At 67.8% G+C, this 55,647-nt stretch carries 54 protein-coding genes (1 of these 54 running past the window's edge); 26 read left to right on the forward strand and 28 right to left on the reverse strand.

Annotated features, from left to right (window positions below; genetic code table 11):
- The 6 genes from DBY63_RS08310 to DBY63_RS08335 form a co-directional block, all read left to right on the forward strand.
- Positions 1–529, forward strand: partial view of a metal ABC transporter substrate-binding protein gene (locus DBY63_RS08310; RefSeq protein ID WP_027600488.1) — the 3' portion only. Its footprint begins 365 nt before the window's first position; the window shows 529 of its 894 coding nt (coding positions 366–894); its start codon lies beyond the left edge, outside the window; the stop codon is at positions 527–529.
- Positions 526–1,287, forward strand: a complete 762-nt coding sequence (locus DBY63_RS08315) for an ATP-binding cassette domain-containing protein (RefSeq protein WP_108582211.1) — start codon at positions 526–528, stop codon at positions 1,285–1,287. Before DBY63_RS08310 ends, DBY63_RS08315 begins: the two co-directional genes overlap by 4 nt.
- Positions 1,287–2,141, forward strand: a complete 855-nt coding sequence (locus DBY63_RS08320; protein ID WP_108582212.1) for a metal ABC transporter permease — start codon at positions 1,287–1,289, stop codon at positions 2,139–2,141. The genes DBY63_RS08315 and DBY63_RS08320 overlap by 1 nt, the downstream gene beginning before the upstream one ends.
- Entirely contained in the window at positions 2,141–2,986 is an 846-nt protein-coding gene (locus DBY63_RS08325) for a metal ABC transporter permease (RefSeq protein ID WP_037006580.1), read from the forward strand. Before DBY63_RS08320 ends, DBY63_RS08325 begins: the two co-directional genes overlap by 1 nt.
- A 66-nt stretch (positions 2,987–3,052) precedes the next feature.
- The gene (locus DBY63_RS08330) at positions 3,053–3,487 is read left to right on the forward strand and encodes a CBS domain-containing protein (RefSeq protein WP_007160094.1); all 435 of its coding nucleotides are present in this window, start codon (positions 3,053–3,055) and stop codon (positions 3,485–3,487) included.
- A gap of 79 nt (positions 3,488–3,566) precedes the next feature.
- On the forward strand, positions 3,567–5,510 hold the full coding sequence (locus tag DBY63_RS08335; RefSeq protein ID WP_177411437.1) for a TonB-dependent receptor: 1,944 nt from the start codon (positions 3,567–3,569) through the stop codon (positions 5,508–5,510).
- Between the two features lie 266 nt (positions 5,511–5,776).
- Here the strand turns inward: DBY63_RS08335 and DBY63_RS08340 are convergent, their stop codons facing one another.
- From DBY63_RS08340 to DBY63_RS08360, 5 genes are all read right to left on the reverse strand, one after another.
- Complete coding sequence (locus DBY63_RS08340) at positions 5,777–7,132, reverse strand: HAMP domain-containing sensor histidine kinase (RefSeq protein ID WP_108582213.1); 1,356 nt, start codon at positions 7,130–7,132, stop codon at positions 5,777–5,779.
- Positions 7,129–7,857: a response regulator transcription factor gene (locus DBY63_RS08345; protein ID WP_108582214.1), complete on the reverse strand. Its 729-nt coding sequence runs from the start codon at positions 7,855–7,857 to the stop codon at positions 7,129–7,131. Before DBY63_RS08345 ends, DBY63_RS08340 begins: the two co-directional genes overlap by 4 nt.
- 68 nt (positions 7,858–7,925) lie before the next feature.
- Positions 7,926–8,594, reverse strand: a complete 669-nt coding sequence (locus DBY63_RS08350; protein ID WP_108582215.1) for a GNAT family protein — start codon at positions 8,592–8,594, stop codon at positions 7,926–7,928.
- Positions 8,588–9,037 carry a GNAT family N-acetyltransferase gene (locus DBY63_RS08355; protein ID WP_042134925.1) on the reverse strand — a complete coding sequence of 150 codons (450 nt, stop codon included), beginning with the start codon at positions 9,035–9,037 and terminating at the stop codon, positions 8,588–8,590. The genes DBY63_RS08350 and DBY63_RS08355 overlap by 7 nt, the downstream gene beginning before the upstream one ends.
- 14 nt (positions 9,038–9,051) lie before the next feature.
- Positions 9,052–9,684, reverse strand: a complete 633-nt coding sequence (locus DBY63_RS08360; protein ID WP_108582217.1) for an FMN-binding negative transcriptional regulator — start codon at positions 9,682–9,684, stop codon at positions 9,052–9,054.
- 90 nt (positions 9,685–9,774) lie between these two features.
- Between DBY63_RS08360 and DBY63_RS08365 the strand changes: the two genes are divergently transcribed.
- Positions 9,775–11,190 carry a PLP-dependent aminotransferase family protein gene (locus DBY63_RS08365; protein ID WP_108582218.1) on the forward strand — a complete coding sequence of 472 codons (1,416 nt, stop codon included), beginning with the start codon at positions 9,775–9,777 and terminating at the stop codon, positions 11,188–11,190.
- Between the two features lie 9 nt (positions 11,191–11,199).
- Here the strand turns inward: DBY63_RS08365 and DBY63_RS08370 are convergent, their stop codons facing one another.
- The 5 genes from DBY63_RS08370 to DBY63_RS08390 form a co-directional block, all read right to left on the reverse strand.
- On the reverse strand, positions 11,200–12,207 hold the full coding sequence (locus DBY63_RS08370) for a hypothetical protein (protein WP_108582219.1): 1,008 nt from the start codon (positions 12,205–12,207) through the stop codon (positions 11,200–11,202).
- A complete protein-coding gene (locus tag DBY63_RS08375; protein ID WP_112298116.1) occupies positions 12,207–14,084 on the reverse strand; it encodes a hypothetical protein in 1,878 nt (625 codons plus the stop codon). Before DBY63_RS08375 ends, DBY63_RS08370 begins: the two co-directional genes overlap by 1 nt.
- A gap of 12 nt (positions 14,085–14,096) precedes the next feature.
- Positions 14,097–14,987: an SH3 domain-containing protein gene (locus DBY63_RS08380; protein ID WP_051399170.1), complete on the reverse strand. Its 891-nt coding sequence runs from the start codon at positions 14,985–14,987 to the stop codon at positions 14,097–14,099.
- A 136-nt stretch (positions 14,988–15,123) separates the two neighbouring features.
- A complete protein-coding gene (locus tag DBY63_RS08385) occupies positions 15,124–15,930 on the reverse strand; it encodes an amino acid ABC transporter permease (RefSeq protein ID WP_027600475.1) in 807 nt (268 codons plus the stop codon).
- Positions 15,927–16,748 (reverse strand): transporter substrate-binding domain-containing protein, encoded by an 822-nt coding sequence (locus tag DBY63_RS08390; RefSeq protein WP_027600474.1) that lies wholly within the window; start codon positions 16,746–16,748, stop codon positions 15,927–15,929. The genes DBY63_RS08385 and DBY63_RS08390 overlap by 4 nt, the downstream gene beginning before the upstream one ends.
- A gap of 100 nt (positions 16,749–16,848) precedes the next feature.
- On the opposite strand from DBY63_RS08390, the gene DBY63_RS08395 reads away from it, so the two are divergent.
- Positions 16,849–17,751 carry a homocysteine S-methyltransferase family protein gene (locus DBY63_RS08395; protein ID WP_027600473.1) on the forward strand — a complete coding sequence of 301 codons (903 nt, stop codon included), beginning with the start codon at positions 16,849–16,851 and terminating at the stop codon, positions 17,749–17,751.
- A 75-nt stretch (positions 17,752–17,826) separates the two neighbouring features.
- On the opposite strand, the gene DBY63_RS08400 is transcribed toward DBY63_RS08395, so the two are convergent.
- Positions 17,827–18,579: an SDR family oxidoreductase gene (locus DBY63_RS08400; protein WP_027600472.1), complete on the reverse strand. Its 753-nt coding sequence runs from the start codon at positions 18,577–18,579 to the stop codon at positions 17,827–17,829.
- Between the two features lie 99 nt (positions 18,580–18,678).
- Between DBY63_RS08400 and DBY63_RS08405 the strand changes: the two genes are divergently transcribed.
- The 4 genes from DBY63_RS08405 (at position 18,679) to DBY63_RS08425 (ending at position 23,900) form a co-directional block, all read left to right on the forward strand.
- Positions 18,679–19,620 (forward strand): LysR family transcriptional regulator, encoded by a 942-nt coding sequence (locus DBY63_RS08405; RefSeq protein WP_044341267.1) that lies wholly within the window; start codon positions 18,679–18,681, stop codon positions 19,618–19,620.
- Positions 19,621–19,861: 241 nt separating this feature from the next.
- Entirely contained in the window at positions 19,862–21,196 is a 1,335-nt protein-coding gene (locus tag DBY63_RS08415; protein ID WP_027598679.1) for a CitMHS family transporter, read from the forward strand.
- 116 nt (positions 21,197–21,312) lie between these two features.
- Positions 21,313–22,065, forward strand: coding sequence for a TerC family protein (locus DBY63_RS08420; RefSeq protein WP_027598678.1), 753 nt, complete (start codon positions 21,313–21,315; stop codon positions 22,063–22,065).
- Positions 22,066–22,229: 164 nt separating this feature from the next.
- A complete protein-coding gene (locus tag DBY63_RS08425) occupies positions 22,230–23,900 on the forward strand; it encodes a Na/Pi cotransporter family protein (RefSeq protein WP_027600470.1) in 1,671 nt (556 codons plus the stop codon).
- Between the two features lie 324 nt (positions 23,901–24,224).
- On the opposite strand, the gene ampC is transcribed toward DBY63_RS08425, so the two are convergent.
- Positions 24,225–25,379, reverse strand: coding sequence for a class C beta-lactamase (ampC, locus tag DBY63_RS08430; RefSeq protein ID WP_108582220.1), 1,155 nt, complete (start codon positions 25,377–25,379; stop codon positions 24,225–24,227).
- Between the two features lie 171 nt (positions 25,380–25,550).
- On the opposite strand from ampC, the gene DBY63_RS08435 reads away from it, so the two are divergent.
- Positions 25,551–26,453 carry a D-hexose-6-phosphate mutarotase gene (locus DBY63_RS08435; RefSeq protein ID WP_027598676.1) on the forward strand — a complete coding sequence of 301 codons (903 nt, stop codon included), beginning with the start codon at positions 25,551–25,553 and terminating at the stop codon, positions 26,451–26,453.
- A 507-nt stretch (positions 26,454–26,960) separates the two neighbouring features.
- Here DBY63_RS08435 and DBY63_RS08445 read toward each other — a convergent pair.
- Together DBY63_RS08445 and DBY63_RS08450 are read right to left on the reverse strand one after the other, a co-directional pair.
- A complete protein-coding gene (locus DBY63_RS08445; RefSeq protein ID WP_108582222.1) occupies positions 26,961–27,944 on the reverse strand; it encodes an asparaginase in 984 nt (327 codons plus the stop codon).
- Positions 27,945–28,031: 87 nt separating this feature from the next.
- A complete protein-coding gene (locus tag DBY63_RS08450) occupies positions 28,032–29,486 on the reverse strand; it encodes an alanine/glycine:cation symporter family protein (protein WP_077171202.1) in 1,455 nt (484 codons plus the stop codon).
- 271 nt (positions 29,487–29,757) lie between these two features.
- On the opposite strand from DBY63_RS08450, the gene DBY63_RS08455 reads away from it, so the two are divergent.
- Positions 29,758–30,546, forward strand: coding sequence for a helix-turn-helix transcriptional regulator (locus DBY63_RS08455; RefSeq protein WP_074583405.1), 789 nt, complete (start codon positions 29,758–29,760; stop codon positions 30,544–30,546).
- Here the strand turns inward: DBY63_RS08455 and DBY63_RS08460 are convergent.
- From DBY63_RS08460 to DBY63_RS08485, 6 genes are all read right to left on the reverse strand, one after another.
- On the reverse strand, positions 30,543–31,748 hold the full coding sequence (locus tag DBY63_RS08460; protein ID WP_108582223.1) for a GGDEF domain-containing protein: 1,206 nt from the start codon (positions 31,746–31,748) through the stop codon (positions 30,543–30,545). The genes DBY63_RS08455 and DBY63_RS08460 overlap by 4 nt on opposite strands.
- A gap of 144 nt (positions 31,749–31,892) precedes the next feature.
- Entirely contained in the window at positions 31,893–32,993 is a 1,101-nt protein-coding gene (locus DBY63_RS08465) for a polyamine ABC transporter substrate-binding protein (RefSeq protein WP_027600465.1), read from the reverse strand.
- Positions 32,994–33,016: 23 nt separating this feature from the next.
- Positions 33,017–34,048 carry a histone deacetylase family protein gene (locus DBY63_RS08470; protein WP_027600464.1) on the reverse strand — a complete coding sequence of 344 codons (1,032 nt, stop codon included), beginning with the start codon at positions 34,046–34,048 and terminating at the stop codon, positions 33,017–33,019.
- A 114-nt stretch (positions 34,049–34,162) separates the two neighbouring features.
- Positions 34,163–34,522, reverse strand: a complete 360-nt coding sequence (locus DBY63_RS08475) for a cupin domain-containing protein (protein WP_108582224.1) — start codon at positions 34,520–34,522, stop codon at positions 34,163–34,165.
- Between the two features lie 46 nt (positions 34,523–34,568).
- The gene (locus tag DBY63_RS08480; protein ID WP_027600462.1) at positions 34,569–35,570 is read right to left on the reverse strand and encodes an AraC family transcriptional regulator; all 1,002 of its coding nucleotides are present in this window, start codon (positions 35,568–35,570) and stop codon (positions 34,569–34,571) included.
- Positions 35,571–35,669: 99 nt separating this feature from the next.
- Complete coding sequence (locus DBY63_RS08485) at positions 35,670–37,103, reverse strand: aspartate ammonia-lyase (protein WP_108582225.1); 1,434 nt, start codon at positions 37,101–37,103, stop codon at positions 35,670–35,672.
- A 154-nt stretch (positions 37,104–37,257) separates the two neighbouring features.
- Here DBY63_RS08485 and DBY63_RS08490 point away from each other — a divergent pair, with 154 nt between their 5' ends.
- The 11 genes from DBY63_RS08490 (at position 37,258) to DBY63_RS08540 (ending at position 46,526) form a co-directional block, all read left to right on the forward strand.
- Positions 37,258–38,163: a LysR substrate-binding domain-containing protein gene (locus DBY63_RS08490; protein ID WP_027600461.1), complete on the forward strand. Its 906-nt coding sequence runs from the start codon at positions 37,258–37,260 to the stop codon at positions 38,161–38,163.
- A gap of 106 nt (positions 38,164–38,269) precedes the next feature.
- Positions 38,270–39,208 (forward strand): 4-hydroxyproline epimerase, encoded by a 939-nt coding sequence (locus DBY63_RS08495; RefSeq protein ID WP_108582226.1) that lies wholly within the window; start codon positions 38,270–38,272, stop codon positions 39,206–39,208.
- Positions 39,205–40,320: an FAD-dependent oxidoreductase gene (locus tag DBY63_RS08500; protein WP_108582227.1), complete on the forward strand. Its 1,116-nt coding sequence runs from the start codon at positions 39,205–39,207 to the stop codon at positions 40,318–40,320. Before DBY63_RS08495 ends, DBY63_RS08500 begins: the two co-directional genes overlap by 4 nt.
- A complete protein-coding gene (locus tag DBY63_RS08505) occupies positions 40,314–40,550 on the forward strand; it encodes a (2Fe-2S)-binding protein (protein WP_108582228.1) in 237 nt (78 codons plus the stop codon). Before DBY63_RS08500 ends, DBY63_RS08505 begins: the two co-directional genes overlap by 7 nt.
- Positions 40,547–41,782, forward strand: coding sequence for an FAD/NAD(P)-binding oxidoreductase (locus DBY63_RS08510; protein ID WP_108582229.1), 1,236 nt, complete (start codon positions 40,547–40,549; stop codon positions 41,780–41,782). The genes DBY63_RS08505 and DBY63_RS08510 overlap by 4 nt, the downstream gene beginning before the upstream one ends.
- Positions 41,779–42,570 (forward strand): AraC family transcriptional regulator, encoded by a 792-nt coding sequence (locus DBY63_RS08515; RefSeq protein WP_027598660.1) that lies wholly within the window; start codon positions 41,779–41,781, stop codon positions 42,568–42,570. The genes DBY63_RS08510 and DBY63_RS08515 overlap by 4 nt, the downstream gene beginning before the upstream one ends.
- Positions 42,567–43,487 carry a dihydrodipicolinate synthase family protein gene (locus tag DBY63_RS08520; RefSeq protein WP_108582230.1) on the forward strand — a complete coding sequence of 307 codons (921 nt, stop codon included), beginning with the start codon at positions 42,567–42,569 and terminating at the stop codon, positions 43,485–43,487. Before DBY63_RS08515 ends, DBY63_RS08520 begins: the two co-directional genes overlap by 4 nt.
- A gap of 372 nt (positions 43,488–43,859) precedes the next feature.
- Complete coding sequence (purE, locus tag DBY63_RS08525) at positions 43,860–44,354, forward strand: 5-(carboxyamino)imidazole ribonucleotide mutase (RefSeq protein ID WP_027598658.1); 495 nt, start codon at positions 43,860–43,862, stop codon at positions 44,352–44,354.
- Positions 44,351–45,433, forward strand: a complete 1,083-nt coding sequence (locus DBY63_RS08530) for a 5-(carboxyamino)imidazole ribonucleotide synthase (protein WP_108582231.1) — start codon at positions 44,351–44,353, stop codon at positions 45,431–45,433. Before purE ends, DBY63_RS08530 begins: the two co-directional genes overlap by 4 nt.
- Positions 45,434–45,561: 128 nt before the next feature.
- Complete coding sequence (locus tag DBY63_RS08535; protein WP_007160058.1) at positions 45,562–45,810, forward strand: GlsB/YeaQ/YmgE family stress response membrane protein; 249 nt, start codon at positions 45,562–45,564, stop codon at positions 45,808–45,810.
- 167 nt (positions 45,811–45,977) lie between these two features.
- Positions 45,978–46,526 (forward strand): DUF3299 domain-containing protein, encoded by a 549-nt coding sequence (locus tag DBY63_RS08540; RefSeq protein ID WP_108582232.1) that lies wholly within the window; start codon positions 45,978–45,980, stop codon positions 46,524–46,526.
- A 186-nt stretch (positions 46,527–46,712) separates the two neighbouring features.
- Here DBY63_RS08540 and DBY63_RS08545 read toward each other — a convergent pair whose 3' ends face one another.
- The 8 genes from DBY63_RS08545 to DBY63_RS08580 form a co-directional block, all read right to left on the reverse strand.
- Positions 46,713–47,825, reverse strand: a complete 1,113-nt coding sequence (locus tag DBY63_RS08545) for a response regulator (RefSeq protein WP_074583304.1) — start codon at positions 47,823–47,825, stop codon at positions 46,713–46,715.
- On the reverse strand, positions 47,818–49,575 hold the full coding sequence (locus tag DBY63_RS08550) for an ATP-binding protein (protein WP_077171250.1): 1,758 nt from the start codon (positions 49,573–49,575) through the stop codon (positions 47,818–47,820). The genes DBY63_RS08545 and DBY63_RS08550 overlap by 8 nt, the downstream gene beginning before the upstream one ends.
- Complete coding sequence (locus tag DBY63_RS08555; RefSeq protein WP_108582233.1) at positions 49,568–50,548, reverse strand: SpoIIE family protein phosphatase; 981 nt, start codon at positions 50,546–50,548, stop codon at positions 49,568–49,570. The genes DBY63_RS08550 and DBY63_RS08555 overlap by 8 nt, the downstream gene beginning before the upstream one ends.
- Positions 50,545–50,898, reverse strand: a complete 354-nt coding sequence (locus tag DBY63_RS08560) for an ATP-binding protein (protein ID WP_027597259.1) — start codon at positions 50,896–50,898, stop codon at positions 50,545–50,547. The genes DBY63_RS08555 and DBY63_RS08560 overlap by 4 nt, the downstream gene beginning before the upstream one ends.
- Before the next feature lie 4 nt (positions 50,899–50,902).
- Entirely contained in the window at positions 50,903–51,325 is a 423-nt protein-coding gene (locus DBY63_RS08565) for an STAS domain-containing protein (RefSeq protein ID WP_223855484.1), read from the reverse strand.
- A 13-nt stretch (positions 51,326–51,338) separates the two neighbouring features.
- Complete coding sequence (locus tag DBY63_RS08570; RefSeq protein WP_027597260.1) at positions 51,339–52,181, reverse strand: STAS domain-containing protein; 843 nt, start codon at positions 52,179–52,181, stop codon at positions 51,339–51,341.
- Positions 52,182–52,296: 115 nt separating this feature from the next.
- Positions 52,297–52,560 carry a PepSY domain-containing protein gene (locus tag DBY63_RS08575; RefSeq protein WP_007160186.1) on the reverse strand — a complete coding sequence of 88 codons (264 nt, stop codon included), beginning with the start codon at positions 52,558–52,560 and terminating at the stop codon, positions 52,297–52,299.
- A 75-nt stretch (positions 52,561–52,635) separates the two neighbouring features.
- Positions 52,636–53,601 carry a CHAD domain-containing protein gene (locus DBY63_RS08580; RefSeq protein ID WP_027597261.1) on the reverse strand — a complete coding sequence of 322 codons (966 nt, stop codon included), beginning with the start codon at positions 53,599–53,601 and terminating at the stop codon, positions 52,636–52,638.
- 200 nt (positions 53,602–53,801) lie between these two features.
- Between DBY63_RS08580 and pap the strand changes: the two genes are divergently transcribed.
- Positions 53,802–55,286 (forward strand): polyphosphate:AMP phosphotransferase, encoded by a 1,485-nt coding sequence (gene pap, locus DBY63_RS08585; protein ID WP_027600537.1) that lies wholly within the window; start codon positions 53,802–53,804, stop codon positions 55,284–55,286.
- Positions 55,287–55,647: the final 361 nt, after the last annotated feature.

Raw genomic sequence — 55,647 nt, forward strand, 5'->3', positions numbered from 1 at the left:
CAAGCCCAATCCCCATGCCTGGATGTCACCCCAGGCAGCGCTGATCTACGTCGACAACATCCGCGATGCCCTGGTGCAGCACGACCCGGCCCAGGCCGAGACCTATCGTCGCAACGCCGAAGCCTACAAGGCGCGCATCACCGCCACCCTCGAACCCCTGCGCCAGCAGCTGCAGGCGATTCCCGAACAGCGGCGCTGGCTGGTGTCCAGCGAGGGCGCCTTCAGCTACCTGGCACGCGACCTGGGGCTCAGGGAGCTCTATCTCTGGCCGATCAACGCCGACGCCCAGGGCACGCCGCAGCAGGTCCGCCGGGTGATCGAGACGGTGCGCGCCGAGCGGATTCCGGCGGTGTTCAGCGAAAGCACGGTTTCCGCCGCACCGGCCGAGCAGGTGGCACGGGAGAGCGGCGCTCGCTACGGCGGGGTGCTCTATGTGGATTCCCTGAGCGCCGCCGAGGGACCGGTACCGACCTATCTCGACCTGCTGCGGGTCACCACCGAAACCCTGGTGAAGGGGCTGGCGCCATGATCGCGCTCGAGGGGGTCAGCGTGACCTATCGCAATGGCCATACCGCCCTGCGCGACGCCAGCCTGGTGGTACCCGGCGGCTCCATCACCGCCCTGGTGGGCGTCAACGGCAGCGGCAAGTCGACGCTGTTCAAGGCGATCATGGGCTTCGTGCCGGTCCGTTCCGGCCAGGTAAGGGTCGATGACCTGCCGGTGGCCCGGGCGCTCAAGCGCAACCTCGTCGCCTACGTCCCCCAGAGCGAAGACGTCGACTGGGACTTTCCGGTGCGGGTGGAGGACGTGGTGCTCATGGGCCGCTATGGGCGGATGAATTTCCTGCGCCTGGCCCGCGCCGCCGATCACCAGGCGGTGGACGCCGCCCTGGCCCGGGTGGGGCTGACCGCGTTGCGCAAGCGGCAGATCGGCGAACTCTCCGGCGGCCAGAAGAAGCGCGTCTTTCTCGCCCGCGCCCTGGCCCAGGACAGCTGGGTGATCCTCCTGGACGAACCCTTCACCGGGGTGGACGCCACCTCCGAACGGGCCATCATCGAATTGCTCCAGGCGCTGCGCGCCGAAGGTCGCTCCATGCTGGTGTCGACCCACGACCTGGCCAGCATCGAACGCTTCTGCGACCGTACCGTGTTGCTCGACAGGACCGTACTGGCCCAGGGGCCGACGGCCGAGGTCTTTACCCGGGAGAACCTGGAACGCACCTTTGGCGGCGCCCTGCGGCTGTTCGACGGGCTGCAAGCGGAGCCGCGGCGGCGGGAGCGTGCCTGATGGAAGGGCTGCTGGAACCCCTGGCCTACGGCTACATGAGAAATGCCCTGGGCGCGGCGGCGCTGGTGGGCGGGCTGTGCGCCTTTCTTTCCGCCTACCTGATGCTCAAGGGCTGGTCGCTGATCGGCGATGCCCTGTCCCATGCCGTGGTGCCCGGTGTGGCCAGCGCCTATCTGCTCGGCCTGCCGCTGGCGCTGGGCGCCTTTCTCGCCGGCGGCGCGGCGGCTGGCGCCATGCTCGGGCTGCGGCACTACACCCGACTCAAGGAAGACGTCATCATCGGCCTGATCTTCAGCGCCTTCTTTGGCGGCGGACTGTTCCTGGTCTCGCTGGCGCCGGTGGCGGTGGACATCCAGACCATCGTCTTCGGCAACATCCTGGCCATCACCCCCGAGGCCAGTCGCCAGTTGCTGACTATCGCCGCCGTCTCCCTGCTGGTGCTGCTGCTCAAGTGGCGCGACCTGCTGCTGGTGTTTTTCGACGAGGGCCAGGCGCGCGCCTGCGGCCTCAATCCCACCCTGTACCGGCTGCTGTTCTTTACCCTGCTAGCGCTGAGCACCGTGGCGGCGATGCAGACGGTGGGCGCCTTCCTGGTCATCGCCCTGGTGGTGACGCCGGGGGCGACGGCCTATCTGCTCAGCGATCGCTTCTCGCGGGTGGTGCTGATCAGCGTCGCCATCGGCGTTGGCAGCGGGCTCCTGGGCACCTACCTCAGCTATTTCCTCGACGGCGCCACCGGGGGCTGCGTGGTGGTCTTGCAGACCCTGATCTTTCTGCTGGCCTTCGTCCTGGCTCCGCGTCACGGCCTGCTGGCCAACCGGCGCCGGGCGCGGCAGACGGCGGAGGCGGGCTGATGGACTGGCTGCTGCTGACCCTCGAAGTCGACTTCCTGCGCCAGGCATTGCTGATGGCCGTGCTGGTGGCGGTGCCCACGGCGCTGCTGTCCTGTTTCCTGGTGCTCAAGGGCTGGGCGTTGCTGGGCGATGCCATCGCCCACGCGGTCTTTCCCGGCCTGGTGCTGGCCTCGGCGCTGGGGGCACCGCTGGTGGCGGGCGCCTTCGTCGCGGGGCTGGGTTGCGCCCTGGCCACCGGCTATCTCAAGCGCCACAGCCGGGTAAAGCAGGACACCCTGATGGGCGTGGTCTTTTCCGGCATGTTCGGCCTGGGCCTGGTGCTGCACGCCAGGCTGCCCACCGAGCTGCACCTGGACCACATCCTGCTCGGCGACCTGCTGGGGGTGTCCCCGGCGGCCTTCTGGCAGATGGCGGTGATCACCGGCCTGGTGGTGCTGGCGCTGGCCTGCCGCTGGCGCGACCTGCTGGTGCTGGCCTTCGACGCGGCCCAGGCCCGGGCCCTGGGGCTGCGGGTAGGGCTGCTGCACTACGGCCTGCTCGGTCTGATCGCCCTGACCGTGGTCGGCGCCCTGCAGGCGGTGGGCATGGTGCCGGTGGTGGCGCTGCTGATCGCCCCCGGTGCCACGGCCTTTCTGCTGACCCGTTCCTTTGGCTGGATGCTGCTGCTGGCCACCACCCTGGCCGTGATGGCGGCCCTGGGCGGGGTGCTGCTGAGCCTGGTCTGGGACAGCGCCCCGGCGCCCACCCTGGTGATGCTGCTGACGGCCGGTTTCCTGCTGGCCCTGGCATGGCGCCTGTGGCGGGATCGACGTCGTTCGGGCGACAAGGGCGTTCAGGTGGCCTGATGTAATCGACTGACCGGCCCTGCCAGACACCTCCGGTCACGCTCGCCTCACCTCAGGAGAACCACAATGAAAACCGTCGCCCAGTTGCTCGCCCTGAAGACCCAGCAGGACGTCTACACCATCGCCCCCGACGCCTGGGTGCTCGACGCCCTGCGCCTGATGGCGGAAAAGAACGTCGGGGCGCTGCCGGTGATGCGCGACGGCGAACTGGTGGGCATCGTCAGCGAGCGCGACTATGCGCGCAAGGTGGCCCTGCAGGGGCGCTCCTCCTATGCGACCCCGGTCAGCGAGATCATGACCGAGGCGGTCATCATCGTGCTGCCGCAGCAGACCGTGGGCGACTGCATGCAGATGATGACCGACCACCACCTGCGCCACCTGCCGGTGATGGGCAACGGCAAGCTGATCGGGCTGCTGTCCATCGGCGACCTGGTCAAGGCGACCACCGTCCAGCAGGCGGAGCTGATCCGCCATCTGGAGGGTTATATCCGCGGCGAGTGAGTGCCGCTGTCTCAACCTGTCCCAATTTCCGTAACGTCAATCATTACCATCCATGCCCTTTCATCGGAGGGCATGGCTCATGGCCAGGTTGCAACGTTTCATCACTACGCCGCTGGCGCTCGGCCTGGCCGCCGCCAGCCTGGCGGTCCAGGCCGAAGAGATCACCGATCTCGACACCACGGTGGTCACCGCCGCCGGCTTCGAACAGCGTCTGGAGGACGCACCCGCTTCAGTCACCGTGATCGACGCCGAGACCCTGCGCAAGCGCCCGATCCGCGATCTGGGCGACGCCCTGCGCGACGTCGAGGGCGTGGTGGTCAACGGTGCGGCCAATGAAACCGATATCTCCATCCGGGGCATGCCGGGGGACTACACCCTGATCCTGGTGGACGGTAAGCGGCAGAGCGCGCGGGAGTCGCGGGTCAACGGCAATCGCGGCTACGAGCAGAGCTTCATTCCGCCGGCGGCGGCCATCGAGCGGATCGAGGTGGTACGCGGGCCCATGTCCTCGCTGTATGGCTCCGACGCCATCGGCGGGGTGATCAACATCATCACCAAGAAGAACGCCGCCACCTGGCACGGCTCCCTGACCACCGACTACATCGCCCAGCAGCACCGCGACCAGGGCAATTCGCGCCAGGGCCAATTCTTTCTGAGCGGACCGCTGCACACCGACCTGCTCGGTCTGCAGCTCTGGGGCCGCTACCTGGATCGCCAGGCCGACGACGACATCGAGCGGACCCAGGGCTTCAGCAAGGCGCGTCATCGCGATCTGACTGGGCGCCTGGCCCTTACCCCTAACGAGAATCACGAATTCCTGCTGGAAGCCGGGCAGACGCGCCTGCGCAACGGCGACGGCCTGAGCGACAACTGGGCGACCCGCCAGCAGGACAACGACCGCGATCACTGGTCGCTGAGTCACACCGGCCACTGGACCGGCGGGCTGCGCTCGGACGTGTCGCTGCTGCACGAGGAGACCTCTCGCGAAGGCCTTGCCACGCCGGAGCAGACCGATGTCTATGGGCGCAAGCCCCAGGTCGAGAACACCGTGTTCGATGCCAAGCTGGTGACGCCCCTGGATGACCACCTGCTCACCACCGGTCTGCAATACAACCGTGGCGAGGTGCAGGACTGGAACCAGGGGCTGAACGATCGCCGCCAGTATTCCTTCGCGGTGACCCAGCAGGCGCTGTTCGCCGAGGACGAGTGGGCCATCACCGACAGCTTCGCGCTCACCGGCGGGCTGCGCCTGGATCACCACGAGCTGTACGGCAATCACTGGAGTCCGCGGCTCTACGGGGTCTGGCATGCCACTCCCGAGTGGACCTTCAAGGGCGGCGTCTCACGCGGCTTCAAGGCGCCGGAAATTCGCGCCGTGGCGCCGGGTTACGCCTATCTGCGGCGCAACCGCTTCGTCATGCTCGGCAATCCGGATCTCAAGCCGGAAACCAGTACCAACTACGAGGTGGCGGCGCTCTGGTCCAACCGGCGCAATCTGGAGGCGGCGGCGACGCTGTTCTACAACGACTTTCAGGACAAGCTGTCCACGGTCACCACCACCGAGCGCTGGAATGGCTACATCCGCATGGATCGCATCAACGTCGACGAGGCGGTGATCCGCGGCGTGGAGCTCAGCGGTGGCTGGGACATCACCGAGGTCCTGCGGCTGGGTGGCAACTTCACCTATCTCGACTCGGAGCAGCGCAGCGGTCCCAACCAGGGTGCGCCCCTGGCCCTGACTCCGGAGCGCAAGGCCAACGTCCGCCTGGACTGGACCCTGTCGGACCGGCTCAATCTGTGGACGGCGCTGGATTACTACGGTGAGGAATACGACGCCACCCTGACCGGCGAAGCGGCGCCGGCCTATACCACCTGGGACGTGGGCGGCGGCTTCGTGGCGACGCGCAACCTGAGCTTCAATGCCGCTATCCGCAACCTGAACGATCGGCGCCTGGACGACGAGACCTATGGCACGGTGAACTATGGTCGCCATCTCTGGGTGAGCGCGACTCTGAGCTTCTAAGGGAACCAGATGCTCCACGTGGAACCTCCACTGCGTTGGTGCTGGAACCGTAGCGTGGAAAACGGCGGAGCCTTTTCCACTTGGGACTTCGCTGTGAGGCGCGCCCCGGAGGGAGAGGGCGCTATTCGAGCAGGCGGTCATCTCCAGCATCAGCCAGATCCTGATCGATCAAGGTGGCGCTACCTTGGGAGCCATTGTCCTGGCGCGACAAGGTCTTTTGTTTGGACGATCGCGGCCATGGGCCGCTCCTACGGGATATCTGGCTGCTAGGAGGCCGACGGCAGCAGGATCCGGGCGCAGAGGCCGCCTTGCGGGCGATTGTGCAGTTGCAACTCGCCGCCATGGGCGAGGATACAGGCCCGGGCGATGGCCAGGCCGAGACCGAGGCCTCGAGCGGTGTCCTGGCCCGGAGGCCGGTAGAAGGGCTCGAAGACCCGTTCCAGCTGGTTTTCCGGCAGGCCGGGGCCGTCGTCGAGGATGTCCAGGCGAAGCAGCTGTGGCGCGGGGCGCGAGAGCTCCAGTGCGGCGCTGCTACCGTGCTGCAGGGCGTTGTCGAGCAGATTGCCCAAGGCGCGCTTGAGGGCCAGTGGACGGCCGCGGAGCGGTGCCGCGCCAGTACCTGACCAGGATACCGTCTGGCCCAATGCCTGATAGCGATCCTGCAATGCCTGCAGCAGGGCAACGAGGTCGACATCCTGGTGGCTTTCGGTCCGGCGCTCGCCACGGATGAAGTCGAGGGTTTCCTGCACCATGGCGTCCAGTTCGGCCAGGCTTTCTTCCATGTCGTCGCGCTCGACCGAAGGCTCCAGCAGGGCCAATTGCACTCGCAGCGCAGCCAGCGGAGTGTTGAAGTCGTGGCTGATGGCGGCCAGCATGCGCACCCGATCATCCAGGTGGCGCAGCAGCCGTTCCTGCATCAGCTCGAAGGCCGCGGCCAGCTCCCTGGCCTCGCGTGGGCCCTGACGGACCTCCAGGCGACTGCGCTCGCCCCGGCTGAGTCCCTCCGCGGCGCGGGTGAGCCGTTGGAGCGGCCGTACCAATTGGCCGATCAACAGCCAGGCCAGCAGCAGCACCGGCAGAGCGCCCAGCAGCAGCGACCAGCCCAGGGCGGTCAGCCAGCCGTCGCTGCGTGCCGGATACTGCACGGCATTGAGCCAGCGACCGTCCGGCAGGCGCACGCTGCTGCGCAAGCGCAGGGGTGCCCAGCCGGCTGAGGTCAGCGGCGAGGCGCGGGCGGCGTCGCCCGCGAGGCCTTCCAGCTGCATCACCAGACCCTCTTCGGCCTGTCCCAGACGCCGCGCCAGATCCCGGGTCAGGCGGCGCTCCTCCGCGAGCATGGGGAAGGGCGCCACCTCCGGCGTCGCGGCTACCCAGACCTGGGCCGGTGACTCGGCCAGCACCCGCAGCAGGGCTTGCGCCTGCGCCGTTGGCAGGCGCTCGACCGCGGTACGGGCCACCGCCAGCCGCTCCAAGGCCTGGCCATAGGACAACGGATGGACCAGCGCGCCGGTCTGGTGCAGGACCAGCGCCGCGGCCGCGTGCGCCAGCAGCAAGGCCGCGCAGAACAGCAGGCAGAGGCGGGGGGTGATGCCCTGCAGCCAGCTACGCCAGGGCGCGATCATGGGCCGTCCAGGGCCTCCACCGGGCAGTCCAGCAGATAGCCGCGGCCCCAGACGGTCCGCAGCGGCGATTCGCCTGCCGGATCGGCCAACCGCAGACGCAGGCGACTGACCTGGCGATCCAGGCTGCGGTCTTCCAGCGCGCGATCGGGCGGCTGTACCTGGTGCAGCAATAGATCACGATGCAGCACGGTCTGGGGCCGACACAGGAAGGCCAGCAGCAGGCGCGCCTCCGCCTGACCCAGGCGGCGGGTGCTGCCGTCCGGGTAGTGCAGGCGCTGACTGACGGCGGCGTAGTGCCAGCCCGCGAAACGATAGATCGCCGCCGGTACAGGCTCGCTCGGAGACGTCGGAGCGGTCGCCTGGTAGCGACGATGCAGGGTGCGAATCCGTGCCACCAGTTCGCGCGGTTCGAAGGGCTTGGTCAGGTAGTCGTCGGCGCCCTGTTCCAGGCCAAGCACCCGGTCATCCACCTCGCCCCGGGCGGTGAGCAGGATGATCGGCGTCGTGTCGCGCTGGCGCAGTTCACGGCAGAGACTGAAGCCGTCGCCATCCGGCAGCATCACGTCGAGGACGATGACATCGAAGCGCTGCTGCGCGAGCAACGCCTTCATCCGCGTGGCATCGGCTGCGGTGGTGGCTTCGAGCCCCTGGCGACGCAGGTAGATCGCCAGGGGCTCACGCAGCTTGCGGTGGTCGTCGACGAGTAGGACGTGGATGGCGGTCACGGCAAAGGGAGATTGGTGGTAGCAACCCCTCTAGGATAACGCTTTGCCTGCTCCGTTGGTATTGCTTCTCATTTGCCGGGCGCGACAGCCAGGGCGCTGAGCTGGCGTCCTTCGGCATCGAAATTCTCCGCCGCCAGCCAGCGCCGGAAGCCGGCGTCTACGGCGGGCCACTCGTGATCCAGCAGGCTGAACCAGACGGTGTCGCGATTGCGACCCTTGACCACCCGGTGCTGGCGGAACAGCCCCTCAGGGCGCATGCCCAGCCGTTCGGCGGCGCGTTTCGAGCGGGCATTGGCGTTGTCGCACTTCCACTCCAGGCGCCGATAGCCGAGGGCGAAGGCCTCCTGCATCAGCAGATAGAAGGCCTCGGTAGCCAGGGGCGTGCGCTGCAGGCGCCCGCCAAAGGCGACATGGCCGATCTCGATGCTGCCGTGTTCGGGGACGATGCTCATCAGGCTGAGTTGCCCCAGGGCGCGGCCATGGCGGGGATCCACCACGACGTAGAACAAGGGATCACGACCCTGGGCCAGGCCGGCCAGCCAGCTGTCGAAGGCGGCCCGCTCGGTGAAGGGGCCATAGGGCAGATAGTCCCACAGGACCGGGTCCCGGTCGTGCAGGGCTTCCCAGAGATCGTCGCCATGACGCGGCGGGTCCAGGGGTTCCAGGCGTACATGGTGACCCTGCAGCAAGCGGGGCTTGGGCACATGGGCCGGGGTCCAGTCGAGCGGGGTCATGATCTGTCTCCTAGCAGGTGACGGTACTGGATGAAGCCGGAGCGGGTGGCGATGCGATCGTAGAGCTGGCGTCCCGCATAGTTGGTCTCCTGGGTCAGCCAGTGCACCCGGTCGCAGCCGTCCGCTTTGGCATGGGCATAGACGTGCTCGATCAGGGCACGGCCCAGGCCGCCGCCGCGGTGGTCCTGGGCGACATAGAGATCCTGCAGGTAGCAGTAATCGCTCTCGGTCCAGCAGGACGGGTGATAGATGAAGTGCACCAGGCCCAGGGGCCGCTCGCCGTCCCAGGCCAGGGCGCCATGCAGGGGCTGGGCGGGATCGAGCAGGCGCTGCCAGGTGCGGGCATAGGTAGCCTCCGGCAGCACGGTCTCGTAGAAGGCCAGGTAGGCCTGCCAGAGGTCGTGCCAGACGGCGTGATCGGCTTCGCTCAGGGGGCGGATGGTCATGGGTGGCTCCAGGGTCAGGCGGGAGAGGGGATCAGGGCGGCCAGGGTCTGGTCGCCGGGTACCGGGCTGGCGGCCAGACCCTGGCGGACGCCTTCGCGATCGGCGGCGTTGCGATTCTGGCTGAGCTTGGCGAGGCCCTGGAGGCTGTCGAGGGGCAGGCGCAGGCCGCGGATGGCGCGCAGCATGCCCTGGACATAATCCGCGGGCGCATCCGCGACCTGCCAGGGGCGGGCACGCCCGGCTTCGTGCTGGTCGGTGAGGCGCTCCAGCAGCTGCAGCAGGCGCTCGGGGTCATCGAACACCTCGACGCTGCCGCGGGCATGCACCGCCTGGTAGTTCCAGGTCGGCACCACCCGCCCATGTTCGGCCTTGCCGGGATAGAAGGCCGGGCTGACATAGGCCTGGGGACCCTGGAACACCGCCAGCGCGACAGGGGCCTCGACCAGTGCCTGCGCCTGGGGATTGCTGCGTGCCAGATGGCCATAGAGGGTGCCATAGGGACCCTCGTCGGGCGCCAGCCAGAGCGGCAGATGACTCACCAGCGGACCGGCCTCGGTCTGGCTGACCAGCAGCGCCAGGGCGTGATCGCGCAGGTGCTGGTGCAGCCTGGGCAAGTCGTCGAGACAGAAGGCGGGATTGGGATACATGGATAGGAACTCCAGCGATGTCCGACCATGCTAAGGTCGCCTTTGGCTTCCTGTAAGAGCCAATTTCCATGACTTTCAGGGTGCCAATCCATGCTGGGATTCGAGCCGTCGGGGCTGTTGCTGGAGCCGGGTCAGGGGCTGGCGCGCCAGCTCTACCAGGGCCTGCGCGAGCGCATCCTGGCCGGTGAGCTGGCCGCCGGGGTACGGCTGCCGGCCAGTCGCGAACTGGCGCGGCTGCTGGGGATCTCGCGCAATACCGTGACCGCCGCCTACGAGCAGCTGCTGGCCGAAGGTTTTCTCGACAGCCGCCCGGGCGACGGTACCTATGTCGCACCCTTGACCCGGGCGCTGGCCGCTCCCGAAGCCACGACCAGGGCGGCCCCCGTGCCCCTGGTCAGCGTGCCGCCCGGCGCGCCGTGCGCCTTTCGGGTCGGCCTGCCGGCGGTGGATCTGTTTCCCTTCGCCACCTGGGCGCGGCTGCAGCAGCGTTTCTGGCGTCAGCCGGAACCGGCGCTGCTGGGCTATCGCGAACCCGGCGGCGAACCGCGACTGCGCCGCCTGCTTTGCGCCTACCTGCGCCAGGCGCGGGGCCTGGTCTGCGCACCCGAGCAGATCCTCATCACCAGCGGCGCCCAGCAGGCCATCGAACTCTGCGCCCGGCTGCTGCTGGCGCCCGGCGCCCTGGCGGCCATGGAGGATCCCGGCTATCGCGCCGCGGGCCTGGCCTTGCAGAGTGGCGGGGCGCGGCTGCAGGGAATCCCGGTGGATGCGGCAGGGCTGGTGGTGGAGCAACTGGCAGGCCAGCGGGACTGCCGACTGGTCTATGTCACCCCTTCGCACCAGTATCCCACCGGCGCCGTGCTGTCCCTGCCGCGCCGCCTGGCGCTCTTGGACTGGGCACGGCAGACGGACGCCTGGATCGTCGAGGACGACTACGACGGCGAATACCGCTACCAGGGTGCGCCGCTGGCGCCCCTGGCCGCGCTGGATCGCCACGGTCGGGTGCTCTATGTCGGCACCTTTTCCAAGATCGCCTTTCCCGGCCTGCGCCTGGGCTATCTGGTAGCTCCGCCTGCGCTGGTGCCGGCGCTGCTGGAGCTGCAACGGGCCGGCATCCGCCATCTCGACAGCGCCACCCAGACGGTCATGGCCGATTTCATCGAGCAGGGTCATTTCCAGCGCCATATCCGGCGCATGCGTCGGGCCGCGCGCAGTCGCCGTGATGCCCTGCTGGCCGGCTGGCCAGAGGTCGCCGGCTGCGCCCCGCCGGGTGTGCCAGTGGCCGGCCTGCATCTGTGCCTGCCGGTCACCCAGCTGGCCCGCGAAGCCGAACTGGTAGCGCGGGCGGCCGCGGTCGGTGTGGAACTCAACGCGCTGTCGCGCTACTGGCTGCCCGAGGGCCCGACCCCGCCCGACGCCCGCGCCGGACTGGTGCTGGGATTCGCGGCGGTGCCGGAGGCGCGGATCAAGGAGGCGCTGGCCAGGCTGCGGGAGGCCTGGGCCTGAGCGCTGCCGTCAGAGGCTTTTCGACTCCAGGTTGAGGCGGTCCAGCAGGCCGGCGGCGCCCGCCGGATTCAGGGCCGCGGTCAGGGCGAATTCCAGGGTATCGCTCAGACGCACGCGTTCCTTGGGCGCAAGGCTTACCCGCAGACCGTCTTCTTCGCCGGCGGCCAGATCGACCAGACCCTTGCAGAGGTCCTTGCCGCGCGCGCCCAGGCTCTGGAAGTCCTGCAGGCAGTCGTTGCGCTGCTGCTGGTGCGCCGCGGCCAGGGCCCGGTCCCGCTGCTTGTCGAAGTCGCCCGCGGTAGGGTCGAGTGGCAGATAGCGACGGGTCAGGGCCAGGCTGCGCTTGAAATAGCCCTGATCCGTGACATCCACCTGCAAGCCCTTCAGCTCGGCGCGTTGCGCGCTCTGCTGCAGCTTGCCCAGCAGACCGAAGGATGACAGCAGACCGCGCTGGCCCACCTGCTGGCCACTGTCGGCCATGTCACTCAGGTCTTCGGCCAGGCGACGGACCTGGGCCAGCGACAGGCTCGCATCCACGTCCAGCAGCTCCGGCAGGTCCAGGGTCAGGCCGATGTCCGCCAGCTCATCCTCGACGTTCCATTTCAATCGGCCGGAAAAAGGCGCCAGTTCGGCGCGTCCGCTGGCGAGCAGCAGATCGCCAACCAGGGGCAGGCGCAGCGCCGTCGAGCGGCCCTTGGCGTCGGGCGGAAAAGCCACGCCTTCGAACTGGACATCCGCCCGGCGGTGGGCGGGTTCGTCCTTGAGGTCGGAGAGGGTCAACTGGGCGATGCTCGGCCCATCGCTGATGCGCACCTCGTGCAGCTTGATCGTGCCGCCCAGCGGTGAGGAGGACAGCGACTGCCAGCTGATCTTGTCTTGCAGGCGGTGTTCGAACAGCCAGTCGCGCAGACGTCCGTCGGCGACATGAGCGGCATAGGCCTTGAGACCGAAATAGCCACCGACCACCACGACCAGCGCCGCACCGGCCAGGAGTTTGACGTTGAGAGTCCGTTTCATCAGAAGCGCTCCTCGCCGAGACCGGCATCCTTGAGCTGTTGGCGGGCCGCCTCGGGGGTCCAGGCGGGGTCTTCGAATTGCACCCGTGCCAGCGCCAGGGGATCGCGCAGGTCGCTGCAACCTTCGCTGGTGCAGGGCTGCACGACCTTGGCCGTCAGATGCGTCAGGGGCAGGTCGTCGGCGTCACGCGCCTTCGGATCGAGCTGCAGGGTGCCGCTCAGGACATACCAGCCGGTCTTGGCCGAGGTGCCGGCCGGTACCTGCGCCTGGATCGGATAGGGATAGTCGAGGGTCCAGCCATCGCTATTCGTCTTGGTCACCCGGGCGATCAGACGTACGGGATGGGTAGCGCCACGCACCAGGTCGCCATAGTCGCCACCACTGCCCGGCGCGTAGTCCACATCGTTGACCTGCCGCGCCAGCAGCGCCTGGGGATTGCTGCGCGCTTCCCGGGTCAGGCGCTCGTAGGTATCGAGCTGGTCACGGGCACGGAACGCCTGCTGCATCCGTGCCTGCCGGGCTTCGCGCTCACGCTCGCGTGCGACCTGCTCGCGCTGGCGCGCCTGCTTCTCGTCCCACATGAACAGGTAGTTGGTGGCCTGCTCGGGGTTGAACTGCCAGGCCTTGCTGCGCCAGTTGCGGTCGACGTTGACGCGATACAGCCAGAAGTCCTGACTGGATTCGTTGCTGTTCCAAGGGCGGGGAAAGATACCCTTGGTGAAATCGCGCACGGCCAGGAAGGTGAAGTGCGGAATCATCGTGCCCAAGTTGTCGAGCTGTTGCTGGGTCTTGGCGATGATGGGGCGGATCTGGTCGAGCTGACGGAATTGCTCGCTATTACCGGTCACGAACAGCACATCCGGCGCACTGGTTGACCACTGGCCGCGATAGCTGTAGCCGAGGCGCAGCAGGCTGTAGCTGGCGGTCGCAGGATCGCTGGCCAGCAGGAACAGCGCCTGCTTCTGGCTATCGAAGCCGACGAAGCGCAGCGGCGGCAAGGGCTTGTCCAGCGGCAGTCCGTTGAGGAAGAAACCCTTCCAGCGCTGCAACTGCTTGCCATCGCTCCGCTCCACGGCGAGTTCACCCTCGCCCTGGGCCAGGCCGTTCTCGCAACGGATACCGCTGGAGCGAACCTGCAGGTAGCGGCTGTCTTCCTCGACCTTGAAGGGAACGCGGAAGGCGCAGCCCTGGCTGTCCTTGAGGGTGGTCATGAAGTCGCTCTTGGCCAGTTCGGCCTCGCCATCGCCCGGGCGCCAGCCGGCGACGTCGAAATCGGTGGCGATCTGACCGGCGGGCGCCTTGGCTGCAGGTGCAGGTGCAGGTGCAGGTGCAGGTGCAGGTGCAGGCTCGACCTTGGCCGGCGCGACAGGTGTCGATTCGGCGACCGGGGCCGCTGGCGCTGCGGGTGCCGGTGCCTCCGGGACTGCTGGAGGAGTGGCGGGCTTGGCCGTTTCAGGCGCCGTAGCAGCGGGAGCCTCGGCAGGCGCCGCCTTGGGCGGCTCGACGGGGGCCGGGGCAGGAGCTGCGGCGATGGCAGCCGGATTCTGTACCTGCGCCGTCCAGGCCGTGGCCTTGGTGGCCGTGCCGTTCAACCGGGCGTCGGTGCTACCGGTCGCCGTCCAGGTCAGGCGTTCGGCCTGGTCGCACTGTTTGCCGAGCAATGCGCCGATCTTGGGCATCAGGCGTTCGACGGCCACGGCCTCGGCGGGCTTGCCGTAGACGAAGCGCAGCGCCAGGTCGGGCGCGCACCAGGCGGCGGCCGCGTGGTCGACGAAGACCTCGACGTCTTCGGCCTTGGAATAGGCGAGGCGGGTGCTTTCGGCCTGGGCAGCCGTGGCCGTGGCCAGCAGCGTCAGGGCCAGCAGGGTGGGTTTCATGGTCATCCTTCCTTAGATCAGTTCCCAGGCACCGTCAGCGGCCTGGCAGGCCTTGGTGGTCTGCTGATCCTGCTGCCCATCCTGGCTCAGGCTGTAGTTCAGGGTGCGGCAGGTGGTCTTGGCGGCGACCTTGTCCTGCACCGGCGCGGCATCGAGATCGGCGGCGTCGAGGTCCACGCCCTGCTGCTTGGCGCTGGCCACGTCCAGGGTGTCCAGATCGACCGCAGGTGCCGGTTGAGCCTTGGTCTTGCCAGCGGTCGCCACCGTGGCAGTCGTCGCCGGCGTCACCAGGGGCGCGTAGACATAGCCGATGGTCACGCCCTTGCGGCCCACGGCGATCCAGTCGTTGCCGGTACGGCCCAGGGCCGTGAAGCGCGTACCCGTGGGCAGCCCGCCGACCTTGGCGGCATTGTCGTTGGGCGCGGCGCGCAGATTGGCCGACTTGATCGACTGATAGGGCTTGTTGAGCAGGGTCAGCTGCTCGACCTTCTGCACCTTGGGCGTGCGCTTGACCGCCACCTGGCGGGCTTCGGTCTCGGTCGCCACCGGCACGATGCGGGCGGTGGCGCCACTGTGGTCGGAGGTCCAGGTGGTCACCTGACCGTCCTGGGCGTGCTCCAGCGCCTTCTGCGTCTGCACGGCCAGGGCCTCGCGATCGCGCTGGTCGAGCTTGGCCCCCAGGGTCTTGCCCAGGGCGCCACCGGCGAGGGCGCCGGCCAGCATGGCGGCGGTACGGCCACTGCCACCACCGATCTGGCTGCCGATGAGGATGCCGGCCGCCGCACCGACCACGGTGCCGACATTTTCCTGATTGAGCCATTCGTTCTGCGACATGTTGGAGCAGCCAGTGACGGCGAGGCTGCCACCCAGGCAGAGAACGGCAAGGCGATGACGAGGCTTCATGGTGAGTCCTTTCCGAAGCAGGAATTTAGGAGGAGGGAATGGTAGAGGCTTGATCCGGGGGTGTTGTGACCTGGTTCACCAAAATCCGGTTTGGTATCAAAGGGCTAGCACGATCCAGCGGGAACGTCGGGAGACTCTAACGCCCCCGATACGCCTTCCCGTAGTGCCGCTCCAGGCGCGACTGCAGGAACTCCATGGCCAGGGACATCAGCCAGTAGAGCACCGCGGCGGTGGTCAGCATTTCCAGATAGCGATAGCTGGAGCGGCCATAGGACTGGGCGAGGAACATCACCTCCCAGACACCCATCACCGAGACCAGGGAGGAGTCCTTGAGCATGGAGATGAACTGGCTGGTGGTGGGCGGGATGATGCTGCGCATGGCCTGGGGCAGGGTGACGCGCCAGAAGATCACCCGCGGCGCCAGGCCCAGGGCCAGGGCCGCCTCGCGCTGACCGGCGGGGACGCCGAGCAGGCCGGCGCGAAAGATCTCGCTGAGGTAGGCGCCATAGTTCAGCGACAGGGCGAGGATGCCGGCGCTGATGGCGCCGGGCACCACGCCGATCTGCGGCAGGCCCAGGTAGATCAGCAGGATCTGGATCAGCAGCGGGGTGCCGCGAAAGAAGGAGGCGTAGAAGGTCGCCACGCCATAGGCCAGGGCGCTGGACGACAGCCGGCCCAGGGCCGCGGCGAAGCCCAGCAGCACCGACACCAGGATGGAGCTGAGGCTGAGGAACAGCGTCAGGGCCGCGCCCTGCAGGAAGCCGTTGGGGCCCAGGCGCCAACCCACCAGGTTGGGCAGGCGCGGCCAGACGCTGGCGAACTTGAGGTCAAAGCCGAGCACGAAGACCACGCCCCCGGCTAGCAGCGCCAGCCAGGTCAGCCAGACACGGGTACGAAAACTCAGCAGGGGGCGGCGCTGGTCTGGGGGCGGTAGCGGACTCATTGGCTGATGTCGGCACCGATCCACTTGTCGGAGATCCGCTTCAGGGTGCCGTCCTGGCGTAGCCCTTCGATGATCTCGCGCAGCGTGGCGGCGAATTCCGGATCACCCTTCTCGATGGCCACGGCGTTGGGCTCGGCATAGAGCGGCGCGCCGGCCAGTTTGAACTTGCTGTCCTGGGCCAGGCGCGGCTGGGCCGTCACCAGGTTGGTCAGCACCGCATCCAGGCGCTTGCCGGCGCCCAGGCCGAGGTCCTGGAAGGCGACGTTGTCGTCGGGGAAGGGCACCACCTGGACATCGTCGAAGGGATAGCTCAGCGGCTTGTCCTCCTGGCCCTCGATGGTCAGGTCCTTGTTCAGGTAGCTCTCATAGGAAGAGGCGCTGGTGACGCCGACCTTCTTGCCAGAGAGGTCCTTGGCGCCGTGGATGCGGTCGTCACCGGCGTTGACCACGATCACCGCCGGCGAGGCGTAGTAGTTGACCGGGAAATCGAACACCTGGGCGCGCGCCTGGCTGGGTGTCATGGAGCAGATGCAGACGTCGTAGCGACCGCTCCAGCGACCGGCGGCGATCACGTCCCAGGAAGGGGTTTCCAGGCGCAGCTTGACGCCGAGCTTGTCGGCCACCGCCTTGGCCACGTCCACGTCGAAGCCTTCCAGCTGGTTCTGGGCATTGAGCTGGGAGAAGGGCGGATAGCTCTCCATGAGCACGTTGACCAGCTCGCCCTTGGCCTTGATGCGGTCCAGGGTGGCCCCGGCCGAGGCCGAGGTGGCGACCAGCGCCAGGGTCAGGCCGAGGGCCGATAGCAGAGCGGTTCTCATGGAGGCGTCCTTTGCAAAGGGTAAGAGGGCCTGGTATTAGAGAGATATGAGAACCGATATTGAACTCTGTTTTGGTTATAAGGAAAAGTGAAATAGCTATATGGCCAACATGAATCTTGTGCTTCTCGACGGTGGCATGGGCCGCGAGCTACAGCGTCGCGGCGCGCCCTTCCGTCAGCCGGAATGGTCGGCCCTGGCCCTGAGCGAGGCGCCGGAGCAGGTGGAAGCGGTGCACCGCGCCTATATCGAGGCCGGCGCCCAGGTGATCACCAGCAACAGCTATGCGGTGGTGCCCTTCCATATCGGCGAGGCGCGCTTCGCCGCCGAAGGCGAGGCCCTGGCCGCGCGGGCCGGCCAGCTGGCACGGCAGGCGGTGGTGGCCAGCGGTCAGCCGGTGCGGGTGGCGGGGTCGCTGCCGCCGCTGTTCGGCTCCTATCGCCCCGATCTGTTCGAGCCGGCGCGGGTGGACGAGGTGCTGCAGCCGCTGATCCGCGGCCTGGCGCCCCATGTCGATCTCTGGCTGGCGGAAACCCAGAGCTCCCTGGCCGAGGTGCGCGCCATCGCCGCCGGGCTGCCAGGGGACGGCAAGCCGCTGTGGCTGTCCTTCACCCTCAAGGACGAAGACGTCGACGAGACCCCACGGCTGAGATCCGGCGAGCCGGTGACCGCGGCCGCGCAGCTGGCGGTGGAGCTGGGCGCCGGAGCCTTGCTGTTCAACTGCAGCCAGCCCGAGGTCATGGCCGCGGCGCTGGATACCGCGCGGGCGACCTTTGCCGCGGCGGGTGTCGAGATTCCCTTTGGCGCCTATGCCAACGCCTTCCCGCCCCAGCCGGAAGAGGCCACCGCCAATGATGGCCTCGACCCCCTGCGTCCGGACCTGGATCCGCCCGGCTACCTGAGCTTCGCCCAGGACTGGCAGGCGCGTGGTGCGAGTCTGATCGGCGGCTGCTGCGGCATCGGTCCGGAGCATATCGCCGTACTCAACACGCGATTGCGCGGCTGACGCCCGCATCAGGTCGGCAAAAAAGCGGACAGCGCCCCGGGCGCTGTCCGCTTTTTTCTGGCCGCCAGACGCCGTTCAGACCTGCGCCTGGCCACCATCGGCGAAGAGTTCGGCGCCGTTGACGAAGCTGGAATCGCTGGAGGCCAGGAACAGGGCGACCCTGGCGATCTCCTCGGGCTCACCGACGCGACCCAGGGGGATCTGGCTGGCCAGGTGGTCCAGCAGGCCCTGCTGCTGAGCGGCATCCGGACCGGCCAGCTCCACCAGGCCCGGGGTGCGGGTGGCGCCCGGACTCAGGGTGTTGATGCGGATGCCGCGGCCCTGCAGCTCCAGGATCCAGTTGCGGGCGAAGGCGCGCACGGCGGCCTTGGAGGCGCCATAGACGCTGAAGGCCGGGGTGCCGGTACTGGCGGCGGTGGAGCCGGCGAGGATCACCGAGGCATGGTCCGCCAGCAGCGGCAGAGCCTTCTGCACGGTGAACAGCACCCCCTTCACGTTGCGATCGAAGGTGTCGTCGTAGTGGGCCTCGGTCACCTCGGCGAGGGGCAGCATGCTGCCGCCCCCGGCGTTGACGTAGAGCACATCAAGGCGTCCGTGCTCGCGGCGGATGCGCTCATAGAGGGCATCGAGCTGGTCCAGGCGGGATGAGTCCACGGCGATGCCGGTGGCATTGCCGACTTGGGCGACCGCGGCGTCCAGTTCCGCCTGCCGCCGACCGGTGAGGATGACGTGGGCGCCCTGCTGGGCGAAGAGTTTGGCAGCGGCCAGGCCGATGCCGCTGGTGGCGCCGGTGACGAGGGCGATCTTGTCTGCGAGCTTGAGGGTCATGGCGGGAACTCCGAGGGTTGTGATCAGGTGGAGTCAGCCTATCGACCCTGGCTTCCTTGCAAAATAGAATGATTGGCAAGTCATCGTTGCAGAAATGAATTGAGCAGATTGCCGGATTTCGAAGGGTTGGCGATGTTCGCCAAGGTCGCCGAAGAGGGCTCCTTCGCCGCCGCGGCGCGGGTGCTGGGCGTGTCGGTGGCCACCGTCTCGCGGGCGGTGACGCGCCTGGAGGAACGCCTCGGCGGGCGGCTGTTCAATCGCACCTCGCGGCAGCTGGCGCTGACCGAATTCGGCCGCGAGCTGGCCGCTCAGGCCGGTGATCTCTATCGCCAGGCGGAGGCGACCGAAAGCGCTGCCCAGGCCCGCGCCGTGCAGCCCCGTGGCCAGGTGCGGCTGGCGGTGCCCATGGCCTTCGGCCTGCGCTGGGTGGCGCCGCTGCTGCCCGAGCTGCTGCGCCGCTATCCCCAGCTGTCGGTGGATCTGCACCTGTCCGATGCCACCGTGGATCTGGTGGCGGAGGGTTTCGACGCCGCCCTGCGCATCGCCGCCTTGCCGGACTCCTCGCTGGTCGCCCGGCGGCTCTGCGCGGTGAGCCAGCTGCTGGTGGCGGCGCCGGCCTATGTCGAGCGCCACGGCTGGCCAAGCCATCCGCAGGAACTGACCGACCATGCCTGCCTGAGCTATGCCTATCGGGCGCGCAGCCAGGTGTGGCGCTTCAGCGGGGACGAGGGTCGCGAGGCAAGCGTGCTACCCCGTGGCCCCCTGCGCGTCACCAATTCCGAAGCCCTGCTGCCGGTGCTGCTGGAAGGCCTCGCCATCGCCGAGTTGCCGGACTTCATCGCCGCCGACTACCTGGCCGATGGCCGGTTGGTGCAGCTGCTGCCGGACTGGCAGCTGACCCGTGGCGGCCTCTACTTCGTGACCCCCTCGGCGCGCAGCCGACCCACCAAGATCCAGGTGCTGCTCGATTTCTTCGTCGAGCACCTGAGCATCCCGGGTTGGCAGCGGGCCGAACAGCCCCCGCCCGTGTCGGCTTCGTGACATCCGGCAACATCCACTCGCCACCACGCAAGGCTGGCGAAAGGTTGACCTCTTAGGATCCCCTCAAGACCCGCCCCCGTGAGCGGGCGACGTGCCTACAAAAATAACCAGGATTCTTGCCATGTCGTATCTGTCCTTCCAGGCGTCCCCGCGCGCCCCTCTCCCCTGGATTTTCGCCCTCCCCGCGCCCCTGCGCCGCGGCTGATCTTCCTTCTCTTCGCGAAAATTCAGAGGTATTCCCATGCTGACTTTCCTCGGCTTCGCCATGGTCATGACCTTCATGTACCTGATCATGACCAAGCGCCTGTCTCCGCTGATCGCCCTGACCATGGTGCCGATCGCCTTCGCCGTGCTGGCCTGGGCGCTGTCCAGCGAATTCGCCAGCCTCGGCCACGTCAAGCTCGACGCCCTCGGCCCGATGATGCTCGACGGCATCCGCAAACTGGCGCCCACCGGCGTGATGCTGTTGTTCGCGATCCTTTACTTCGCGGTGATGATCGACACCGGCCTGTTCGATCCGGCGGTGCGCTGGATCCTCAAGCTGGTCAAGGGCGATCCGCTCAAGGTGGCCATGGGCACCGTCTTCCTGACCCTGGTGGTCTCCCTGGACGGTGACGGCTCGACCACCTACATGATCTGCGTGGCGGCCATGTTCCCGCTGTACCGGCGCCTGGGCATGAATCCGCTGATCATGACCTGCCTGATGCTGCTCTCCAGTGGCGTGATGAACCTGACCCCCTGGGGTGGTCCGACCGCGCGCGCCGCCAGTGCCCTGCACGTGGATCCGGCCGACGTCTTCGTGCCCATGATCGCGCCCATGCTGCTGGCCATCGCCTGGCTGTTCTTCCTGGCCTACCTCTATGGCCGCAGCGAGCGCGCGCGCCTGGGCATCCTGCAGATCGGCGAGACCGAAGGCGCCGACGTCACTGTCTCCCAGTGCGCCGAGGCCCGCCGCCCGCACCTGCGCTGGTTCAACGGCCTGCTGACCCTGGCGCTGATGGCCGCGCTGATCATGGGCGTGCTGCCGATGCCGGTGCTGTTCATGATCGCCTTCGGCATCGCCATGACCGTCAACTACCGTTGCCTGAACATGCAGAAGCAGCGCATCGCCGCCCATGCCGAAAACGTCCTGGCGGTGGTCTCGCTGATCTTCGCCGCGGGCATCTTCACCGGCATCCTCTCGGGTACCGGCATGGTCGACGCCATGTCCAAGGGCCTGCTGGCGGTGATCCCGGACGCCCTGGGCCCGTACATGGCGGTGATCACCGCCCTGGTCAGCCTGCCGTTCACTTTCTTCATCTCCAACGACGCCTTCTACTTCGGCGTGCTGCCGGTGCTGGCCGAGGCCGCCGCGGCCTATGGCATCAGTCCGGTGGAGATCGCCCGGGCCTCCATCGTCGGTCAGCCCGTGCACCTGCTCAGCCCGCTGGTGCCCTCGACCTACCTGCTGGTGGGCCTGGCCAAGGTGGAATTCGGCGACCATCAGCGCTTCACCCTGAAGTGGGCCACCGTGACCTGCATGTTCCTGCTGGTCGGCGCTTTGTTACTGGGTGTGTTTCCGCTGTACAGCCGCTAGAGTTTTGCCAGAGCTACGACTAGCCTTGCCGGCTGTTCGAAAACGGCGCGTCGCCCGATGCGCCTTTTCCATTAGAGCGCGCGCCCGAGCGCGCCTTAGCTACGAGAGGATTTGCAATGGACTGGTTGACCAACCCGGAAATCTGGGTCGCCTTCTTTACCCTGACGGCCCTGGAGATCGTCCTCGGCATCGACAACATCATCATGATCTCCATCCTGGTCAGCCGCATGCCCAAGCACATGCAGGCGCGGACCCGGTTCTTCGGCCTGGCCCTGGCCATGGTCACCCGCATCCTGCTGCTGCTGTCCATCACCTGGGTGATGCGCCTCACCGCCGACCTGTTCTTTGTATTCGGCCAAGGCATCTCCGGCCGTGACCTCATCCTCTTCTTCGGCGGCCTGTTCCTCCTGTGGAAGAGCAGCGCCGAGATCTACCACGGCCTGGAAGGCGAGGAAGAGCAGGACGAAGACGCGCCCACGAAGAAGGGCAGCGGCTTCATCGGCACCATCATCCAGATCGCCATCATCGACATCGTCTTCTCGCTGGACTCGGTGATCACCGCGGTCGGCATGGTCAGCCACGTGCCGGTCATGGTCGCGGCGATCATCGTCGCGGTGCTGGTGATGATGCTGGCGGCCGGCGCCATCAGCACTTTCATCGACAAGCACCCGAGTCTGAAGATGCTGGCGCTGTCCTTCCTGATCGTGGTCGGCACCGTGCTCATCGCCGAGGCCTTCGAGGTCCACGTGCCCAAGGGCTACGTCTACTTCGCCATGGCCTTCTCGCTGGCGGTGGAAGCCATCAACATCCGCCTGCGCGGCAAGGCCAAGGCCCGCGAAGCGGTCAAGCTGCGCAAAGAGCAGATCTGAGCCCAGCGGCGGAACCCACCCGGCTCTCCGCCGCCTAATCCAGCAAGTCCCCACGAGCCCGAAGGTGCCCTGCCTTCGGGCTCGTGCGTCTGTGCAGAACGGTCATTACGATTTTGTGACAAGCTCGCCAGGAGCTCTTGGACACGCGCCGGGAGGGCGCCACGATGCTGACACTGCTCAATCTGCTATCCGCTGTGGCCCTGCTGGTGTGGGGCACCCATATCGTGCGCACCGGCATCCTGCGGGTATACGGCGCCAGCCTGCGCCGGGTGCTCAGCCGCAGCATGCAGCGCATGCCGCTGGCCTTTCTTTCCGGTATCGCCGTCACCGCCCTGGTGCAGAGCAGCAACGCCACGGCACTGCTGGTGACCTCCTTCGTCGCCCAGGGCCTGGTGCCGCTCACCCCGGCGCTGGCCATCATGCTCGGCGCCGACGTGGGCACCGCGCTGATGGCGCGGGTGCTGACCTTCGACCTGTCCTGGCTGTCGCCGCTGCTGATCTTTCTGGGCGTGGTGTTCTTTCTCGGTCGCAAGCAGACCCGCGCCGGCCAGCTCGGCCGGGTCGCCATCGGCCTGGGGCTGATCATCCTGGCACTGCAGCTGATCGTCGAAGCCGCCTCGCCGATGACCCATGCCGCCGGGGTCAAGGTGCTGTTCTCTTCGCTGACCGGCGACCAGCTGCTCGACGCCCTGACCGGGGCGGTCTTCGCCATGGTCTCCTATTCCAGCCTGGCGGCGGTGCTGCTGACCGCCACCCTGGCCGGCTCCGGGGTCATTTCGCTCAAGGTGGCGCTGTGCCTGGTGGTGGGCGCCAACCTGGGCAGCGGCGTGCTGGCGCTGATGGGCGCGGCCAAGCAGGGCGTGGAGGCACGGCGGGTGGCGGTGGGCAGCCTGCTGTTCAAGCTCGCCGGCTGCATCCTGGTGCTGCCCTGGATCGGCCTCTTGGCCGACTGGCTGCAGGGCTACGACTTCAACGACGCCGAGGTGGTGATCGGCTTCCACGTCGCCTACAACCTGGTGCGCTGCCTGCTGTTCCTGCCGCTGACCGGGCCCCTGGCGCGCTTCTGCACCGCCATGCTGCCGGCCAAGGACAGCGCCGAGACGATCCTGCGGCCGCGGCACCTGGACACCGCCGCCCTGGACACTCCGGCCCTGGCGCTGACCAACGCCTCCCGCGAGCTCCTGCGCATGGGCGACGTCATCGAGCAGATGCTGCAGCACCTGCTGGTGCTGATCAACGCCGGCGACAAGCAGCTGGCGCGCGAGGTGCGCCGTCTCGACGATGACGTCGATGCCCTCTACACGGCGATCAAGCTGTACCTGGCGCGCATGCCGCGCGACGACCTGGACGAGCGCGACAGCCGGCGCTGGGCCGAGACCATCGAACTGGCGATCAACCTGGAGCAGGCCGGCGACCTGATCGAGCGCATGGCCAGCGACGTCGACAGCAAGAAGATCGCCGCCCGCCGTTCCTTTTCGGCTTCCGGGGTGGACGAACTTTCCGCCCTGCACCGGCTGCTGGTCGACAGCCTCAAGCTGTGCCTGTCGGTCTATCTCTCCGGCGACCTAGACGCGGCGCGCCGCCTGCGCCGGCTCAAGCAGCGCTTCCGCCTGCTGGAGCGGCGCTATGCCCATGCCCACGTCGAGCGGCTGCACCAGCAGGTGGTTGAGAGCTTCGAGACCAGCTCCCTGCACCTGGGCCTGCTCAGCGACATGCGCCGGGTCAATTCGCTGTTTTGCAGCATCGCCCACGGCGTGCTGGAGGCGGCCGACGCCGGCTACGCCACCGAGCACGAACTGCCGGTGGAAGGGCGCGAGGAGTCGGGTGGGGCCTGAGGTTGGGTTTTGTGGATGAGGCTGCACCGTCATCCACGCGACTGCTCTGATCTTGTCAGCGCCAATGAAGTTGAGCGCCACTTCGGATGGCCCTCTCTCCCCTGGGGAGAGGGCTGGGGTGGGGGAGCCCCCTGCTGCGAACTCCCAGTGGAAAAGGCTGCGCCGTTTTCCACGCTACGGGGTTCGAGTTGATCGCGGCCATGGCGGTCCGCCGAGGCGGCCGCTCCTACAGATGACTGTCTGCTCGCATTATCGCGGCCATGGGCCGCTCCTACAGAAGCATCACACCCTGTAGGAGCGGCCCATGGCCGCGATTGAGGTACCTCACTGCACCCGGCTATCGAGCTTCTGCAAGATCCGCCACGCCGTCTCGATCCGCGCCGGGATCGGATAATTGCGGTTGGCCAGGATTACCAGGCCGAGCTGGCGCTCGGGGATAAACAGCGCATAGGCGCCGAAGCCGTTGGTGGAGCCGGTCTTGTTCAGCAGGCGGGCACCGCTCGCCGGCAGGGGCGGGTGTTGCCAGTCCACCGGTTGCGGCTCCAGGGCCATCGCCGGGGTGTTGCCGGCCAGCAGCTGGGTCTTGGCCAGCGGATAGGGGTAAGCCTCCCAGCCCAGGCCCTGGGTCAGGGGGCCACTGCGATAGTAGCCCTGCTGGGTGGCGTCGAGCGCCTTGGCCAGGGGTCCCGGCAGCCGACCGGGATTGAGATTCGCCTCGACGAAGGCGAGCAGATCGCCGGCGGTGGTCTTGATGCCATAGGCCTCTTCGGCATAGACACCCGGATTGACCCGCAGCGGCTGATCGTTCTTGCCATGGCCCCAGGCATAGTGGGCCTGCTCGGCCGCCGGCACCTGCAGATAGGTGTGATCGAGTCCCAGGGGCTTGAGCACGTGGCGCAGAAGCGCCGTGGCGAAGGGCTCGTCGAGCCGCTGGGCCGCCAGGGCGCCGAACAGGCCGATGCTGGGATTGGCGTAGAGGCGGCGGCTGCCGGCGGGGAAGGGCGGCTGGAAGGCGCGGTAGAAGGCCGTCGCCTGATCGTCCGTGGTGACGCTATCGGGAAATTGCAGCGGCAGGCCGCCGGCGCTGTAGGTGGCCAGTTGCAGCAGGCTGGCCTGGCCGATGGCGCTGCCGGCCAGGGCCGGGCGGACCTGAGCGGCGGACTCGTCCAGCCGCAGGCGACCGGTCACCGCGGCGTAGCCACCCAGGGTGGCGGTGTAGGTCTTGCTCAGGGAGCCGATCTCGAACAGGGTAGCGGCGTCCACCGGCTGGCCGCTGCGACGGTCGGCGGTGCCGAAGTAGTAGAGCCGGCGCAGCCCTGGGGCCGTGACGCCCACGGCCAGGCCGGGGATGTCCTGCTCGGCCATCACCGCGCGGGCGGCGGCGCGGACCTCGTCGTCGAGGGGATTGGCCGCGTTGGCCAGGAGCGGCAGGGCCAGGCCCAGGCCGAGCAGCAGGGAAAGACGCGGGAAAGCCGACATGCGGGAGCCATTCCTGAAGAGGGGAGACCAGGAGTCTAGCCGAGCGGTGCGGCACCGGTATGAGACGCGGCCAGCGTTGGAAGATTTTACCGCCGCTGCTGTCCATGGCTGGCTGGAGCCCGGTCCTCGACTGGACTACAGTCGCCTCTCACCTTTTCCAGGAGTCATCCCATGTCCGCTGCCCCCCTCGTCGAACAGATCCAACTGGGTCAATTGCCCGTCTGGCGCATCCGCGTCGGCCAGGCCGAAGCCCTGGTGGCCTGCCAGGGCGCCCATGTGCTGCGCTACGGCTTCGACGGCGAACCGGACATCGTCTGGGGCAATCCGGAAGCCGTGTTCGAGCCCGGCACCCCGATCCGTGGCGGCATCCCGGTCTGCTGGCCCTGGTTCGGCGACCTGCTGAAGAATCCGCCCGCGGTCCAGGCCATGTGCACCACCACCGCGGACGCCCCGGCCCACGGCCTGGCGCGGCAGGTCGCCTGGCAGGCCGGCGGCGTCGAGGTGGACACCGACCGGGTGCGCCTGGACTTCCACCACCGCACCTCCGCCGAGACCACCCCGGGCTGGCCCCATGCCACCGAGCTGACCCTGAGCCTGAGCGTCGGTGAGCGCCTGGAGCTGACCCTGAGCGTGCGCAATCTGGAAGATCATCCGCTGGTGCTGAGCCAGGCGCTGCACACCTATTTCGCCGTGAGCGACGTGCGCGAGGTGGGTATCGAAGGCCTGGCCAATGCCGACTACTACGACTGCCTGGACGGCTGGACCCGCAAGCGGCAGAACGGCGAGCCCACCATCACCGCCGAGACCGACCGGGTCTATGTCGGCCTGCCGGCCCGCCTGGCGATCCGCGATCCCCAGTGGCAGCGCCGGCTGTTCGTCGAGACCCGCAATAGCCATTCGGCGGTGCTGTGGAATCCCTGGATCGACAAGGCCGCGCGCCTGAGCCAGTTCGCCGACGACGCCTGGACCGGCATGCTCTGCATCGAGACCGCCCGGGTGATGGACGACGTCCTCACCGTGGCGCCGGGCGCCTCCGCCGAGATGGCGGTGAGCCTGTGGCGCGAGGCGCTGTAAGGGACTGAGCGGGCGCCTGGGGCGGCCCTCACCCCGACCCTCTCCCGCAGGGAGAGGGGGCGCTCAGGGGGAGTTTGGTGCGAAGGGCTTGGGCTGTCAGGCTTCAAGCGCACCCTCACTCCGACCCTCTCCCGGAGGGAGAGGGGACGCTTAAGGGGGAGTTTGGTGCGAAGGGCTTGGGCTGTCAGGCTTCAAGCGCACCCTCACCTCGACCCTCTCCCGGAGGGAGAGGGGGCGCTTAAGGGGGAGTTTGGTGCGCAGGACTTGGGGCTGTCAGGCTTCAAGCGCACCCTCACCCTGGCCCTCTCCCAGAGGGAGAGCGGGTGCTCCGATAGAGGTTGGCGCGGGGTGATGAGCGTGTCGAGGGCAAGCCTGGATCCAGGCCAGGATGAAGCGGGCTAGCGGGCGGCAGAGGTCACACAGGAGCCCGCACGAAGTCGACCCAAACGCCCCCTCTCCCCCAGGGAGAGGGCCGGGGTGAGGGAGCAGCCGGCACCTAGCCGACGATCACAACTCCTCGCACAGATTCCGCCCGATCCACTCGGCCACCGCGGCGCGCTCCAGGCCGCAGCCGAGCAGGGCGTGCAGCTTGCCCAGGGCGGCTTCGCGGGTCATGCCGCGACCGGAGATGACCCCGGCGTCGGCCAGGCCGCTGCCGGCGGCGTAGGTGCCCAATTCCACGGTGCCACGGGCACCCTGGCTGAGGGCGACCACGGGGACCCCGGCGTCGCGCAGTTCAGCGAGGGCGGCGAGAAAGTCGGCGTCGTCCGCCGGCCCCGTGCCGCTGCCGTAGCACTCCAGTACCAGCCCCTGCACGCCACTGCCCATCAGACCGCGCAGGACCCCACCGTCGACCCCCGGAAACAGCGGCAGCACCGCCACCCGCACCGGCTGGCGCGGCTGGTCGAAGCGTAGCGCGGCAGGTGCGGCGACGAGGGCGTCGCCGCTGCGCGGCCGGGCGCTTGCCACGAAGGCCTTCCAGCCGCTGCTGGCCTGCTTGGTGCAGCGCGCCGCGGGCAGGCGTTCGCCATGGAATTGCACCTGGACTCCCGGCGCCAGTCCGCTCGAGAAGGCCGCGAAGCTGTCGGCCAGGTTGCCGTCGGCATCGCTGTCCGGCACGCCGGCCGGCAGCATGGAACCGGTCAGCAGCACCGGAATGGCCAAGCCCAGCAGGCGGAAGGCCAGGGCGGCGGCGCTGTAGGCCAGGGTGTCGGTGCCGTGCAGCACCAGCACGCCGCGACAGGCCGGGTCCGTAGCGGCCGCAATGATCGCCTGGGCCATGCGCTCCCAGGCGGCGGGGGTCATGTTGGCGCTGTCGATCAGCGGCAGCAGCTCCTGCAGCCGCCAGGCCGGATTGCCCAGCTCCGGACGGCTGGCCAGCAGGGCCTGGATGCGCGCCTCGAAACCGGCGGCCGGGGCCAGGCCGGCGGCGGTCGCCTGCATGCCGATGGTGCCGCCGGTGTAGAGGATGTGCAGGTAGGGTGAGCTCATGAGGGACTTCCTGATAAGACTGCCCCCACACGGGGTGGGGGCAGGAAAGCGGTCGCGGTCCGGGTCGGGACGACCCGGTGGCGGCGGTCAGTGCGCCTGGCGCGGCTGGGCGGCGCGGGCTTCGGCGACGGTCTCTTCCAGACGCTCCAGCGCCGGCCAGGCCTGGCGATCCAGGTCCAGGTCGCGGAACTGGTCGGCGTCGAACACCGGCTGGTCGACCCCGGCACGGCGCTGGGCGTCGTAGTCGTTGAGCACGCGCATGCCGACCTTGATCAGCAGGGCCAGGGCGATCAGGTTGACGAAGGCCAGGCAGGTCATGGTGATGTCGGCGAAGGCGAACACCGTGGTCAGGTTCTGCATGGAGCCCCAGCAGATCAGCACCAGCACCAGGCCGCGATAGCCGAGCAGCACGGCCTTGCCGCGGCCGAGCAGGTAGCGCAGGCCGTTCTCGCCAAGGTAGATGTTGTAGAGGATGCAGGTGAAGACGAACAGCGACAGGGCGACGCTGATGAAGATGCGACCCCAGTCACCGACCACCGCGGCCAGGGAGTTCTGGGTCAGGACGATGCCATCGCCTTCGAAGCCCGGGGTGTAGAAGCCCGACAGCAGGATCAGCAGCGCGGTGCAGGTGCAGATGACGAAAGTGTCGAGGAAGACGCTGAAGGCCTGCACCACGCCCTGGGCGGCCGGGTGCTTGACCGCGGCCACGGCGGCGACGTTGGGCGCTGCGCCCAGGCCGGCTTCGTTGGCGAAGACGCCACGCTTGACGCCCATGGTGATGGCGGCGCCCAGCAGGCCGGCGAAGGCCGGTTCCAGGCCGAAGGCGCTTTTGACGATGGTCAGCAGGGTGCCGGGGACCAGGTCGATCTGGGTGACGATCACATAGAGGGTGACGGCGATGTAGGCCAGGGTCTTGACCGGCACCAGGATGTCGGAGACCGCGGCGATGCGCTTGATGCCGCCGATGAACACCAGGCCCAGCAGGATGGCCAGGGCGATCCCGGTGTACTGCACCGGCAGGCCGAAGGCGTTTTCCAGCGAATGGGTCACGGTAAAGGACTGCAGACCGACGAAGGCGAAGCCGTAGGTCACCAGCAGCAGCGCCGAGAAGGCCAGTGCCATCCAGCGCTTGTTGAGGCCGTGCTGGATGTAGTACGCCGGGCCGCCGACATAGAGGCCGTCGCCGTCGGCGCGCTTGTAGACCTGCGCGAGGGTGCACTCGAAGAAACTGCTGGCCATGCCGACCAGGGCGGTCACCCACATCCAGAACACCGCGCCGGGGCCGCCCAGGGTCACGGCCAGGCCCACGCCGGCGATGTTGCCGGCACCGACGCGACCGGCCAGGCTGAGCATCAGCGCCTGGAAGGAGCTCAGGCCATCACCGCTGTTGCGCAGGGAGTCCTTGAACACGGTGAACATGTGCGGGAAATGGCGCACCTGCACGAATCGCGAGCGCAGGGTGAAATAGCTGCCCAGGCCGACGATCAGCACGATGAGCACGTGGCCGGACAGGAAGTCGTTGAGCATTTCTAGGTAGTGCATGAAGAATCCTCGAGCATGCTAGTGATGCTCCAAGGCCGGCTCGCAAGCCTTGGGGCTATTATTGTGGAATATCCCGCCAGGGTCTGCTCCCGTCGTGGGGAGACGACGGCAACAGGCGCTGGGACGGGTCGGTCCGGGTGGAACGGGCAGTAGGTCGGACCGGGCGCCTAGATTCGGCTATCCCACCGGCGTGAACAATTCCGCGCCTCGCTTCAAAATGGCGCGACTTGATGCTAGTTTTCTGGCCGTCTGTCAAGCTCGGGCCGGACTCATGAGCGACTTTTCCGCCAATTTGCAGCTGCTCTGCCAGCGCCACCGCTCGATTGCCGCCGTCTGTCGCGCCGTCGGCATCAACCGCGCCCAGTTCAATCGCTACCTCAACGGGCAAAGCCGTCCGTCGCCCTACAACCTGCAGCGGCTGGCGGAATTCTTCGGCCTGCCGGTGGGCGATCTACAGCTACCACAGCGGCAATTCGCGGCGCGCCTGGGCGCGCCGGTCGGCCAGGAAACGGGGTGGGCCGGGCAGGCCCTGGCCCTGTTCGGCGAGCGTCAGGAGGGCCTGGCGCGTTACCAGGGCTACTACCACGAATACTATCCGTCGCTGTCCACGCCGGGCGTGGTGCTCTGCGGACTGGTCTGGCTGTTCGCGGAAGCGGGTGTCTTCCGCTATGTGCGCTTCGAGCGCCTGCGTCGCCGCGGCGAGACCACCAGCCAGGCACGCTTTCGCTACCTGGGCCTGGCCATGAGCCTGGAAAGCCGGCTGTTCTTTACCGACTACGAATCCCTCACCGGCAACGAGTTGTCGCAGACGGTGCTGCTGCCCAGCGCGCGCAACCGCATCGATCGCCTCAACGGACTCAAGCTGGGCGTCAGCGCCTCCGACCGGCGCGAGCCGGCCTGCACCCGGGTGGTCTGGGAGTATCTGGGCACCCGGCCGCCACGGGGTCGGGCCTATGCCCGCATCGGCCTCTACGACTGGCAGGATCCCAGCCTGGACGACGATCTGCGCCAGCGCCTGGCCAGCGTGGTCCTGATCGATCGGGTCTATCGCCTGGGCTAGAGGGATTCTTCCATCGCTGGGTGGCAGCGATCGCAGTCCTCGAGGATGGCGCGGTCGCGCCCGGCTTGCTTGGCCCAGTAGAGCTGGCGATCGGCGGCTTCGATAAAGCTCTCGGCAGAGTCGTGATCCGGCCGCGCACAGGCGCCGCCAATGCTCACGGTCACCCGCGGACCGGCCTGGGGCCCGAGGTGGGGGATCTCCAGGCGCCGTACCGCGTCGAGCAGGCGCTGCGCCAGCTTGGCGGCATCCTCTTCGCGCGACGGCGTGCAGAGGATGGCGAATTCCTCGCCGCCGTAGCGGGCCAGGCAATCGCCGGCGCGCAATTCGTCGGCCAGGGCGCTGGCGACCTGTTGCAGGCAGCGATCGCCCGCCGGATGCCCATAGCGGTCATTGAAGGCCTTGAAGTGATCGACGTCGATCATCAGCAGGAGCAGCGGCCGGGGCGGGGGATGGGCCAGGGCGGTGGCCAGGGCCTGCATCAGCGCCCGGCGATTGGCCACGCCGGTCAGGGGATCGGTGGCGGATTGCTGCGCCAGGAAGCGGTTGGAGGCGGTCAGCTCTTCGTTGCGCAAGCGGTCGCGCAGGATCAGCAGATAGCCCTGACGGCGGGCGCGCTCCATCCAGAAGTTGTTGAGCAGGGTAAAGCTCGCGGTGGCGAACGCCAGGGTCATGACCAGCGACGCCTCCAGGGCCGGCAGGCTATGCATCTGGGTGGCCAGACCGATGGCCAGCAGGGCGATCAGGGTGTGGACCGCGGCCTGGCGCAGGGGCGGCGCGATGCAGCTGTTGGTGAAGAGCGTCATCAGCGGCATGGTCGCCAGCCAGAGGGCGCGATGCGCGGCATCGGTGGCCTCGACGTCGAGCAGCGGCGGGAGATAGGCCAGCAGACAGGGCAGGATGCCCAGCCACTCGCGCGCGGGATGTTCGGCACGTATCAACCCGAGCGCCAGCAATACCAGCCCGCCGCCGATCACCACCAGCGCGCTGAGCAGGCTGATGAGCCAGAAGGCATCGGTCATCAGGATCCAGTCCCAGATCGAGAAGCTGGCGTAGGCGAGGATGGCCACGGTCAGGCTGATGCGCAGGTGCCGCCGGCGCGAACGGGCGATGTCGTGCTGGTAATGCCGTTCCAATACCGGTTCGAAGCGCAGGGCCCAGAAAGGCCGAGCCAGCGCTCGGGTGAGGGCGAGACTGAGGGACATGACGCCGTACCTGGCAGGTAAATCCAATGGGTCACTTCAGCACAATAAGTCCCTTAGCGCGATAGAGGGTTCCCGGACGCGGGGATGTAACCGCCGAATGGTAGCCATTGGCTACCATTCGGATGATCGTGGAGGACTCGACCTTCAATTACCGGCCTTGATACGACTCCAGGCACGGGTGCGGACCCGCTCGATGGGCTGCGGCAGCGGCTGCACCACATAGAGCTTCTTGAGCATCTCCGGGGTGGGCACCAGGTCGTGGTTGTCGCGGATGGCGGCGGTCACCAGCGGCATGCCCGGCTTGTTGGCGTTGGGGTAGCCGAGGTAATCGCTGATCCCGGCGATCACCTTGGGCTCGAGCAGGTAGTTGATGAAGGCATGGGCCTGGTCGACATTGGCAGCACTGGCCGGAATGGCCCAGGTGTCGAACCAGATGGGCGCGCCCTCGCGTGGCAGACGCCAGTCCACCACCACGCCGTTGCCGGCTTCCTTGGCGCGATTGCCGAACTGGTAGAAGCTGCCCGAATAGCCCACCGCCACGCAGATGTCGCCGTTGGCGATATCGGTCATGTACTTGGTGGAATTGAAGTAGGCCATGTAGGGGCGGATCTTCAGCATCAGCGCCGTGGCCTTTTCGTAGTCCTTGGCGTTGGCGCTGTTGGGGTCCAGGCCCAGGTAGTGCAGCACCACCGGCAGGATGTCCGAGGGCGAGTCCAGCATGGCCACGCCGCAACTCTTGAGCTTGGCCATGTTCTCCGGCTTGAACACCAGGTCCCAGCTGTCCACCGGTGCGTCCGCCCCCAGCGCCGCCTTGACCTTGGCCGGGTTGAAGCCGATGAGGATGGTGCCGTACATGTAGGGCACGCCGTACTGGTTGCCCGGGTCGTTGACCTCCAGCAGCTTGAGCAGCTCGGGATCGAGATTCTGCCAGTTGGGCAGCTTGCTCTTGTCCAGCTTCTGGAATACGCCGGCCTTGATCTGGGTTTCCAGGAACTGGTTGGAGGGAATCACCAGGTCATAGCCGGAGCGGCCGGTGAGCAGCTTGGCCTCCAGCGACTCGTTGCTGTCGAAGGTATCCCAGGTGACGCGGATGCCGGTCTGCTTGGCGAAGTCCTTGGGCGTCTCGGGCAGGATGTAGTCGGCCCAGTTGTAGACCCGCAGTTCGCCGGGATCGGCGGCCTGGACGGCGGTGGCGAGCAGGGCGCCACCGAGCAGGGCGGTGAGCGGACGCAGGAGGCTGTGCATGGTCGGATTCCTCGCGATAGGGATCAGGCGCCGTCGAAGGCGGCCAGGACGTTCACCGTGTTGATGCCGATCTCCGCCACGGCGTAACCGCCTTCCATGACGAACAGGGTCGGCAGGCCGAGCCGCGCCAGGCGTTCGCCCAGCCGCAGGTAGTCGTCGCTCTCCAGCTTGAACTGGGAAATGGGATCGGCCTTGAAGGTATCCACGCCCAGGGAGACCAGCAGCAGGTCCGGGGCATAGTCCTGCACGCGCGCCAGCGCTACCTCCAGGGCGGCGCTCCAGCTGTCCCAGGCGCTGCCGGCGGGCAGCGGCAGATTGAGGTTGAAGCCCTGGCCCGCCCCGCTGCCGGTCTCGTCGGCATAGCCGAGGAAGAAGGGGAATTCAAAACCCGGATCGCCGTGCAGCGAAAGGAACAGCACATCGTCGCGCGCATAGAAGATGTCCTGGGTGCCGTTACCGTGGTGGTAGTCGACATCGAGGATGGCCACCCGCCGGGCGCCGCCGTCGAGGGCGGCCTGGGCGGCGATGGCGGCGTTGTTCAGATAGCAGTAGCCGCCCATGACATCGGCGGCGGCGTGGTGGCCCGGCGGGCGGCAGAGGGCGAAGGCGCTGCGGGCACCTGCGGCGACCTCGGCTCCGGCACTCAAGGCCACCTGGGCGGCGCTGTAGGCGGCCTGCCAGGTGCCGGCGGTGATGGGCGCGCCGCCGTCGAAGCTGTAGTAACCCAGGCGCCCGTGCAGGCTGGTGGGCGGCAGTACCTGGCGCAGGGTGCGCGCCGGCCAGGTATAGGGCAGCAGGTCCACGGTCTCGCCGCGGGCCGCCCATTCGTCCCAGGCGCCGGCGAGAAAGTCGAGATAGGCCGTGCTGTGGATGCGTGCCAGTGGCGCCCGGCCGAAGTCCCTGGGCGGCACCACCTCGCCGAGCTGCCTACGGTGACATTCGGCGAGGATGAATTCGACGCGCTGGGGCTTTTCGAAACAGGGCTGCAACTGGCCATCGATCAATTCGCAGCGGCCGTGGTGCAGGGCGTGATCGGGACTGTGGTGGATGCGCATGGCGACTCCGGGCGGCGGGCTCTCTCCAGATTCTTGCCAGCCCGGCAGCCCGCGACGAGAGGCGCTGCGGCCAAAAGGGGATAGATCCGGCCAGATTGCGCCCGGCGGCGGCCATCAGCCGCCCTTGGCTTCGTAGACCACGAAGCGCTTCAGGGTCGGCTCCAGCACCTCCCAGGTGCCCTGGAAGCCGCGCGGCACGACAAAGCTGCTGCCGGGCCCGAGACGGGTGGCATGACCCTGGTCATCGGTGACCAGACTCACCCCTTCGAGGATCTGGCAGTACTCCTCTTCGGTGTAGTTCACCCGCCACTTGCCCACCTCGCTGTGCCAGTGGCCGACGGCGAACACGCCGCTGCCATCCTCGTAGTCGAGCCAGAGGCTCTGCAACGGATCGCCCTCCAGGCGCTTTTCCGCCGGCAGGTGGTATTGGTCGGTGGGTTGGCCGCGGTCCGCGAGCAGGGTCAGCGAGGGCATGGGGAATCCTCCATGGGGACGGGAAGCGCTCAGCATACGCCGGCCGCTAGAGTCGATAACCCCGCGGCGACTGGCCGCTCCAGCGGCGGAAGGCATGGCGGAAGCTGGCCGTCTCGCTGAAACCCATCGCCTCGGCGATGCGATAGATGGGCAGCCGCTCCTGGGCCAGCAGGTCGCGCGCCCGCGCGAAGCGCAACTCATCCAGCAACCGTTGATAGCTGCTGCCGCCGGCCTGCAGGTGGCGACGCAGGCTGCGCGGTGCCATGCCAAGGTGGCCGGCCAGGGCGGCGAAGGAGGGTGGGGCCGCCAGGTCGGCACCCAGCAGAGTGCGGATGCGGGCGAGCAGGGCGCGCTGACGATCCTGTTCGGGGGCGAGGCGCCCGCACTGCTCCAGGGCGTCGCGATGGGTCACCGGATCGGCCAGTGGCAGTCCGCGATCAAGCCAGGCAGCGGGAAAGGCCAGGCCGTTGAAGGCGGCGGCGAAGGCCAGGGGCGTGGCGCCGAAGCAGTCGCCATAGCGCGCGCGATAGACCGGCTCGGCGTGCCGAAAGGCCACCTGCACCAGCGGCAGGGACGTACCCAGGAGGTCGCAGCAGATCGCCAGGAGCGACGCCAGACAGCACTCGGCGTTGCAGCGCTCCAGCTCCGGGGCGAAGGGATGGTCGTCGGCCCTGAGCCAGGCCAATTCGCCGTGGCGCTCCAGGCGCAGGGTGAAATAGGCGCCCAGCAGGCTTTGGTGGGCCAGGGCCGCCTGCAGCGCGGCGCCCAGGGTCGGGGCGCTGAGCAGGGCATAGCCGAGCAGGCCGTAGCCGGAGACACGCAGCCGCCAGCCCAGCAGCAGCCCCAGTTCGGGCGGTGCCACCGGCAGGGCGTTGGCGATGACCCGCTGTTCCTGGGCCAGGGTGATGAGCCGATGGGGCTGTTCGAGGTCGTCCAGTCGCAGGCCGCTGCCGGCCAGCAGGGGCGCCGCCCGGGCGGGCGTGTCGGCGGCCAGTTGCTGGAGCACCAGGGACACCAGGTTGAGATTGATCAGACCGGACTGACGCATACGAAAACTCCCCGGGGCGGTGGCAGCCTTCCAAGCAAGAAGGATACCGCGCCCGCGGGGAGTTGCCGTCGGTTACCGCTCAGGTCTGGCGTGCGGGACTCAGACCTTGGCTTTCAGCGGTACCAGTCGCGGGGCGATCATGTTTTCCGGGCGCAGGATGTCGTCCAAGGTCGCCTCGTCCAGCAGATTCTCCTCGCGCACCAGCTCCAGCACGCCACGACCGGTTTCCAGCGCCGTCTTGGCGATGCGGGTGGAGGTCTCGTAGCCGAGGTAGGGGTTGAGTGCGGTGACCAGGCCGATGGAGTGCTCCACCTGGCGGCGGCAGTGCTCGACGTTGGCGGTGATACCGGTGATGCAGTGCTCGCGCAGCATGTCCATGGCGCGCTGCAGCAGACGGATGGAGTCGAAGATCTTGTAGGCGATCAGGGGCTCCATGACGTTGAGCTGCAACTGGCCGCCCTCGGCCGCCAGGGTCAGCGCCAGGTCGTTGCCGATGATCTCGAAGGCCACCTGGTTGACCGCCTCGGGGATCACCGGATTGACCTTGCCCGGCATGATGGAGCTGCCCGGCTGGCGCGGCGGCAGGTTGATCTCGTTGATGCCGGTGCGCGGGCCGCTGGAGAGCAGGCGCAGGTCGTTGCAGATCTTCGACAGCTTCACCGCGGTGCGCTTGAGCATGCCGGAGAACAGCACGAAGGCGCCCATGTCCGAGGTCGCCTCGATCAGGTCGGCGGCGGGCTTGAGCGGCTGGCCGCTGATTTCCGCCAGGCGCTGCACGGCTAGCAGCTGGTAGCCGGGGTCGGCATTGATGCCGGTGCCGATGGCGGTACCGCCCAGGTTGACCTCGGTGAGCAGTTCCGGCGCCAGGCTCTTCAGCCGCGCCAGGTCTTCGCCCAGGGTGGTGGCGAAGGCATGGAATTCCTGGCCGAGGGTCATGGGCACCGCGTCCTGCAGCTGGGTGCGACCCATCTTCAGCACCTCGGCGAATTCCACGCCCTTGGCGGCGAAGGCGGTGATCAGGCTGTCCAGGCTGGCGAGCAGGGCGTCATGGCCGAGCAGCAGACCCAGGCGGATGGCGGTGGGGTAGGCGTCGTTGGTCGACTGCGCCATGTTGACGTCGTTGTTCGGGTGCAGGTGGCGATACTCGCCCTTGGCATGGCCGAGCAGCTCCAGGGCCACATTGGCGATCACCTCGTTGGCGTTCATGTTGGTCGAGGTGCCGGCCCCGCCCTGGATCATGTCCACCACGAACTGGTCGTGGAATTCGCCGCGAATGATGCGTGAGCAGGCGTCATTGATCGCCTGGTGCTTTTGCGCGGGCAGATGGCCCAGTCGGTGGTTGGCGTCGGCCGCCGCCTGCTTGACCATGGCCAGGGCCACCACCAGCTTGGGGTAGTGACCGAGGGGCACACCGGAGAGGCGGAAGTTCTGCACGGCGCGCAGGGTCTGGATGCCGTAGTAGGCATCGGCAGGGACGTCGAGGGTACCGAGGAGATCTTTTTCGAGGCGGACGGATGATGCAGAGTCGGACATGATAGCGTTGGGCTTCGATCGAGCGGCGGGCGCCGCGATGCCCTAGAATCTAGGCCTGCCAGCCGATCCCGGCCAATGCCGATCCGCCAAGCCTCATGCCGGATCGGCATAACTCTGATTGTGACCTTGCGAGATCAGACGACGTATGGGTGCCATGAACATCGAATTCAAATGGCTGGAAGACTTCGTGGCCCTGGCGGCCACCTACAGTTTTTCCCAGGCCGCCGAAAAGCGTTTCGTCACCCAGCCCGCCTTCAGCCGGCGCATCCGCGCCCTGGAGGAAAGCGTCGGCCTGACCCTGGTGGACAGATCCCACACCCCGGTCAGCCTCACCGAGGCCGGGCAACTGTTCCTGGTCACGGCGCGCAGCGTGGTGGAGCAGCTGGGCGAGACGGTGCGCCACCTGCACCATCTCGAAGGCGGGCAGGGCGAGGTGCTGCAATTCGCCGCCGCGCACTCCCTGGCGCTGGGCTTCTTTCCGCAGTGGATCGCCGGCCTGCGCGGCCAGGGGCTGGCACTGGCCAGCCGCCTGGTGGCCACCAACGTCGGTGATGCCATCCACGCCCTGCGCGACGGCGCCTGCGACCTGATGCTGGCGTTCCACGATCCCGATGCCGCCCTGCAGATGGACCCGGAGCTGTTCCCTTCGCTGCACCTGGCGCACACCGCCATGCTGCCGGTCTGCGCCACCGATAGCGAAGGACGACCCCTGTTCCAGCTCGACGGGCAAAGCAGCGTGCCGCTGCTGGCCTACAGCGCCGGCGCCTTCCTTGGTCGCTCGGTGAATCTCCTGCTGCGCCAGCGCAAGTTGCGCGCCGTGACCCTCTACGAAACCGCCATGGCCGACAGTCTCAAGACCATGGCGCTGCAGGGCCTGGGCGTGGCCTGGGTGCCGCAGCTGTCGGTGGCCGCGGAGCTGGCCCGCGGCGAACTGGCCATCTGCGGCGATGCCGCCTGGCAGGTCGGCCTGGAGATCCGCCTCTACCGCTGTGCCCTGTTGCGCAAGCGGCTGGTACAGCAGGTCTGGCGGCATCTCGAAAAGCAGGGGCCCTCGAGCTGAAAATCTAGCCCTGATTGTGCTGATATCGGCTTTTGTCTAGCCGACGTCCTGCAAGCCTTTTGTGCCGATCTGCGCGACACTGGCCTCTCTCTCACGGAGGTCAGCCATGCAGCGCATCCGCGTCATCGACTCCCACACCGGCGGTGAACCCACGCGCCTGGTGCTGGATGGTTTTCCCGAGCTCGGCCACGGCAGCATGGCCGAACGCCGCAGCCGTCTGGCCGGTGAGCACGACGCCTTCCGCCAGGCCTGCATGCGCGAACCGCGCGGCAACGAGGTGCTGGTCGGGGCGCTGCTCTGCGAGCCGGTATCGCCTGCGGCCAGCGCTGGCGTAGTGTTCTTCAACGAGGTCGGCTATCTGGGCATGTGCGGTCACGGCACCATCGGCCTGGTGGTCTCCCTGGCCCATCTCGGCCGGATCGGCCCCGGCGATCACCTGATCGAGACCCCGGTCGGCGACGTCACCGCCACCCTGCATGACGACGGCAGCGTCAGCGTGCGCAACGTCCCGGCCTACCGCTATCGCCATGCGGTCCAGGTGGAGATTCCCGGCCATGGCCTGGTCACCGGCGACATCGCCTGGGGCGGCAACTGGTTCTTTCTCTGTGCCGATCACGGCCAGCGCATCGCCGCCGACAACCTCGACGACCTGCTCACCTTCAGCCTGGCCCTGCGTGGCGCCCTGGAGGCCGCCGGCATCACCGGCGAGCAGGGCGGGCACATCGACCATATCGAACTATTCGCCGAGGATCCGGACGGCGCCGACAGTCGCAGCTATGTGCTCTGCCCGGGCCGTGCCTACGACCGTTCGCCCTGCGGCACCGGCACCAGCGCCAAGCTGGCCTGTCTCGCGGCCGATGGCGACCTGGCCCCTGGCGCCGTCTGGCAGCAGGCGAGCGTCATCGGCAGCCGTTTCGAAGCCCATTATCAGCCCGGCGACGAAGGCCGCATCCTGCCGGTGATCCGCGGCCGCGCCCATGTCATGGCCGAAGCCACCCTGCTGCTGGCCGCGGACGATCCCTTCGCCTGGGGTATTCCGGGGTGAAGCAGGTGGCGGACGTCCTCGTCGTCGGCGCCGGCATCGTCGGGGCCAGTTGCGTCGCGGCCCTGGCCGCGCGCGGCTGTCGCGTGCGGGTGCTGGACGCTGGCCTGCCTGGCGCCTCCGCCGCCGGCATGGGCCACCTGGTGGTGATGGACGACGACCCCGCCGAATTGACCCTGAGCGCACGCTCCCTGGCGCTCTGGCGCGAGCTGGTACCCCAGTTGCCAGCCGCCGCCGACTACCGTAACTGCGGCACCCTCTGGCTGGCCCGCGATGCCGCCGAGCTGGATTTGATCGAGGCGAAGCGCCAGCGTCTGGACGCCCAGGGCGTCGCCAACCAGCCGCTGAACGCTGCGGCGACCGCCGCGGCGGAACCGGCCTTGACCGCCCTGGCTGGTAGCCTGGAGGTGCCCGGCGACGGCCTGCTCTATGCACCCGTGGTGGCCGCCTGGCTGCTACAACGCTCGCCGCTGATCGAATTCCAGCGTGCCCGGGTAAGCGCCGTCGAAGGCAGACGGGTGCGTCTGGATGACGGGCGGTGGCTGACCGCCGACGCCGTGGTGCTCGCCGCCGGCCTGCAGGCCGCCAGTCTCTGCCCGGACCTGCCGCTGGTGCCCAAGAAGGGCCATCTGCTGATCACCGACCGCTATCCCGAGCAGGTCCGCCATCAGCTGGTGGAGATCGGCTACGGCGCCAGCGCCCATGCCAGCAGCGGTGCCTCGGTGGCCTTCAATGTCCAGCCGCGCCCCACCGGCCAGTTGCTGATCGGCTCGTCGCGCCAGTTCGAGCGTCCGGACATGGCCGTGGAACCTGCGGTGGTCGGCCAGCTGCTGCGCCGCGCCCTGGATTTCCTGCCCGGTCTGACCCATACCTCGCTGATCCGCGGTTGGACCGGCCAGCGCGCCGCCAGCCCCGATGGCCTGCCGCTGATCGGCGCCCATCCCGATCAGCCCGGTCTGTGGCTGGCGGTCGGTCACGAGGGCCTGGGCGTCACCACCGCGCCGGCCACCGCCGAAGCCATCGTCAGCGGGCTGTTCGGCGAGGGTTCCACGTTCCACGTGGAACCCTTCGCACCGGCTCGCTTCGCGACCATCCCGAGGAGCCTGGCATGCTGACCCTGTTCATCGATGGCGAGCGCCTGGAGATCCGTCCCGGCAGTCTGCTCACCGCGGCCCTGGCCAAGAGCGGCAACCCCGCCGCGCGCCGTTCGGTAAGCGGTGAAGCCCGAGCGCCCTTTTGCGGCATGGGCGTCTGCCAGGAATGCCGGGTACAGGTTGACGGCATGCGTCGCCTGGCCTGCCAGACGCCGTGCCAGGACGGTATGCAGGTGGAGCGTCTGTCATGAACGCCACGCGCTGCGATCTGCTCATCATCGGCGGCGGCCCGGCCGGTCTCGCCGCGGCCCGCGCGGCCAGTGGTCGGGGCCTGAGCCTGGTGCTGCTGGACGACAATCCCTTGCCCGGCGGCCAGATCTGGCGCGCTCGCGCGGGCCAAGTCGCCGCCGAAGTCGGTCAATTGCCGGCAGACGTCACCCTGCTTACCCAGACCCGCGTCGCCGCGGTCCTGGGCTCACACCAGCTGCTGCTGGAAGACGCCCACGGCAGCCGTACCCTGGATTTCCACACCCTGATCCTCTGCACCGGTGCCCGCGAACTGCTGTTGCCGTTCCCTGGCTGGACCCTGCCCGGAGTGACCGGCGCGGGTGGTCTGCAGGCGCTGATCAAGGGTGGCGTGGAGGTGGCCGACGAGCGCCTGGTGGTCGCCGGTACCGGTCCGCTGCTGCTGGCCAGCGCCGCCACCGCGCGCCAGGCGGGTGCCCGGGTCGCCCTGGTCGCCGAACAGGCCGAGCGCCGCGCGGTACTCGAGTTCGGTCTGCAGCTATGGCGTTGGCCGAACAAGCTGCGCCAGGCGCTGACGCTGGCTACTCCTCGCTATAGCCCCGGCACCTGGGTCGAGGCGGCGCTCGGTACCGACCGTCTCGAAGCCGTACGCCTGCGCCAAGGCGAGCGTCGCTGGGAGATCGCCTGCGATCGCCTGGCCTGTGGCTATGGCCTGGTGCCCAATGTCGAACTGGCCCAGAGCCTTGGCTGTGCGACCCTGGATGGCGCGGTGGCGGTAGATGACCAGCAGCGCACCAGCCAGCCGCACATCCTGGCCGCCGGCGAATGCACCGGCATCGGCGGCAACGAACTGGCCCAGGCCACCGGCCGTATCGCTGGTCTGGTCGCCAGCAGCCAGCTTGACGCCGTGGCCCCCGTGCAGGCCGAAGCCCGGGCCTGGCGCCGCTTCGCCGCCCAACTGGCTCGCACCTTCGCCCTGAATCCGGCCATTGCCCGGCTGGCCCAGCCGGATACCCTGGTCTGCCGCTGCGAAGACGTCGCCCTCGGCGCCCTGGTCGGCCATGCCGACTGGACCCAGGCCAAGCTGCGCAGCCGCTGCGGCATGGGCGCCTGCCAGGGCCGCATCTGCGGCCAGGCCACCCGCGTCTTGCTGGGCTGGACGCCCCCGGCGCCGCGCTTTCCCCTGCAACCCACCCGTATCGACAGCCTGCTGGCCCTGACCGAGGACGAGAGATGAACGCCGCCGCCCACCTGGACGCCCTGAGCCGCGCCCGGCCCGCCGACCTGCCCGCGCTGCTTGCCAGCCTGAGCCTGGTGGCGCCGCTGCTCGACGCCATCCCCGGCGTGGTGTTCTTCGTCAAGGATCTGGAGGCGCGCTATGTGCTGGTCAACCTGACCCTGGCCCAGCGCTGCGGCTTCGAGGACGTCAGCGAGTTGCTCGGCCGGACCGCCGAGGAAGTCTTTCCCGCCCCCCTAGGCGGCGCCTACGCCGAACAGGATCGCCGCGTGCTGCGCGAAGGCCTGGCGCTGGACGATCAACTGGAATTGCACCTCTACGCCGGTCGTACCCCGGGCTGGTGCCTGACCCGCAAGCTGCCACTGCACGACGCCCAGGGCCGGCTGATGGGCATGGCGGGCATCTCCCACGATCTGCAGGCTCCGGCCGCCGATCATCCGGCCCACGCCAAGGTGGCCGAGGTCGATCGCTATCTGCGCGAGCACTATGCCCAGCCGCTCTCGGTAGGCGAACTGAGTCAGAGGGTCGGCCTGTCGGTCTCCCAGCTCGAACGCCAGTGCAAGCGCATCCTGCGCCTCACGCCCCAGCAGTTGCTGCACAAGGCCCGGCTCGACGCCGCCTCGCGCCTGCTGGCCCGCGACCTGCCCGTCACCGAGGTGGCCCTGGCCTGTGGCTATACCGACCACAGCGCCTTCAGCCGTCAGTTCCGCCGTCTCACCGGCCTGTCGCCCCGGCAATACCGCGACTCTCTCAAGCCCCGTTCCCGTCTGGAGGAAACCCCCGCATGAGCACTCCCCGCGTCAACTGGAGCGGCGTCTTTCCCGCCGTCACCACCCAATTCAACGACGACTTCTCGGTCAACCTGGAAAAGACCCATGGCGTGATCAGCAACCTGGTGCGCGATGGCGTTTCCGGCCTGGTGATGTGCGGCACCGTGGGCGAGAACACCTCCCTGACCCTGGAAGAAAAGATCTCCCTGGTGGAGGTCGCCAAGGACGCCGCCGGTGGTCGCGTACCGGTGATCTGCGGCGTGGCCGAATTCACCAGCCTCAATGCCACCCGCACCGCCCAGGCGGTGGGTCGCGCCGGCGCCGACGGCATCATGCTCATGCCGGCCCTGGTCTACTCGGCCAAGCCCCACGAGACCGCCGCCCACTTCCGCAGCGTGGCCAGCGCCCTCGACCTGCCGCTGATGGTCTACAACAACCCGCCGATCTATAAAAACGACGTCACCCCGGACATCCTCATCTCCCTGGCCGACGTCGACAACATCGTCTGCTTCAAGGATTCCTCCGGCGACACCCGCCGCTTCATCGACGTGCGCAACGAAGTGGGTGACCGCTTCGTGCTCTTCGCCGGTCTCGACGACGTGGTGCTGGAAAGCATCGCCGTGGGCGCCGAGGGCTGGGTCTCGGGCATGTCCAACATCTTCCCCACCGAAGGCGAAACCATCTTCCGCCTGGCCAAGGCCGGTCGCTTCGCCGAGGCCGTGCCGCTCTACGAATGGTTCATGCCGCTGCTGCACCTGGACGCCCGCCCGGACCTAGTGCAATGCATCAAGCTCTGCGAAGAACTCGCCGGGCGCGGCAGCGCCCTGACCCGTCCGCCACGCCTGGCCCTGCCCGACGCGGACCGCGCCTTCGTCGAACGCCTGATGGCCAAGGCCCTGGAAACCCGCCCGCAGTTGCCTGACGTGGGGATCTGAGGCAAGGCCTTATCGCGGCCATGGCGGTCCGCCGACGTGGCCGCTCTTACAGGTTCAGATACGACTGTAGGAGCGGCCCATGGCCGCGATAAAAACCACCCCTCACGCCGCGCCAATCCGCCCCCTCTCCCGCCTGCGGGAGAGGGCTGGGTGAGGGCGCTCTTCGGAGCGATCCCACCTCAAGCGTCCAGGTATCTAGCCCGCACCTCTCGCCCCACACCACCACCCATCCCATGAGCGCCACATCCTGTCTTCCAACCGACAGGCGATACCCGGCGCAGGGGCACGCTCCGCCCCGCTTTCGTCTATACTAGGCCGCTCATTTCCCAAGCCACGTCCACCGCGTGGCTTCTTCATTTCAGAGGCACGACGATGAGCGCACTCGTAGGCGTGATCATGGGCTCCAAGTCCGACTGGTCCACCCTGAGCCACACCGCCGACATGCTGGACAAGCTGGGCATTCCCCACGAAGTGAAGGTGGTCTCCGCCCACCGCACCCCCGATCTGCTGTTCCAGTACGCCGAAGAGGCCGCCGGGCGCGGTATCGAGGTGATCATCGCCGGGGCCGGCGGCGCCGCCCACCTGCCGGGCATGTGCGCTGCCAAGACCCACCTGCCGGTGCTGGGCGTGCCGGTGCAGTCGTCCATGCTCTCGGGCGTCGACTCCCTGCTGTCCATCGTGCAGATGCCGGCCGGTGTACCGGTCGCCACCCTGGCCATCGGCAAGGCCGGCGCCATCAACGCCGCGCTGCTGTCCGCCAGCATTCTCGGCGGCAAGTACCCCGAATACCACGAGCGGCTCAACGCCTTTCGCGAAGAGCAGACCCGCACCGTGCTGGACAATCCCGATCCGAGGGAGCAGGCATGAAGATCGGCGTCATCGGTGGCGGCCAGCTGGGCCGCATGCTCGCCCTGGCCGGCACGCCGCTGGGCATGAACTTCGCCTTTCTCGATCCGGCGCCTGACGCCTGCGCCGCCGCCCTGGGCGAACACCTGCGCGCCGACTACGGCGACCAGGATCACCTGCGCCAGCTGGCCGACGAGGTCGATCTGGTGACCTTCGAATTCGAGAGCGTCCCGGCCGAGACCGTGGCCTTTCTCTCGCAATTCGTGCCGGTCTATCCATCCGCCGAAGCCCTGCGCATCGCCCGTGACCGCCTGTTCGAGAAGTCCATGTTCCGCGACCTGGGGATCCCCACCCCGGCCTTCGCCGACGTCCTCTCCCAGGCCGACCTGGACGCTGCCGTGGCCCGTATCGGCCTGCCGGCGGTGCTCAAGACCCGCACCCTGGGCTACGACGGCAAGGGCCAGAAGGTCCTGCGCCAGCCGGAAGACGTCACCGACGCCTTCGCCGAACTGGGCAGCGTGCCCCTGCTGCTGGAAGGCTTCGTGCCCTTCACCGGCGAGGTCTCCCTGGTCACGGTGCGCGGTCGTGATGGCGAGGTGGCCTGCTACCCGCTGGTGCACAACACCCACGAGAGTGGCATCCTCCGCCTGTCGGTGGCCAGCTCCGACCATCCGCTGCAGGCGCTGGCCGAAGACTATGCCCGCCGCGTGCTGGAACAGCTCGACTACGTCGGCGTGCTGGCCTTCGAATTCTTCGAGGTCGAGGGTGGGCTGAAAGCCAACGAGATCGCCCCGCGCGTGCACAACTCCGGGCACTGGACCATCGAAGGCGCCGAGTGCAGCCAGTTCGAGAACCACCTGCGCGCCGTGGCCGGCCTGCCGCTCGGTTCCACCGCCAAGGTCGGCGAGAGCGCCATGGTCAACTTCATCGGCTCGGTACCGCCGGTGGCGGCCGTCACTGCCCTGGAAGACTGCCACCTGCACCACTACGGCAAGGCCTTCAAGGCCGGGCGCAAGGTCGGTCACGCCACCCTGCGCAGCACCGACGCTACGACACTGCAGACCCGCATCGCCGCCCTGGAAGCCCTGATCCAGGATTGATGCCAGACGGCTTCCGCACATGGAAGCCGTTTTCCCCTGAACCTCGACGGATCACCGGTGGTCGGAGACTACAACGACGCCTGCTGACCGGCGTTGTCTTACCAGCACTCAAACAGGGGATTCTTCACATGGGCATCATCGCAACCATCATCATTGGTCTCATCGTCGGCCTGGTTGCCCGCTTCCTGAAGCCGGGCGACGACAGCATGGGCTGGATCATGACCATCATCCTGGGCATCGTCGGCTCCGTGGTCGCCACCTACCTGGGCCAGGCTCTGGGCATCTACCGTGCCGGTGAAGGCGCAGGTTTCATTGGTGCCGTGGTTGGCGCCATCATCGTGCTGTTCATCTACGGCATGGTGACCAAGCGTCGCTAAGACGCCGCTTCGCCTCGGCGAAGCCAAGTAGCACAGCGTTTTCGCCCCTGGTGTCGCCCGTCGACCCAGGGGCTTTTTCATGGGCGAGGCTTTGCTTTGCGGCCTGGAGACTGGACCCCTGACCCAGCGCGCCTCACACTCGGACTTTTGCGTCCGACCTGCCGACCATGCCCAGACTGCTCATCACCCTGCTGCTCGCCAGCCTGCCGCTGCTGACTCACGCCGCCAAGGGCGAACCCCCGGAAACCAACTGGCTCGACCTGCTCACCGCGAAGGATCGCCACGCCCTGGAAACCATGCCCGAAATCAGCCACAACAGCCCCGAGGCCCCCGGTGGTTTCGGCTCACCGGGCGGGCTCAAGCAGAAGGACAGCGGCCTGCCCGAGGTGATGCACTCCACCCGCACCGTGGCCGCCCTGAATGGCCAGAACGTGCGGCTGGGGGGATTCCCGGTGCCGCTAGAAACCGACGCCAAGGGCAATTTCCGCGAATTCTTCCTGGTGCCCTATCCGGGCGCCTGCATCCACGTCCCGCCGCCGCCGCCCAACCAGATCGTGCTGGTGCGCTACCCCAAGGGCGTGCCGCTTCCCGACATCTACGAGCCCTACTGGGTCATCGGCACCCTGCACACCGAAGCGGTCGACAACGCCCTGGCCGAGGCGTCCTACACCCTCGACGCCAGCAAGGTCCGCAAGGTCGAAGAAAGCGATCTCTAACGATCGTAGATTAGGCTGAGACAGCTCCACCGTCGCAGCCCAACAGCTAGAGGCAGCCCCGTAGCGTGGACAACGGCGCAGCCTTGTCCACGTCGCCCAAGTCCTGTCTTGCACCAGTGGAAAACGCTGTGCGGTTTTCCACGCTACCGGCACCAGGATAATCGCGGCGCGCTGCCCCGAAAGTCGCTAGGCCAGCCGCAGCGGCAGGTGCAGGGTGATGACCACCTCGCCCGTGCCATTGGCGAAGCGCGCCTCGCCGCCGAAGCTTTCGCTGAGCGCCTTGACGATGGGCAGGCCCAGGCCCCAGCCGCGCTTGTCGCTGCGGGTGGAGATGAAATAGGGCGTGGCCAGGTTGGCCAGGACCTCGTCGGGAAACTGGCCGAGGTTGCGCAACTCCAGCATGACCTGGTCGTCGGCCAGCCACTGGCGGACCCGGATCGGCGTTCCCGCCTCGCCGTGCTTGGCGGCGTTGAGCACCAGGTTGTCGAAGATGCGCAGGAAGGCGTATCTGTCCCACAGCACCTCCTGCGCCGGGGTCTCCAGACTCAGGTCGAGGTGATTGGCGAACTGCAGGCGCAGATTGGCCGCGGCGTCGTTCAGCAGCGGACCCAGCACCAGCGGATCGCCACTGAGGCGGACGCCGCCGCCCAGGCTCATGTGGCTGATGTCCAGCACGTCGGTGATCATCTGGTTCATGCGCTGCAGGTTGTCGTGCAGGGTCTGCAGCAGATCGTCGGTCCGCCGCGCCGGATTGCGCTGCATCAGGTTGACCACCATGGTCGCGGCGGTGAGCGGCGAGCGCAGGTCGTGGTTGAGCGACCTCATGAAGCGTTCGAGCATGACCTTTTCCGCCTGCAGATTCTCGCTGCGGGCGATGGCCGAATTGCGCTGCTGCTCCATGTGGCCGACCCGGGAGCTGGCCTTGAGCAGGGCGCCGACGGTGGCCAGCACCTCTTCCGGATTGATCGGGTGGGTCAGGTAGGCCTGGGCGCCGGTATTGAAACCCTGGGCCTTGTCCCTGCCGGAGACGAAGGTGGCCGAGATGTTGATGATGGCCGGCAGCCGGCCCCAGCCGCACTTGTGCTCGATGGCCTGGATCAGCTCGAAGCCGGTGGTGTCCGGCAGATTGACGTCGATGATCACCAGCTCGACGGATTCGTCGATCAGCGCCAGGCCACTGGCACCGCTGGCGGCTTCCAGCACCTCGTAGTGGCTCTGGCTCCCGAGGATCTTGCGCAGCACATAGCGATTGGCCTCGGTGTCGTCGATGATGACGATGCGGCGCGGGGCACTAGTCATCGGACAGGCTCCGCGCCAGGGCGCAGACCTCGGCCAGCAGCCGCTCGGCGTGATCGGGGGCGTGCTTGAACAGGATGGCGTGGCAGTAGTCCTGCAGGCGCTGGCGGCCCGCCTCGTCGAGGGGCTGGGCGGTGTTGATCAGCACCCGCCGGTGCATGCTCCAGTCCATGCTGGCGAGCAGGTCCTCGCCATTGATGTCGGGCAGGTCGAGGTCGAGGATGATGATGTCCGGGCGCACCGCATTGAGCCGGTCGAGGCTGCTGCGGGCGCTGTCCGCCTCCAGCAGGACCGGATTGAGGCGTTCGAGGGTGCGCCGGACCAGATAGCGATCGCCCTCGTTGTCCTCGATCACCAGCACGGTGAGGCCGCTGAGATCGGGCTCCGGCTCGGCGGCCCGGTGGCTGGCGTAGTGGCGCGGCAGGCGCAGGGTGAAGCGACTGCCGCGGCCGACTTCGCTGTCGAGGGACAGCTCGCCGCGCAGCAGCACGGCGAGGCGTTGCGCCAGGGGCAGGCCCAGGCCGGTGCCTTCGATATGGGTCAGATGAGGCGAACGGATCCGCTCGAATTCCTCGAAGATCTTCTGCTGATCCGCCGCGGCGATGCCGATGCCGCTGTCTTCCACCAGGAATTCCAGGCTGGCATCGTCGGGCTGGAACACCTGGATGCGCACCTGGCCCCGGGGGGTGTACTTGAAGGCGTTGGAGATCAGGTTGCGCAGCACCTGGAACAGCCGACTCTCGTCGGTATCCAGCAGCACCCCGGCCGGCGGCGGGGCGACGCTGAAGCTGACCTGGGGATAGCGTGGCGCCAGGGCCGCGGCGAACTGTTCGAGGCGATCGATGAAAGGCCCCAGCGCAAAGGGCTGGGGCACGATGGTCAGGCGGCCGGACTGCACCTCGGCCAGCGCCAGCAACTCGCCGACCAGATTGGCCAGTTCCAGCGCCGCATCGCTGATGAAGCGCACCTGGCGCTGCTGTTCGGCATTGAGCGCCCCGTCCACGCCGCTGGCGAGCAGCTTGGCGACATTCTCGATGATGTTGATCGGGGTGCGGAATTCATGGGTCATGTTGGAGAAGAAACGGGTCTTCGCCTCGCTGGCCTCCTTGAGCTCCTGAGTGGCCTTTTCCAGCTCGGAATAGAGCGCCACCACGCCCTGGTTGGTGTTTTCCAGTTCCTTGTTGGTGACCTCCAGTTCCGACTGGCGCACCTGCAGCTCGGTGTTGGTCAGCAGCAGCTCTTCGCTCTGCAGGCGGATCTGCTGGTAGGGATCCGGTGGCGGACTGCCCTGCAGTTCGGCCGTCAGCGCCTGGAGCTGCTCCGCCTCGGGAAAGGGGCGCGGCATCTGGTACTTGCGGGCGGTGATGCAGGTGCCGGCAGGGGAGGTCTGGATGTCGAAGTCGTCGAACAGCCGCTGGGCGCCGCGCAGGCCGATGCCCATGCCGGTGCTGGAGCGATAGCTGCCCGCGCGGATGGCTTCCATCTCGGCGATGCCCGGACCCTGGTCGACCGCCCGCACCTCCAGGCCGCGCAGGCGCAGGTCTTCGCCACGCAGCAGGGCGAAGTCGAAGTGACCGCTGCCGGCGTACTGGTGGATGTTGCGCGCCAGTTCGGAGACCGCGGTGGCCAGGCGGATCTGCTCCAGCGCCGGCCACTCCATGGCCGCGGCCAGGCGCTTGGCGGCCTGGCGGCAGTGCACGATGTCCTGCTCGCTGTGCAGGGCGAGGGTCAGCAGGGGCAAGACGTCAGACATGCTTGAGTACCAGAACGGTGGCATCGTCGGCGGAGCGCCGAAAGTCGCGGTGCAGAAGGGCGGCGATCAGCGCCGGATGGCGCGCCCCGAGCCCGGAGTGCTCGCCCAGTCCCACCTTGGACGTCAGGCCATCGGAGTTCAGCACCAGCAGGGTGCCGGGCGTCCAGGGGTAGGTATAGGTCTGGATCCGCCCGATCCGGTAGCCCAGGGTGCCGTTGTTGGACACCAGGCTGCGTGTGGTGTTGCCCAGCAGGCGCCCGGCGATGTTGCCGATGCCGCAAAAGCTCACCTGGCCCTGATCCGGGTCCAGCTCGGCCAGCGCCAGGGCGGCGCCGCGGGTTTCCATGAGCGCCTGGTGCAGATTCTCCATCAGCCGCTGCAGGGGCAGGTGCGCGCCATGGCGCAGGAACAGTTCCCGCGCCCGGCGACTGGCGGTGGCGGCCTGCTGGCCATGGCCGAGGCCGTCGCAGACCAGCAGGCGGCGCCCGCTGACCGCCCAGGTGTCGCCGCAGAGCTGCTCCTCGGGGTGCGGCGTGCACAGGGCGCCATGCTGCAACCGGCTGCTGGGCGTCCCGGCCAGATGGAAGCGCGCCAGCACCACGGTGCCCTGACCCGGTCGCGAATGGATGTCGAACACATCGGCCTGCCGGCGAATCGCCCCCAGGCCGGCGCCCAGCGTCGCGGCCGTGCTGTAGTGATCGCTCAGGCAGCGGGCGACGTCGTGCATGCCCGGGCCGCGATCCACCGCCAGGACATCGAGCACCCCTTCGCCGCCCAGGGTGGCCAGGAGTTCGCCGTGCCCGGCATGGCGGACCAGGTTGTAGCCCAGCTCCTGGGCGACGATGGTCAGGCGCCCGAGCAGGGTTTCGTCGGCGGTGACGGTGCCGGCCAGCCGGACCAGGGCGCGCCGGGCGGCATCGACATGGACGCTGGTGCTCACCGGCAGCACCAGGCTGCACGGCTGGTCGTTCATCGCCACTTCCAGAGTTCGACGGTGGTGCCCTGGCCGGGCTGGCTGTCGATGTGGAAGTCGTCCACCAGCCGCCGCGAACCGGACAGGCCCAGGCCCAGGCCCTTGCCCGAGGTGTAGCCGTCGACCATGGCGCGCTCGAGATCGGCGATGCCCGGGCCGTGATCGCGGATCACCAGGCGGATCGCCGGCTTGCCAGCGCGCAGCGTCTCCTCGATCAGGCACTCCCCGCCTAGCCCGTAGACCAGGCCGTTGCGCGCGATCTCGCTGGCCGCGGTGACGATCTTGGTCTGGGAAATGAGGCCCAGGCGGATGGCTTCGGCGACCTTGCGCACCTGCTGACGGATCAGCACGATGTCAGTCTCCTGGCGGAGTGGAAGCGTCTGTGTCTTCGCCACCCTCTGACTCCTCCAGCGATTCGTCCGCGGCGACCATGGCTTCCAGCCGGCGCATGCCCTTTTCCATGTTCAGCGCCGTGGCGATGCCTTCCAGCGACAGCCCCAGTTCCACCAGGGTGATGGCCACCGCCGGCTGCATGCCGACCACGATCACCTTGGCATCGAGGATGCGCGAGACCTGGGCGATGTGGGAGAGCATCCGGCCAATGAAGGAGTCGACGATTTCCAGCGCCGAGATGTCGATGAGCACGCCCTTGGCCTTGTGCCGCACGATCTGCTCGGTGAGGTCTTCCTGCAGGTCCAGCGCCAGCTGGTCGTGCATGTCCACCTGGATGCTCAGCAGCAGGAAGGGTCCAAGCTTGAGAATCGGAATCCGCTCGATCATGAGGTGCTCCCTAACCCTTGGCGGCCGGGGCTGCCAGGCGCACGCCCTGCTGGCGCAGGGCCAGGCGGAAGGCATCGGCCAGGGACGCCTTGGTAATGACGTCGCCCAGGTCCACGCCCAGGTGGACGATGGTGGCGGCGATCTGCGGGCGGATGCCGCTGATGATGCACTGGGCGCCCATCAGCCGGGCGGCGGTCACCGTCTTGAGCAGGTGCTGGGCGACCATGGTGTCCACCGTGGGTACGCCGGTGATGTCGATGATGGCGATGTCCGAGCCGGTCTGGACGATCTTTTCCAGCAGCGACTCCATCACCACCTGGGTGCGGTTGCTGTCCAGCGCGCCGATCAGCGGGATGGCCAGGATGCCGTCCCACAGCTCCACCACCGGGGTGGACAGTTCCAGCATGCTTTCCTGCTGCTCGCGGATCACCGTCTCGCGACCGCTCATGAAGCTTTCCATGCTGTACAGACCGAGATCGTCGATCAGCCGGGTGGCGGCCCAGATCTCGGCGAGGGGATCGTCGCACTCGTTCTGGATCAGGTTGAACAGCGGTTCCTTGAGCGAGAAGACAAAGGTCGCCGTCTGCGCGGGCGTCAGGCCCGCGCGACTCTGGTCGAAGGAGAAGCGCTCCAGCAGCGCGCGCACCGGCTGCCAGTGCGGCTCGCGCAGATTGCCCAGGCCCTGGGCGGCGGCCACGGTGATGCGGCGCAGCAATTCGGCGGAGTTGGCCAGGATGGTGGTTTCATCGAGCAGGTCGATGCGCATGCCGGCCGCGCGCTGGGCGCCGATCCAGGCATCGAGCAGCGACCGCTCGTGGGTGCGCAGCAGCTCGACCAAAGCGGTACTGTACATGGGGGTTCCTAGGTGACAAGAAGGTGGCTCAGGACGAGCCGACCAGGCAGAGAGCGGGCAGGAAGAGGCGCAGGTGTCGGTGGGGATCCGAGCGCGTGGCCGGATCCCCGAGAGATCACATGTCCATCTTTTCCTTGGTGATCTTGCCGGTCTTGGCGTCGGCATGGAAGTCGTACTTCATACCATCCTTCTTCATGCCTTCGCCTTCCCACTGACCGTCATCGGCTTCGATCTTGGTGATCGAGGTGTAGCCCTGCTCCATGAGCTTGGACTTGACGTCGTTCATGGGCATCCAGTCGGCGCCGGGCTGATCGGCCAGGGCGGCGGTGCTGGCCAGGACGGAACAGGCAAACAGGGAAGCGAGCAGCTTGGATTTCATCGCGAGACCTCGGCGTGGTGGTGTGCCCAGACTTGGACCACCAGCACGCGCGACAAATCCCGTCTGGCGCAGACGTTAGACTGACGATTCCTCGACCAGGTGCGGAAGCAGTCCGGCAGGGGCCTTGGCGCTCTGGCCCTTGGTCTTGCGCGGGGCATAGGGGCGGCTGGCCAGCCGCCAGAGATCTCGCCAGCGTTCGGCGAGGGCAGTGGGCTTGTCCAGATAGAGGCGCAGGCCCAGGGAAAAGGCCTTCGTCTGCAGCCGCTCGCGCTGCTGGGCCAGGCTTTCGCCGATCGCCAGGCGGGTGTTGCTGGCGCCGAACAGGGTCGGCTCGTCCAGCAGCAGCTGCTGCATCACCGCCAGGTCGTGATCGTCGCCCAGGTATTCCGACAGGCGCTTGAGGCTCTTCTGCCGCGTCTTGAATTCCGCCGGCCAGGCCGCGGCGAGCAGCTGGGTGTGATACCAGTGATCCTTCACCCGCTTGCGCCAGTCGTGCAGGGTGTCGTCGGTGGGCTTGTCGCGCGCGGTCTTGAGCGCCTGGCGCCCGGCCTTGTAGTTGTCTTCCAGGCCGCGGGCGAAGAGGGCGAAGCCCTTGCCGGACAGTTTCCAGCCGGCCACCTCCTCGCGCATGGCGGTCAGTTCCTCGAGCAATTCGGGATGGCCGCTGGCCGCGGCGATCTGCTGGTCGGCGCGCTCCTGCAGCCGCTGACGCACACGCTTCATGGCCGGCGAGGCGAATCTCTTGCGGTCGGATTCGCCCAGCTTGTCCCAGCTTTCCACCAGGGCGGCGCTGTCGCGCAACGACGACAGCTCGCGGCCCAGGTCGCGCAGCCGCCGATTGCGACTGGCGAAGGCGCGCTTGCCCAGGGCGCCGTGCAGCAGCCGCAGGAGGGCGCGCAATTCCTTGAGGCGCTTGCGTGTCTCGTGGACGCCCTTGGGGGTACCGCTCGCCAGGGACGCTTCAGCCTGCACCAGACGATCCGTCACCACGCGGCGGACTTCCTCGTCAGCCGGTTGCCGTGCATCGAAACGAAAGGCCATCGAACTCTCCTCAATAGGGTGGACTGCCGCACCCGCTTGCGCGGGAGCGTAACGGTATGAAAGACCTCCACGACAGCGGGAGATGCCAAATTTCATCTAAACGTCATATTTCCTTCATGCCGCCTAATGCGGGGCACCGCCTGCCGCAGGCCGGGTCAGAAGGGCTATAGTTGCCCGACCACCTGCGCAAGGAGATCCGGATGTTCGAAGCCGCCGAAAACGAACACCTGCTCGATGAGGCCACCTACGACGCCAAGCTGCCCAAGCTGCGCGAGGCACTGCTGGCCGCCCAGTACGAACTCAAGGCGCAGGGCCGTTTCCCGGTGATCGTGCTGATCAATGGCATCGAGGGGGCGGGCAAGGGCGAGACGGTCAAGCTGCTCAACGAGTGGATGGATCCACGCCTGATCCGCGTCGAGACCTTTCTCCAGCCCACTGCCGAGGAGCGCCAGCATCCCCCGGCCTGGCGCTACTGGCAGCGCCTGCCGGGCAAGGGCCGGACCGGCGTCTTCTTTGGCAACTGGTACAGCCAGATGCTGCACGGCCGGGTCAACAAGGAACTCAGTCGCGTCGAGCTGGATGCCGCCATTGGCCAGGCGGAACGCTTCGAGCGCATGCTGGCCGACGAAGGCGCGCTGATCCTCAAGTTCTGGTTCCACCTCTCCAAGCCGCAGCTCAAGCAGCGCCTGAAGCACCTCAAGAACGATCCCCGCCTGGGCTGGAAGCTCAGTCCGCTGGACTGGCGCCAGGCCAAGGTCTACGACCGTTTCGTCAAGGAGGGCGAACGGGTGGTGCGGCGAACCCACCACGATTACGCCCCCTGGCACGTGGTGCCCGGCTTCGACGAGCGCTTTCGCAGCCTGACCGTCGGCACCGTGCTGCTCAAGGCGCTGCAGCGGGCCCTGGCCAACAAGCCGCGCAAGCAGCGCCGGGCAGCCGCCGTAGTACCGCCACCGGTGGATGGTCGTGGCGTGCTGGAAGCCATGGATCTGACCCAGCGCCTGGACAAGGCCGACTATGAAGACCAGCTGCTCGCCGAACAGGCGCGCCTGGCGCGGCTGCTGCGCGACAAGAAGTATCGCCGCCATGCCCTGGTGGCGGCCTTCGAGGGCAACGACGCCGCCGGCAAGGGCAGCGCCATCCGCCGGGTCACCGGCGCCCTGGATCCGCGCCAGTACCGCATCGTCCCGGTTGCCGCACCCAGCGACGAGGAGCTGGCCCAGCCCTATCTCTGGCGCTTCTGGCGGCACATCCCGCGGCAGGCCAACTTCACCATCTTCGACCGCTCCTGGTACGGCCGGGTACTGGTGGAACGGGTCGAGGAGCTGACCCCCGTCGCCGACTGGCAGCGGGCCTATGGCGAGATCAACGACTTCGAGGAACAGCTCCACGACGCCGGCATCGTGCTGGCCAAGTTCTGGCTGGCCATCGACCAGGACACCCAGCTCGAACGCTTTCGCGCCCGCGAGGAAACGCCCTTCAAGCGTTTCAAGATCACCGAGGACGACTGGCGCAACCGGGACAAGTGGGATCTCTACAGCCAGGCGGTCAACGACATGGTGGTCCAGACCAGCACCGCCATCGCGCCCTGGACCCTGGTGGAGGCCAACGACAAGAGGTTTGCCCGGGTGAAGGTGGTGCGGACGCTCAATGAGGCGCTGGAGCGGGCGTACGACAAGGGGTAAGCCAATGCCAGGGCTGTTTGGCTGATTATCGAGGTTTGCGGCTACCTCTTGTTTCGCCCCATCGGGCGAGTCACTTTTGCCAGTCGCGGCTGCGCGCCCCGGACAAAAGTAACCAAAAACGCTTGCCCATCCATCCGGCCCCGGCTGCGCCGGGGTCCACTCCCTCCATCGCCGCTCCAGGGGCCCGCCGCGAAGGGCCTTCCATGGCCCTCGCGACTCTCGCGGCATCCATGCCGCTCGACCCCTTGCGCAACGATTGCGTTCGCCCTGCTGGAAGGGGCATTGGGCGCGCCTGAGGCTTTGGGTGGTTTGGGCAATCAGCGTCTTTGTGGCGGAGATGGGCAATCCCGCAAAACCCGAA

The organism is Pseudomonas sp. RIT411 (assembly GCF_003057735.2).
GTDB lineage: Bacteria > Pseudomonadota > Gammaproteobacteria > Pseudomonadales > Pseudomonadaceae > Chryseomonas > Chryseomonas oryzihabitans.

Coding starts and splice junctions, on each gene's coding strand:
- DBY63_RS08315 (WP_108582211.1), top strand. CDS start 526: ATGATCGCGCTCGAGGGGGTCAGCGTGACCTATCGCAATGGCCATACC.
- DBY63_RS08320 (WP_108582212.1), top strand. CDS start 1,287: ATGGAAGGGCTGCTGGAACCCCTGGCCTACGGCTACATGAGAAATGCC.
- DBY63_RS08325 (WP_037006580.1), top strand. CDS start 2,141: ATGGACTGGCTGCTGCTGACCCTCGAAGTCGACTTCCTGCGCCAGGCA.
- DBY63_RS08330 (WP_007160094.1), top strand. CDS start 3,053: ATGAAAACCGTCGCCCAGTTGCTCGCCCTGAAGACCCAGCAGGACGTC.
- DBY63_RS08335 (WP_177411437.1), top strand. CDS start 3,567: ATGGCCAGGTTGCAACGTTTCATCACTACGCCGCTGGCGCTCGGCCTG.
- DBY63_RS08340 (WP_108582213.1), bottom strand. CDS start 7,132: ATGATCGCGCCCTGGCGTAGCTGGCTGCAGGGCATCACCCCCCGCCTC.
- DBY63_RS08355 (WP_042134925.1), bottom strand. CDS start 9,037: ATGACCATCCGCCCCCTGAGCGAAGCCGATCACGCCGTCTGGCACGAC.
- DBY63_RS08360 (WP_108582217.1), bottom strand. CDS start 9,684: ATGTATCCCAATCCCGCCTTCTGTCTCGACGACTTGCCCAGGCTGCAC.
- DBY63_RS08365 (WP_108582218.1), top strand. CDS start 9,775: ATGCTGGGATTCGAGCCGTCGGGGCTGTTGCTGGAGCCGGGTCAGGGG.
- DBY63_RS08370 (WP_108582219.1), bottom strand. CDS start 12,207: ATGAAACGGACTCTCAACGTCAAACTCCTGGCCGGTGCGGCGCTGGTC.
- DBY63_RS08375 (WP_112298116.1), bottom strand. CDS start 14,084: ATGAAACCCACCCTGCTGGCCCTGACGCTGCTGGCCACGGCCACGGCT.
- DBY63_RS08380 (WP_051399170.1), bottom strand. CDS start 14,987: ATGAAGCCTCGTCATCGCCTTGCCGTTCTCTGCCTGGGTGGCAGCCTC.
- DBY63_RS08385 (WP_027600475.1), bottom strand. CDS start 15,930: ATGAGTCCGCTACCGCCCCCAGACCAGCGCCGCCCCCTGCTGAGTTTT.
- DBY63_RS08390 (WP_027600474.1), bottom strand. CDS start 16,748: ATGAGAACCGCTCTGCTATCGGCCCTCGGCCTGACCCTGGCGCTGGTC.
- DBY63_RS08395 (WP_027600473.1), top strand. CDS start 16,849: ATGGCCAACATGAATCTTGTGCTTCTCGACGGTGGCATGGGCCGCGAG.
- DBY63_RS08400 (WP_027600472.1), bottom strand. CDS start 18,579: ATGACCCTCAAGCTCGCAGACAAGATCGCCCTCGTCACCGGCGCCACC.
- DBY63_RS08415 (WP_027598679.1), top strand. CDS start 19,862: ATGCTGACTTTCCTCGGCTTCGCCATGGTCATGACCTTCATGTACCTG.
- DBY63_RS08420 (WP_027598678.1), top strand. CDS start 21,313: ATGGACTGGTTGACCAACCCGGAAATCTGGGTCGCCTTCTTTACCCTG.
- DBY63_RS08425 (WP_027600470.1), top strand. CDS start 22,230: ATGCTGACACTGCTCAATCTGCTATCCGCTGTGGCCCTGCTGGTGTGG.
- ampC (WP_108582220.1), bottom strand. CDS start 25,379: ATGTCGGCTTTCCCGCGTCTTTCCCTGCTGCTCGGCCTGGGCCTGGCC.
- DBY63_RS08435 (WP_027598676.1), top strand. CDS start 25,551: ATGTCCGCTGCCCCCCTCGTCGAACAGATCCAACTGGGTCAATTGCCC.
- DBY63_RS08445 (WP_108582222.1), bottom strand. CDS start 27,944: ATGAGCTCACCCTACCTGCACATCCTCTACACCGGCGGCACCATCGGC.
- DBY63_RS08450 (WP_077171202.1), bottom strand. CDS start 29,486: ATGCACTACCTAGAAATGCTCAACGACTTCCTGTCCGGCCACGTGCTC.
- DBY63_RS08455 (WP_074583405.1), top strand. CDS start 29,758: ATGAGCGACTTTTCCGCCAATTTGCAGCTGCTCTGCCAGCGCCACCGC.
- DBY63_RS08460 (WP_108582223.1), bottom strand. CDS start 31,748: ATGTCCCTCAGTCTCGCCCTCACCCGAGCGCTGGCTCGGCCTTTCTGG.
- DBY63_RS08465 (WP_027600465.1), bottom strand. CDS start 32,993: ATGCACAGCCTCCTGCGTCCGCTCACCGCCCTGCTCGGTGGCGCCCTG.
- DBY63_RS08470 (WP_027600464.1), bottom strand. CDS start 34,048: ATGCGCATCCACCACAGTCCCGATCACGCCCTGCACCACGGCCGCTGC.
- DBY63_RS08475 (WP_108582224.1), bottom strand. CDS start 34,522: ATGCCCTCGCTGACCCTGCTCGCGGACCGCGGCCAACCCACCGACCAA.
- DBY63_RS08480 (WP_027600462.1), bottom strand. CDS start 35,570: ATGCGTCAGTCCGGTCTGATCAATCTCAACCTGGTGTCCCTGGTGCTC.
- DBY63_RS08485 (WP_108582225.1), bottom strand. CDS start 37,103: ATGTCCGACTCTGCATCATCCGTCCGCCTCGAAAAAGATCTCCTCGGT.
- DBY63_RS08490 (WP_027600461.1), top strand. CDS start 37,258: ATGAACATCGAATTCAAATGGCTGGAAGACTTCGTGGCCCTGGCGGCC.
- DBY63_RS08495 (WP_108582226.1), top strand. CDS start 38,270: ATGCAGCGCATCCGCGTCATCGACTCCCACACCGGCGGTGAACCCACG.
- DBY63_RS08505 (WP_108582228.1), top strand. CDS start 40,314: ATGCTGACCCTGTTCATCGATGGCGAGCGCCTGGAGATCCGTCCCGGC.
- DBY63_RS08510 (WP_108582229.1), top strand. CDS start 40,547: ATGAACGCCACGCGCTGCGATCTGCTCATCATCGGCGGCGGCCCGGCC.
- DBY63_RS08515 (WP_027598660.1), top strand. CDS start 41,779: ATGAACGCCGCCGCCCACCTGGACGCCCTGAGCCGCGCCCGGCCCGCC.
- DBY63_RS08520 (WP_108582230.1), top strand. CDS start 42,567: ATGAGCACTCCCCGCGTCAACTGGAGCGGCGTCTTTCCCGCCGTCACC.
- purE (WP_027598658.1), top strand. CDS start 43,860: ATGAGCGCACTCGTAGGCGTGATCATGGGCTCCAAGTCCGACTGGTCC.
- DBY63_RS08530 (WP_108582231.1), top strand. CDS start 44,351: ATGAAGATCGGCGTCATCGGTGGCGGCCAGCTGGGCCGCATGCTCGCC.
- DBY63_RS08535 (WP_007160058.1), top strand. CDS start 45,562: ATGGGCATCATCGCAACCATCATCATTGGTCTCATCGTCGGCCTGGTT.
- DBY63_RS08540 (WP_108582232.1), top strand. CDS start 45,978: ATGCCCAGACTGCTCATCACCCTGCTGCTCGCCAGCCTGCCGCTGCTG.
- DBY63_RS08545 (WP_074583304.1), bottom strand. CDS start 47,825: ATGACTAGTGCCCCGCGCCGCATCGTCATCATCGACGACACCGAGGCC.
- DBY63_RS08550 (WP_077171250.1), bottom strand. CDS start 49,575: ATGTCTGACGTCTTGCCCCTGCTGACCCTCGCCCTGCACAGCGAGCAG.
- DBY63_RS08555 (WP_108582233.1), bottom strand. CDS start 50,548: ATGAACGACCAGCCGTGCAGCCTGGTGCTGCCGGTGAGCACCAGCGTC.
- DBY63_RS08570 (WP_027597260.1), bottom strand. CDS start 52,181: ATGTACAGTACCGCTTTGGTCGAGCTGCTGCGCACCCACGAGCGGTCG.
- DBY63_RS08575 (WP_007160186.1), bottom strand. CDS start 52,560: ATGAAATCCAAGCTGCTCGCTTCCCTGTTTGCCTGTTCCGTCCTGGCC.
- DBY63_RS08580 (WP_027597261.1), bottom strand. CDS start 53,601: ATGGCCTTTCGTTTCGATGCACGGCAACCGGCTGACGAGGAAGTCCGC.
- pap (WP_027600537.1), top strand. CDS start 53,802: ATGTTCGAAGCCGCCGAAAACGAACACCTGCTCGATGAGGCCACCTAC.